Genomic DNA, 55,198 nt, shown 5'->3' on the forward strand with positions numbered 1-55,198 from the left:
CACCCGGAGGTGAGCGTGCGCTGCGCGGCCGCGCCCCGGCCGTCGGAGCCGGTCGACGGGCCCGATCTGCGGCATCACGGGGACGCCGAAGTCAGGGACGACGGCGAGAAGTTGACGGATCTCGCGGTGAACGTGCGGACGGGCACGCCGCCGGCCTGGCTGCGGGAGCACATCGCCGGGTCGCTGGAGGGTCTGGCCGCGTATCCGGACGGGCGGGCGGCGCGGGCCGCGGTGGCGGCACACCACGGGGTGCCGGTGGAGCGGGTGCTGCTGACGTCCGGGGCTGCCGAGGCCTTCGTGCTGCTCGCGCGGGCGCTGCGGGTGCGCAGACCGGTCGTCGTGCATCCGCAGTTCACGGAGCCGGAGGCCGCGCTCGAGGACGCGGGGCACGCGGTGGGGCGGGTGCTGCTGCGCGAGTCGGACGGTTTCCGGCTCGATCCCGCGCTCGTGCCGGGCGACGCGGACCTGGTCGTCGTCGGCAATCCCACCAACCCGACCTCGGTGCTGCATCCGGCGCAGGCGCTGGCCGGGCTCGCGCGGCCCGGCCGGTTCCTGGTCGTCGACGAGGCGTTCATGGACGCCGTGCCGGGCGAGCGGGAGTCCCTTGCCGGGCGGACGGACGTGCCGGGGCTCGTGGTGCTGCGGAGTTTGACGAAGACGTGGGGCCTCGCCGGGCTGCGTATCGGATATGTGGTGGCGGAACCCGAGGTGGTGGCGGAGCTCGAGCGGGCGCAGCCGCTGTGGCCGGTGTCGTCGCCCGCGCTCGTCGCCGCGCAGGCGTGTGTGTCGGCGCGTGGGGTCGCGGAGGCGGGCGCCGCGGCGGAGGCGGTCGCGGCGGACCGGGCTCATCTGGTGGGCCTGCTCAGGGAGTTGGCCCCGTACGGGGTGTCGGTGGCCGGTCCCGCGGAGGGGCCGTTCGTCCTCGTGCGCATCCCCGGTGCGCATGCCGTGCGGGAGCGGTTGCGGGGTGTCGGGTTCGCGGTGCGGCGCGGCGACACCTTCCCCGGGCTCGGCCCGGACTGGGTCAGGCTCGCGGTCCGGGACCCCCGCACCAGCGACGGCTTCGTCGCCGCGCTGGCCGGGGTCCTCGAACCGGGCCCCGACGGGGCCTGACGTCCCTACGCCCGGTTGCGGCCCCTGCGGGCCATGGCCACCGCGCCGCCGCCCGCCACGAGCAGCACGATGGCGCCGCCCGCGATGTACGGCGTCATCGCGTTGCCGCCCGTCTCCGCGAGGTCCTGCGTGTCCGGCTTGTTCGGCTTGTCGGCGACGGGCTCCTGGTGCGGCTTCTCGACCGGGGTCTCCGCCTGGCCGCCCTGCGGCTTCGGCGCCGGTGCCGCCTTCGGGGACGCGCAGGTGGCCTCGGCGAGCGTGACCTCGCCGTCGACCTCGGCGACGTTGAGGTTCAGCGGGTTGACGGAGACCTTGAGCTGGAGCGCGGACGCGGCCGCCGTGGTGGACGTCGTGGACCGGTTGGAGAGGCCGAGGGTGACCTCGCCGACGCCGGGGACCTTGACGGCCGTCGTGCCGCCGGAGGACAGCGTGATCTTCTTGCCGAGGACGGTGACGCCGCCCAGCAGGTTCGACTCCGCGACCGGCTTCTCGCCCGCGACGCACAGCGCCTTGGACGTGACCTGGTCGACCTCGATCAGGGAGAGCAGCGGAAGTCCGGGGACATGGACCTTCGCGTGGGCGAGCTGCGTGAAGCCCTCGGCCTTCGCGCCCTCGACGGTGGCCTTGGAGCGCGCGACGTCGGCGCGCAGCACGCTGAACGGCTTTCCGCCGTCGACGCCGTCGAGCCGGGCGGTGAGCGCGGTCTCGTCGGCGCTCTTGGGCGCGTGCACCTCGTTCAGGGAGACCTTGAGCGGGACGTTCACGGTCTTGTTGAGGAGCGACACGTCGAGTCCGGTGCGGAGCACGGTGGCGCTCGCCTTGCCCCCGGTGTGCTCGGTGGCGGCGGCCGGGCCGGCGGTCGCGAGGAGCGTGGGGCCGAGGGCGAGCGCGGTGACGGCGGCGGTCGCGGCGACGCGGCGGGCGGGCGTGCGCAGGGCGCCGGGCAGGGTGGAGCTGGGCATGCTGGTGGGACCCCCAAGTAGAGAGAGAAAGACCGGGACATGCGCCGGGACGGGACGGCCCCGACTGGTCATCGATGAGGGAATCTTTACGCACTGAGAGTGAACGGTCAGCAACCAGGCGTGAGTTCACCCCAACGGGGCGTTTCCGCGCACGTCTTCGAATCTTCGGGCTCGCGCGTTCCCCCACGCCCCAGTGATGCCGCCCCGGGGTCGCCCGTCCTGTCGATGCGCCCCGTGTACGCGGGTTGACTGCGCGGGCGGCTTCAAGTGGTGTGCAACGAACGCCGGGGCGCGGGGGTCACGCTGCGTCAACCCACGATGTTGCCGCGCAGCACGATCCTGCGCGGCGCCGCCAGCACCCTGACGTCGGCCCGTGGGTCCGCCTCGTAGACGACGAGGTCGGCGGAGGCGCCCTCGGCGAGCCCCGGTCGGCCGAGCCAGTCGCGCGCGCCCCACGTCGTCGCCGACAACGCCTCGACGGGCGGGATCCCGGCCCGCACCAGCTCCTCGACCTCGCCCGCGACGAGCCCGTGCGCGAGGGCGCCGCCCGCGTCCGTGCCGACGTAGACCGGGATCCCGGCGTCGTAGGCGTTGCGGACGGTGTCGTAGCGGCGGTCGTAGAGGCGGCGCATGTGCGCGGACCAGTCGGGGAACTTGCTCTCGCCGCCGGCCGCGAGGTCGGGGAAGGTCGCGATGTTCACGAGCGTCGGGACGATCGCGACGCCGCGCTCGGCGAACAGCGGGATCGTGTCGTCGGTGAGGCCCGTGGCGTGCTCGATGCAGTCGATGCCCGCCTCGACCAGGTCCCGCAGGGAGTCCTCGGCGAAGCAGTGGGCGGTGACGCGGGCGCCGAGCCGGTGCGCCTCCGCGATCGCCGCCTCGACGGCGTCGCGCGGCCAGCAGGCGCTCAGGTCGCCGGTGCCGCGGTCGATCCAGTCGCCGACGAGCTTGACCCAGCCGTCGCCGCGCCACGCCTCCTGGGCGACGTACGCGACGAGGTCCTCGGGCTCGATCTCGTGCGCGTAGTTGCGGATGTAGCGGCGGGTGCGGGCGATGTGGCGGCCCGCGCGGATGATGCGGGGCAGGTCCTCGCGGTCGTCGATCCAGCGGGTGTCGGAAGGGGAGCCCGCGTCGCGCAGCAGCAGCGTGCCGTGGTCGCGGTCGGTGAGGGCCTGCTTCTCCGCGGTCTCGGCGGGGACCGGGCCGTGCGCGTCGAGGCCCACGTGGCAGTGCGCGTCGACGAGTCCGGGCAGCGTCCAGCCCTCGACCGTGGTGACGTCGAGGCCCGCGGTCGCCGGGCGTCGGTAGGTGATCCGGCCGTCCACCACCCACAGTTCGTCGCGTACGTCGTCGGGCCCGACCAGGACCCGGCCCTTCACGTGCAGTACCCCGCCAAGACTCATGACGGCAGCCTATGAGGCGGTGGGTACGCTCGACAGCGGCACCCGTACGAACCCGTGAGCGAAGAGAGCCGCACCGTGACGCACCCGTTTCTCGACCTGGCCCCGTTGAGCGCCGAGCATTTCGCCTCCATCGAGGACCGTGTGGCCCGGCTGATGGACACCTCCCAGGACGTCGTGATCATGCAGGGTGAGGCGCTGCTTCCGCTGGAGGGCGCGATCCGCGCCGCCGCGGGGCCCGGCACCGTCGCGCTGAACGTGATCACCGGCCCGTACGGGCAGACCTTCGGCGACTGGCTGCGGGACTGCGGCGCCACCGTGCACGATCTGGCGGTGCCCTTCCACACGGCCGTCACCGCCGAGCAGATCGGGCAGGCACTCGCCGAGCACCCGGAGATCGACTTCGTCTCGCTCGTGCACGCGGAGGCCGCCACCGGCAACACCAACCCGGTCGCGGAGATCGGTGAGGTGGTGCGGGCGCACGGCGCGCTGTTCTACCTGGACGCGGTGGCCTCGATCGCCGCGGAGCCGGTGCTGCCGGACGCGTGGGGCGTGGACCTGTGCGTGATCGGCGCGCAGAAGGCGATGGGCGGCCCGGCCGGCGTCTCCGCCGTGTCGGTGAGCGCGCGGGCCTGGGAGCGGATGGCGGCGAACCCGAACGCGCCGCGCCACTCGTACCTCTCGCTGCTCGACTGGAAGCAGCGGTGGGTGGACGGCGGCCGCAAGGCGCTGCTGCACGCGCCCGCGCAGCTGGAGATGCTCGCCCTGGAGGCGTGCGTGGAGCGCATCGAGAGCGAGGGCCTCGACGCCCTGATGGCGCGGCACGCCTCGGCCGCGGCCGCGACGCGCGCGGGCACGCTCGCGCTCGGCGGCGGGCTCGCTCCGTACGTGCACGAGGCGCGGGACGCGGCTCCCGTCGCCACGACGCTGCGGGCCCCGGCCGGCACGGACGCCCGTGAGCTGGTCGCGAAGGCGCTGGCGGTGGACCCGGTGCTGCCGCTGGTCGCGGGCGGCGGCGCGCTCGCGCAGGAGATGATCCGCGTGAACCACTACGGGCCGCAGGCGACCCGCGGCGTCGTGCAGTCCTCGCTCGCCGCGCTCGGCGGGGCGCTCGCGGAGGCCGGCTTCGAGGTCGACCTCGAAGGGGCGCGAAAGGCGGTCGCGGCGGCCTGGTAAAAGCCGCCCGGCGCAGACAAGGGCGCACTCGGCTCTGGCGCCGTCCCTTTTCGGGGCGGCGCCTTTGTCTTTATCCAGAAATTATTCAGGCAGAATTATCCCGCACTTTATCGAGGCCACCAGGGTGGCTTCCCGTTCTGCTTCTGCCCGCTTTCTGGCAGCGTAAACACTGAGATTTCATCAACGGGAACCGCCGTAATTCGGACGTGTCACTGGCCGGTTTCGGGTCTGTGACGTACTCCACACGAGATTCGTTATGCCCGACTTGTCACGCGCAAAACGGGGCATACCGCCGAGATTTCGTGCGCGCGCCCACCTGCGCGCGATAACACAGAAGGCCGCTCCATGTAACCCCTGCCGCGGGTGCAATCCCAAGAATTGCTCGGTAAATTCAATTTGCATGACCGCCGCACAAGCGCAATTCCTGGAAGTCGCCGAAGTGGCCCCGGTACCCGACGGACTGAAGATCGACCACCCCGAGGTGGCCGACGGTGCCGCGATCTGGCGTATCGCCCGCGACTCGAAGGTGCTCGACCTCAACTCCTCCTACAGCTACCTGCTGTGGTGTCGCGACTTCGCCGCCACGTCGGTGATCGCACGCGACGAGAAGGGCGAGGTGGCCGGCTTCATCACCGGTTACGTCCGTCCCGAGCGACCCGACATCCTCGTGGTGTGGCAGGTCGCGGTGGACGAAGCGCACCGCGGGCGCGGCCTCGCCGCCGCGCTGCTCGACGGCCTGGCCGCGCGCGTCGCGGCGGCCCGTCCGGTCACGACGCTGGAGACGACGATCACGCCCGACAACACCGCGTCGCAGGCACTGTTCACCGCGTTCGCCCGCCGCCACCGCGTCGGCGTGGCCCGCACGGTGCTGTTCGACGCGGGCCTGTTCCCCGACGACGGACACCTGCCCGAGGAGCTGTACCGCATCGGCCCGCTGGCCTGAGCGCACCCTCGATCCACCCACCCCCGAACCCCCCTCAACTTCCCTCCCTAGAGGAGTTTTCGCTGTGACCATCACCCAGCCGGACCTGAGCGTCTTCGAGACCCTTGAGTCGGAGGTGCGCAGCTACTGCCGCGGCTGGCCCACCGTCTTCGACCGGGCGCAGGGCAGCCGTATGTACGACGAGGACGGCCACGAGTACCTGGACTTCTTCGCCGGCGCCGGATCGCTCAACTACGGGCACAACAACCCGGTGCTGAAACGCGCACTGATCGACTACCTGGAGCGCGACGGCGTCGTGCACGGGCTCGACATGTCGACCTCGGCCAAGCGCAACTTCCTGGAGTCCTTCCAGAACATCATCCTGCGCCCGCGCGACCTGCCCTACAAGGTCATGTTCCCGGGCCCGACGGGCACCAACGCCGTCGAGTCGGCGCTGAAGCTGGCCCGCAAGGTCAAGGGCCGCGAGTCGATCGTGTCCTTCACCAACGCGTTCCACGGCATGTCGCTCGGCTCGCTCGCCGTGACCGGCAACGCCTTCAAGCGGGCCGGCGCCGGCATCCCGCTGGTGCACGGCACCCCGATGCCGTTCGACAACTACCTCGACGGCCGCACCCCGGACTTCATCTGGTTCGAGCGGCTCCTCGAGGACTCCGGCTCGGGCCTGAACACCCCGGCGGCCGTGATCGTCGAGACGGTGCAGGGCGAGGGCGGCATCAACGTGGCCCGCGCCGAGTGGCTGCGCAAGCTCGCCGACGTCTGCGAGCGCTGGGACATGCTGCTCATCGTCGACGACATCCAGATGGGCTGCGGCCGCACCGGTGCCTTCTTCTCCTTCGAGGAGGCGGGCATCACGCCGGACATCGTGACCGTTTCGAAGTCCATCAGTGGGTATGGGCTCCCCATGTCCCTGTGCCTGTTCAAGCCGGAGCTCGACGTCTGGGAGCCGGGCGAGCACAACGGCACGTTCCGCGGCAACAACCCCGCGTTCGTGACCGCCGCCGCGGCCCTGGAGACGTACTGGACCGACGGCTCGGCCATGGAGAAGCAGACCATGGAGCGCGGCGAGCAGATCGACGAGGTGCTGAAGGCCCTGCGCCTCGAGTACCACGACGACATCGTCGAGTACCGCGGCCGCGGCCTCGTCTGGGGCATCGAGTTCCGTGACAAGGAACGGGCCAATCAGGTAGCACGGCGGGCCTTCGAGCTCGGCCTGCTCATCGAGACCTCCGGCCCCGAGAGCGAGGTCGTCAAGCTGCTTCCGGCACTGACGATCACGCCCGAGGAGCTGGACGAAGGGCTGCGCACGCTCACCCGGGCCGTGCGCGAAACAGCCTGACAAGCACCACCACGTTACGAGGAAAGGCAGCATCCCACCGTGATTGTCCGTTCGTTCAAGGAGATAGAGAACACCGACCGGCACGTGAAGTCGGCGTCCGGCACCTGGGAGAGCAAGCGCATCGTCCTGGCCAAGGAGAAGGTCGGCTTCTCCCTGCACGAGACGATCCTCTACGCGGGCACCGAGACCGACATGTGGTACGCGAACCACATCGAGGCCGTACTCTGCGTAGAGGGCGAGGCCGAACTGACCAACAGGGAGACCGGCGAGACCCACTGGATCGAGCCGGGCACGATGTACCTCCTGAACGGCCACGAGCGCCACACCCTGCGCCCGAAGACCGACTTCCGCTGCGTCTGCGTGTTCAACCCTCCGGTGACCGGACGGGAGGACCACGACGAGAACGGCGTCTACCCGCTGCTGACCGAGGACGAGGAGGCCTGATCCCGATGACCGCCATCTCGACGAATCCCGACATCACGGACCTGTACCCGACGCGAGGCACCTCCGAGGTCGCCACGCCACGTGTCGACCCGGTCGTCTGGTCGGCGGAGGGCACGCGCGGCCCGATTCGTCAGTCGGATCTCGCCTCGTTCGAGCGGGACGGCTTCCTCGCCATCGACGAGCTCATCGGCCCCGACGAGATCGGCACGTACCAGGAAGAGCTTCGCCGCCTGGTCACCGATCCCGCGATGCGGGCCGACGAGCGCTCCATCGTCGAGAAGCAGTCGCAGGAGATCCGCTCGGTCTTCGAGGTCCACAAGATCAGCGAGGTCTTCGCGAACCTGGTGCGCGACGAGCGCATCGTCGGCAGGGCCCGGCAGATCCTCGGCTCGGACGTCTACGTCCACCAGTCGCGGATCAACGTCAAGCCCGGTTTCGGGGCGCGAGGCTTCTACTGGCACTCGGACTTCGAGACCTGGCACGCCGAGGACGGCCTGCCGAACATGCGCACGGTGTCCGTCTCCATCGCGCTGACGGAGAACTACGACACCAACGGCGGTCTCATGATCATGCCGGGTTCGCACAAGACGTTCCTCGGCTGCGCCGGTGAGACGCCGAAGGACAACTACAAGAAGTCGCTGCAGATGCAGGACGCGGGCCTGCCCTCGGACGAGGCCCTGAGCAAGTTCGCCGATGCCCACGGCATCAAGCTGTTCACCGGCAAGCCCGGCTCGGCGACCTGGTTCGACTGCAACGCCATGCACGGCTCCGGCGACAACATCACCCCGTACCCGCGCTCGAACGTGTTCATCGTGTTCAACAGCGTGGAGAACGCGGCGGTGGAGCCGTTCGCGGCGCCGGTGCGGCGTCCCGAGTTCATCGGAGCGCGGGACTTCACGCCGGTGAAGTGACGCTCGTACGCGTGTGAGGTGGGGCGGAGCCGTTCGCGGCTCCGCCCCACCTTGCGTTTCGGCGTTCACAACCAGGCCAGGCTGCCCGCACGGTCGAGCAGTCCCCTGACCGCCGCCTCGTCGCCCGTCGCGACCCTCGGGACGGTGGCCGGCTCCGCGCGGCCGCCCAACAGCAGGCAGAAGTCGACCGCGTCGAGGGTGACCTCCGCGCGCACCGGCTCGTCCTCCGAGCCGACCACCCACTCCGTGGCCCGGCTCCCGTCGGCGACGGTCAGCGCGACGGGCGCGGCCCGGGTGCCGAGCGCCGCGCCGAGGATCCGCACGGCGAGCCGGACCAGGCGCCACAGGTGCTCCGCGGGCGGCGGGGGCACCGGCCTGCCGAGGGCGCGCCCGATGTCGTCGGTGTGGATCCACGTCTCGAAGGCGCGGACCAGGAAGTGGTCGGCGACGGGCAGCCGCGCGCCGAGCAGCGTCGCGGCCTGCGCCGCCGCCTCGGCGTCGCGGGCCGCCCGCGCGCCGAGCAGTTCCCCGGCCCGCGCCCGCCATGCGGCCACGGTGGCGGCCGGGGCGCGCCCGCGTTCGTGGGCGATGACCGCGCGGGTCCGCGCTTCCCAGGCGGTGCGCCAGTCGCCGCCCTCGGCGGTGCCGGACGGCGGTTCGTGGGCCGGCAGCCCGAGGTGCAGGGCGAGCGGCTCGTCGGCGGCGATGAGATGGGCGACCGTGTCGCGCACGGTCCAGTCGTGCACCACCGGGGTGTCCCAGGCGTCGTCCGCCTCGGCGAGCAGCGCCTGGAGCGCGGCGACGGTGGCGGCGTAGGGGCGGGCGTGCGGGGCGGCGGCGCGGGACGCCGGAGGGCGGGCGGCGAGGGCGGCGGCGAGCGGCCCCGATTCGGTGCGCAGGGACGGGAGCGCCGGGCCGTTGCCGTTGGCGTGGTTCCCGTTGCCGTTCGCCCCGTCGAGGGTGCGGACCGTCGACCGCAGGCGTTCGGCCTCCGTGGCGCACTCCTCGCAGTCGGCCAAGTGCGCGGGGACGGCGCGCTGTTCGTCGAGGGGCAGGGCGTTCAGGGCCCAGGCGCCGAGGAGTTCGCTCACCGTGGCGTGGTCGCGCGCGTCCGGGGCCATCAGGCACCCCTTTCGTGGGCCTCGAGGTCCGGCTCCGCCGGGTCCGCGAGGGTCTCGGCGAGCCGGTGCAGTGCGGTGCGCAGGCGGGTCTTGGCGGTCCCCTCCGGGATGCCGAGTTCCGCCGCCGCCTGACGGTACGTCCGCCCGGCGAAGTACGCCAGGTGCACCACTTCGCGCTGCGGCTGCGGGAGCCGGGCGAGCGCCGAGTGCAGCAGCAGCGCGCGCTCGCGGTCGACGACCCGCTCGTCGGGGCCCGGGTCCGCGGCGGGGATGGCGTGCAGCGCGGCGTCGTCCGCGGTGGCGGCCTTGCGATGCCTGGCCTCGCTGCGCACCCAGTCGACGGCGCGGCGGTGGGCCAGCATGGTGAGCCAGGTGCGGAGCGTGCCGCGCCGGGCGTCGTAGGCCCCCGGACGTGCCCACAGGTGGGCGAAGACCTCCTGCGCGACGTCGTCGGCCGCGCCCGTCGAGCGGGTGACGCGGACGGCGACGCCGCGGACGAGCCCGCCGTACGCGGCGTAGGCGTCGGCGAGCGCGGTCTCGTCGCCGTAGACGAGCCGTCGGTGCAGTTCGGCGTCGTCCTTGGGGTCGTACGTGTCCGTGCGGGCCACCGGCACCACCACCTCGTAGTGCCTTCCTAGCGGCACCGGGGCCGGGGCGCCAGGGGTCTTCCGGACCTCAGCCGGAGAGCGCGTCGAGGAGGCGGTCGACGTCGGCCGTGGTGTTGTAGAGGTGGAACGAGGCTCGCAGGTTGCCCGCCCTGTTGGAGAGTTCGAGCCCGGCGCGCTGCAACGTGGGCTGCCGCACGCCCAGTTCGGGGACGGAGACGATCGGGGAGCCCGGGGCGTGCACCGGCTCGTGGCCGAGGCGGGCGAGGCCGGCGCGGAAGCGGTCGGCGAGGGCGAGGTCGTGGGCACGGATCGCCTCGGGGCCCAACTCCTCGATCACGGCGAGGGACTGGCGTGCCCCGGTGTACGCGATGAGGCTCTGCGACTCGTCGAAGCGGCGGGCCGAGCGGGCGGGTTCGGTGACCGGCCCGTAGCAGCTGTCCCAGGGGTTCTCGCCCGAGACCCAGCCGCCGAAGACGGGCGCGAGCGCCTCGAAGCCCTCGGGGTCGGCGGGGCCGACGAAGAAGACGGCGCCGCGCGGGCAGGTCAGCCATTTGAAGGCGACGGAGGCCAGGTAGTCGGCGTCGGCGGCGAGCGTGGCGACCGGGTACCAGCCGGCGGCCTGCGACACGTCGACGTAGAGCCGGGCGCCGTGCGCGCGGGTGGCGGCGCGCAGGGCGGGCACGTCGGCCACCCTGCCGTCGGCGGACTGGGCGGCGCTGACCGCGACGAGCGCGGTGCCGGGGCGCACAGCGTCGGGCAGCGCGTCGAGCGGTACGGCGCGGACCTTGAGGTCGCCGCGGACGTGGAAGGGGTTCACGGTGGAGCTGAAGTCGCCCTCGGCCGTGAGGACTTCGGCGCCCGCGGGCAGCGAGGCCGCGATCAGGCCGGTGTAGACGGCGACGGAGCCGCCGGTCGCGACGCGCTCCACGGGGACGCCCGCGATCCGGGCGAACGCGGCGCGGGCCTCCTCGACGTCGGCGAAGAGCGAGTCGGGCGATCGGCCCTGGCTCATGTCGGCGATCGCGGTCCGCATCGCGGCGCCCGCCCGCGCCGGGAGCAGCCCGGAGCTGGCGGTGTTCAGGTAGGTGGTGGCGGGGCTGTACTGGGCGCGGACGAGTTCCGCGTCGAGGACCTGGTGCTCACCGGAAGTCTGCATGGCACCACTGTGCCGCGCCGCCAACTACCCGTCCATTGCGAATATTTGCGGGGTATGCCTAAGCGATGCTTATGTTCCCAGGTGGGGCGGGGTCAGGCCTGCGGGACCGCGCAGCCGTCGGGGCCGCAGGCGTCGCCGCCGTCGGCGCTGTCGATGACGGTGAGCGGGGAGCGGGCGTCCCAGGCCTGGGTCAGGGCCTGCGTGAAGACCTCGGCGGGCTGGGCGCCGGAGACGCCGAACTTGCGGTCGAGGACGAAGAACGGCACGCCGTTCGCGCCCAGCTCCGCGGCCTCCCGCTCGTCGGAGCGCACCGCGTCCGCGTACGCGTCGGGGTCGGCGAGCACGGCGCGGACCTCGGCCTCGTCGAGCCCGGCGTCGACGGCGAGCCGCACGACGGTCTCCTGGTCGCCGAAGACGGAGGACTCCTCGGCGAAGTTCCCCCGGTACAGCGCGTCGATCATCTCGTCCTGGACGCCCCTGTCGAGGGCGAGGTGGAGGAGGCGGTGCAGGTCGAAGCTGTTGCCGAAGTCGCGGCCCTCGGTGAGGTACGGGAGGCCGAGGGCGGCGGCCTGCTGCCCGAGGCCCTGCTCGTTGGCGGCGGCCTGGGCCTCGCTGATGCCGTACTTCTTGGCGATGTAGGGCACGACGAGCCCGGTCTCCCCCGGCTTCGCGTTCGGGTCGAGCTCGAAGGACCGGTGCACGACCTCGACCTCGTCCTTGTGCGCGAAGCCGTCGAGGGCCTGCTCGAAGCGGGCCTTGCCGATGTAGCAGAACGGGCAGTTGATGTCGGTCCAGATCTCGACGCGCATGAGGTCTCTAGCTCCAGCTGGGGGTGTGACGAACGGGGATGCCCGCTCTCCACCGCTACAACCGGACACGGCCTCCGGTCATTCCCGACTGCTCACGGCGGCCCACGGCGTCACGAGCCGTTCTTCAGGTTCTGGGGCCAGGAGGGGCGGTACTCGATGTGGTCGTAGGTGACGACGCAGCCCTCGCCCACCGGGGACTGGGTGAGGAAGCCGACCAGGGCCGCGGAGGCGGACTTCTCGTCGCCGAGGGAGAAGATGCGCACGAAGGTCCACGTCTCGCCGTCGGTCGAGGCGTGGAACGCGAAGGCCGAGCCGGTGCGGCTGACGCGCAGCCACACCGACGATCCGGGCACCACGAACGCGTTCGCGTCGTCCGAGTGGCCGCGGGTCACGACGGTGCAGATGGTGGGCTCGTCCGGGGACCGCTCGAAGCAGAGCTTCGCCCACTCCCGGTCACCCACGTGAACGTAGAGCACGCCCGCGTCGAAGGCAGCGGCGAAGCCGACGGTGACGCGGGCGATCAGCTGGAAGTCGCCGTCCGGCTCCCCGAGCAGCCGCGGCGCGTCCGACGCCGGTTCGAGCGAGGTGCCGGTCGGCGGCACGAAGCGGTCCTGCCGGGGCCCCGCCCACCCGGTGAGCACCCCGTCCTCGTACGACCAGTGGCCGTCGGGTCCGTAGCTGCGCAGCGGGAAGGGCAGGGGCGGTATGACGAGATCCATGCCGCCAGTCTGGCAGGGCCCGCGGGCCCGTACGGTCAGTTCTCCAGGCGGCCGTTGAAGCGGCGCGGCAGCCCCAGCGGGTTGTCGTCGCGCAGCTCGGGCGGCAGCAGCGCCTCGGGCGTCGTCTGGTACGTGACCGGGCGCAGCCAGCGCTCGATGGCGGTGCCGCCGACGGACGTGGACGTCGACGTCGTCGCCGGGTACGGGCCGCCGTGGTGCTGGGCGGGGGCGACGGCGACGCCGGTCGGCCAGCCGTTGACGAGGACGCGGCCCGCGAGGGGCGTCAGCTCGGCGAGGATCTCGGCGCCGCGGCCCTCGCCCGCCGCCTCGCCGGACGACAGCTGGACCGTCGCCGTGAGGTTGCCGGGCAGCCGGTTCAGGACGGCCGTGATCTCGTCGGCCGTCTCGTAGCGGGCGACCACGGTCACCGGGCCGAAGCACTCCTCCAGGAGCAGGTCGTGGGCGCCGCCCTCGGTGGCGAGGCGGGTGGCCGGGACCGTGAGGAAGCCGGGCGCCACGGTGTGCTCGCCGCCCGCGCCGGGCGTGACGGGGGCCTCGACGTCGGGCAGCTCGGCCCGCTCGGCGACACCGGCGACGAAGTTGTCGCGCATCCGGTGGTCGAGCAGGACGCCGGCGTCGGTGTTGCTGACGGCGGCCGTGAGGGACTTGAGGAGCGTGTCGCCCGCCTCGCCCTTGGGCGCGAAGACGAGGCCCGGCTTCACGCAGAACTGGCCGACGCCCAGCGTCATGGATCCGGCGAGCCCCGTGCCGATCTGGTCGGCGCGCTCGGCGGCCGCCGCCTCGGTGATCACGACCGGGTTCAGGGAGCCCAGCTCGCCGTGGAACGGGATCGGGTTCGGGCGGGCCGCGGCGGCGTCGAAGAGCGCGCGTCCGCCGCGTACGGAACCGGTGAAGCCGGCCGCGGACACCAGCGGATGCTTGACCAGTTCGACGCCCGCCTCGAAGCCGTGCACGAGCCCGAGGACGCCCTCCGGGATGCCGTGCTCGGCGGCGGCGCGGCGGATGGTCGCGGCGACCAGCTCGGAGGTGGCCGGGTGGTCGGGGTGCGCCTTGACGACGACGGGGCAGCCGGCCGCGAGGGCGCTGGCCGTGTCGCCGCCGGGCACGGAGAAGGCGAACGGGAAGTTCGACGCCGCGTAGACGGCGACGACGCCGAGCGGGATCTTGTAGCGGCGCAGGTCGGGGATGGGCGGCGTCGCGGTGTCGTCGGGGTGGTCGATGACGACACCGAGGAAGGCGCCCTCGTCGACGATGTCGGCGAACGCGCGCAGCTGGAAACAGCTGCGGGCGAGCTCGCCCGTGAGCCGGACGGGGCCGAGCGCGGTCTCGGCGTCCGCGGCCTCCACGAGGTGGTCCCTGGCCTCTTCGAGGCGGTCGGCCGCGGTGCGCAGGAACGCGGCGCGGACGGTGCGGTCGGCGAGCGCGCCACGGGCGTCCTCCGCGGCGCGGACCGCCTGGTCCACCTCCTGGGCCGTGGCCTCGACCGCGACCTGTTCCCGCTGCTTCCCGGTTCGGGGGTCGACACTCCAGACTGGTGTTGCTGCCACGGCGAATTCCTCCAGCTTTTCTCGCTGCTCACGGGGTGAGGCCACGAGGTGCGTTCGATATACTGAACGCTGTCTCTGATGGTGAACTGTTCACCGAGACTATTTCTCGTCGAACGAAGGGGTCAAGGGCGATGTCGGCAGGCGAGACGGGGGCCGCGGCGGGCGGCGCGCAGGTCAAGTCGGCGGTGCGGACCGTGGAGCTGCTCGAGTACTTCGCGGGCCGTCCCGGCATGCACTCCCTGGCGGCGGTCCAGGAGGCCGTCGGGTACCCGAAGTCCAGCCTCTACATGCTGCTGCGCACCCTCGTGGACCTCGGCTGGGTCGAGACGGACGCGACCGGCACCCGGTACGGCATCGGGGTCCGCGCCCTCCTCGTCGGCACCTCGTACATCGACGGCGACGAGGTCGTGGCGGCGGCCCGCCCCACCCTCGACCGGCTCTCCGACGACACGACGGAGACCATCCACCTCGCCCGCCTCGACGGCACGAACGTCGTCTACCTGGCCACCCGCCAGTCGCAGCACTACCTGCGCCCCTTCACCCGGGTCGGCCGCCGGCTGCCCGCGCACTCCACGTCGCTGGGCAAGGCACTGCTCGCCACCCACACCGACGAGCAGGTCCGCAAGCTGCTCCCGGAGACGCTGCCGTCGCTGACCGAGCACACGACGACCGACCGCGAGAAGCTGATCGAGGAGCTGCACCAGATCCGGGAGCAGGGCTTCGCGGTGGACCGCGAGGAGAACACGCTGGGCCTGCGCTGCTTCGGCGTGGCGATCCCGTACCGCACGCCGGCCCGCGACGCGATCTCCTGCTCCGTCCCCGTGGCCCGCCTCACCCCGGCCCACGAGCAGATGGTCAAGGACGCGCTCTTCGACGCCCGCGACCGCCTGACCCTGGCAACGCGCAGGCTCTGAGCCCGGCCCGGCACATGAACGTACGGTGAGAAATCGCACGGGCAGGAACGAATCGCTCCGGCCCGCTCGTCTCTCCGTACGCGATGAACAAGACGATCAGGCGCGCCTCCGTCTTCACGCTGCTGCTCGTGTTCGCCCTGCTTGTCCGGGCGACCTGGGTGCAGTTCTACGACGGCCAGGCCCTCGCCAACAGCGACGACAACCGGCGGACGAAGATCTCGCAGTACGCGAACCCGCTCGGCGACATCATCGTGGGCGGAAAGGCGGTGACCGGCTCGACGAAGACCGGCGGTTCCAGCGACCTGAAGTACAAGCGGACGTACACGGACGGCTCGCTGTACTCGGCGGTGACCGGGTTCACCTCGCAGGTGTACGGCGCCACCCAGCTGGAGTCGATCTATCAGGGCGTGCTCGACGGCACCGACAACGAGCTGAAGAACCCGCTGGACACGCTCACCGGCAAGAGCACGAGCCCCGGCGACGTGATCACGACGATCGATCCGGGGGTGCAGAAGGCGGCGTACAGCGCGCTCGGCGACAAGAAGGGCGCCGCCGTCGCGATCGACCCGGACAGCGGGAAGATCCTCGGCATGGTGTCGACGCCGTCCTTCGACCCGTCGAAGATCAGCGGCTCGGGCTCCTCGGACGCGGCGGAGTGGAAGAAGCTCTCCAAGGACAAGGAGACCCCGACCGTGAACCGGGCGCTCAAGCAGGCGCTGCCGCCCGGCTCGACGTTCAAGCTGGTGGTCGCGGCGGCCGCGCTCGAGGACGGTCTGGTCTCGTCGATCGACGAGAAGACGGACACCCCGAACCCGTACCGTCTGCCGGGCACGAGCACGTACCTGAAGAACGAGACCACCTCGATGCCCTGCGAGGACGCCTCGGTCCGCACGGCGCTGCAGTACTCCTGCAACACCGTCTTCGGAAAGCTCGCCGCCGAACTGGGCCAGGGCAAGGTCCGGGCGATGGCCGAGAAGTTCGGCTTCAACGACGAGAAGACCGACGTTCCGGTACGGGCCGCCAAGAGCACCTATCCGTCGAAGATGGACGACGCGCAGACGGCGCTGTCCGGCATCGGCCAGTTCGACGTGACGGCCACGCCGCTGCAGATCGCGATGGTCTCCGCGACCATCGCCAACGGCGGCGAGCAGGCGTCCCCGCACATGGTGTCGCAGGTGACGGACGCCGACGGCGACGCGGTCAAGTCCTTCGAGGACGGCGACAGCACCCGCGTGATCAGCGAGAAGACGGCCTCGCAGCTGCAGTCCGCGATGCAGACGGTGGTGTCCAAGGGCACCGGTACCGTCGCGCAGATGGACGGCGCGACGGTCGGCGGCAAGACCGGTACGGCGCAGCACGGCGAGAACAACAGCGAGACCCCGTACGCCTGGTTCACCTCGTACGCCAAGGACGACTCGACCGGCAAGCAGGTCGCCGTGGCGGTGCTCGTCGAGCAGTCGGACGCGGCCCGCTCCGAGGTCAGCGGCAGCGGCCTCGCGGGCCCCGTCGCCAAGGCGATGATGGAGGCGGCGCTGAAGAACTGACGCCTCCTCAATCCCCGTCCCACCGAAGGGTGTCCGAAATCACGGACACCCTTCGGTGCTTCGTACGCACCGCTGGTACGCTCACGCCTCCCCCATCGGGTCGCCACTGTGAGGGAGGGGTCGCGTGAGCACGGTCGTGGACACCGAGGACGGTTCCGCCGCAGCCGAGTTCCATGCCTTCTTCGAACGGCACCACTGTGAACTCGCCCGCCTCGCCCATCTGTTGACGGGCGAGCCGGACGCCGCGGACGATCTCGCGGCGGACGCCCTGCTCGCGCTCTGGCACCGCTGGGACCGGGTGCGGGCCGCCGAGCACCCGGTCGCGTACGCCCGCGGCGTCGTCGCCAATCTCGCCCGCACCCGGATCCGCAGCGCCGTGCGCGAGCGGCGGCGCGTGGCGCTCTTCTGGTCGGGCCGCCAGGACCGCACCGAGGGGCCCGACGTGTCGGCGGTCGTCGACGTGCAGGGCGCGCTGCGCGCGCTCCCGTTCCGCAAGCGGGCCTGCGTGGTGCTCCGGCACGCCTTCGATCTGTCCGAGAAGGACACCGCGCTCACCCTGGGCATCTCGGTCGGTACGGTGAAGAGCCAGACGTCGAAGGGCATGGCCGAGCTGGAACGACGGCTCGGCAGCGGCGGGTCGGGCGAGCCGGCGTCGGGGCGCGTACGGTCGGTCGGCGCGCCGCTCGACGCCACGGAAGGAGGCCGTCGATGAGCGAGGAGGACGTGCGGCAGCGGTTGCGCGCGGCCGCCGATGCCCACCGGCCCGACCGTGCGCGGATGCTCGCCCGCGTCGAGCGCGGGATGCGCGAGCCCGAGCGGCGGCCGGCGGTGGGCTGGCTGCGGATCGCCGCGCTCACGGCGGGCGCCGCGGGGGCGCTCGCCGTCGGGGGCTTCGCGGTCGGCTCGGCGCTGCGCCCGGACCCTGGGCCGCAGCAGCGGCAGGTCGCGGTGGAGCCGGCGGCGGACCCGCTGTGGGCGGACGGCTCGGTGGACCCGGGGTCCAACGCGTACTGGGCGCAGTCGAACGTCACGTTCAAGACGAAGCGCGAACTGACCGCGCTGACGGTCGAGTTGCGGGTGGCACAGACCGGCGGGGTCAACAGCACGGGGCACTGGCGCTCGCTGCCCGCCGACGACTTCAAGGAGACGGTCGCCGAGCGGGACGGGTTCCTGGTGTACCGGTGGGTGCTGCGGCCGGGGCGGACGGTCCCGGTGGGACAGCACGTGTTCGCCGGTCAGTACAACCACGCCGAGGGCGGCCGGGACGCGGGCGCGGACCGGTACGTCGTCAGCGGGCGGGTGCACGGCGGGCAACAGGTCTCCGTGGGCGGGGACTTCGCCTGACGAAGGCGGCAACCCTTTCCCCGCCCGTGACCACTGAAGGGCATGACCAACACCACACGACACTCGCACCGCCGCCGCACCACCCGCCGCAGAGCCCTGCTCGGGGGACTCGGGGCCCTCACGCTGACCGGGGGCGCGCTGCTCGTCAGCGGCATGCTCGGCACGGCGGGCGCCGCGTCCGCCTGGCCGTCACCCACCGGCACCAAGGCCGTCAGCAGCACGATCTCCGTATCGGGCACGTACGACGGCGGGCTCAAGCGGTTCTACGGCTCGGGGGACCTCGGCGGCGACGGCCAGGACGAGGGCCAGGACCCGATCTTCAACCTGCAGGACGGCGCCACCCTCAAGAACGTCGTCATCGGCTCCCCCGCGGCCGACGGCGTGCACTGCGCGGGCAGCTGCACGCTCCAGAACGTGTGGTGGGAGGACGTCGGCGAGGACGCCGCCACCTTCAAGGGCAAGTCGACGTCGTCCGTCTACACGGTGACCGGTGGCGGTGCGAAGAAGGCCGACGACAAGGTCTTCCAGTTCAACGGCGCGGGCAAGCTCACCGTCACGAAGTTCCAGGTCTCCGACTTCGGCAAGCTGGTCCGCTCCTGCGGCAACTGCTCGACGCAGTACAAGAACCGCAACGTCACCATCAGCGACGTCGACGTGACGGCGCCCGGCAAGTCGATCGTCGGCATCAACTCGAACTACGGCGACACGGCGACGCTGCGCAGCGTCCGCATCCACGGCGACAGCAGCAAGAAGATCAAGCCCTGCGTCCGCTACCAGGGCAACGACACCGGGGCCGAGCCCAAGGAGCTGGGCAGTGGCCCCGACGGCACGTACTGCAAGTACTCGGCGTCGGACCTGACGTACGACTGACCTGAAGCACCTGACAGGACCGGGGAGCGCGGCCGCCGGCGTGGCCGCGCTCCCCCGACCCCTGCCGTCACTCCACGAAGTACGTCGGGTTCGGGAGCTTGTACGTGCGGTCGGCGTAGCCGCCCTGGAGGTCCGACTCCTGGTCGCCGAAGTTGCCGACGATCTCGTAGCCGAGGGACTCGATGTGCTTCCGCGTGCCCGACTTGTACTGCACGGTGGTGCAGTTCCAGGCGGCGGCCGTGGCGCAGTCGGCCAGGTAGGCGGGCGGGTTCGCCTTGTCCTTGAGGAAGACGTGGCCCTTGTCGAGGTTGACGTCGATGCCGACCTTCTTCAGGTTCTCCACGGCGGCCGCGCGCTGCGTCTCACCGAGGCCCGAGTTGTAGAAGACCTCGACGCCCTTGGACTCGGCGTAGCGGATCAGCTCGGGCGTGCCGAAGACGGCGGGCCGGTCGGCCTTGCCGACGTACTCCTTCCAACTGGCGTCGTTGTAGACGTAGTTGGTCTTCTTCTCGTAGTCGAGGCTGAGCAGCAGCGTGTCGTCGATGTCGAAGACGATCGCGGGCCTGTCGCCCTTGCCGTGGTGCTGCCGGGCCGCCGCGGCGATCTGCCGCTTCGCGCCCTTCTCGATCCGGGCGAGGTCGTCGGCGTACGGGCTGTCGGGCGAGGCCTGCCACACGCCGTCGGCGTCCTGCTTCGCGCCGTAGTAGGAGTCGATCTCCTTGGTGAGGAGGCCGATGTTGTGCGGCTCCGCGGTGGTCTTCGCGTTCGTGGAACCCGCGCCGGCGGAGCCCGCGGTGACGACGCCGGCGAGTACGAGGGAAGCGACCGTCGCTGTGGCGGCGGCGAGGTGGCGCTTGCGCATCGGTGATCCATTTCTGGAGCGACGGCCGTGCGGCCGTCGTGGACGGGGGACTTCGTGCAGGTGGATGCATGTCTACGCGCATCACACGGAGTCCCGCGACCCCCTTTGCCAGATCGATACCGACGCCGATATGGAAGCTCCATTGCACCGGCATGGCGCCCTGTTGACCGTGCCTTGAATTCGCCCATCTAGGGTCAAAGGAAGCGCACGACCCACAGAATGCAGGCCCCATCGTGACCGTGACCCCGACGAGTCTTCTGCCGCTCGCCTCCGGCGATCGCGCCACTTCCCCCGTGCTCCTCGGCTTCTTCGCCATGGGCGGCCTCGTCGCCATCTGGGCGGGCCTGAGCTGGGCGTTCGACATCCGGGGCATGGCCCCGGTGGGCTATCTGCGGGTGCTCGGCGCGGCGCTCACCCTCGCGGGCCTGGTGCTCCTCTTCGTCACCTACGCCCTGTGGCACCTCGGCTGACGCGCCGCGCCGTACCCATCAGGCCCAGGGCCGCCAGTCCCCCAGGTACGACTCCCGGGTGTGCGAGGCCGCCTGGTCCTCGGTGAGTTGCGGGCGGTTCTCCGGGACCGGGCGGGCCGCGCCGGGCCCGGTGTTCCGGTACTCGGCGAACCGCTGCTCCTGCCACGGGAAGTTCGCCGACATGTCGGCGTAGGGCGCGCTCGCGTCGATGCCGCGGCCGAGCCGTGACTCGCGGACCACGAGCGCGGGCCGCGCCGTCGTGTCCGAGCTGGGCACCCAGGGGCGGGCCAGCTTGTAGTACGCGTCCGGGGCGGTGGAGGCGATCCTCGCCCGGCTCACCAGGAAGCCGCGCGGGTTGGCGACCGCCGTGGACGGCGCGAACACGAAGCCGTACGGCGCCGATGCCAGGTCGGTGCGGTCGAGCGTGCGGAAGTCGCAGCGCTCGAACACGGCGGTGCCGCGCCCGAAGACGAAGTCCACGTCGCCCTCGACGTAACAGTCGTGGAAGTACTGGCGGGCGAAGGCGGTGAGCGCGGCGGAGTCGGCGTAGAGCGTGTCCTGGTGGCCGAGGAAGCGGCACTGGTGGAACGCCGAGCGGTCCCCCGTCACCTTGACGGCGACGGCCTGCGTGCCGGTGGTCCCCGGGTGGTCGGCGCGCAGCCAGTCGTTGGCGAACGTGACGTGCCGCGCGGTGAATCCGTCGGGGCGCAGGGTGACGGTGGCGCTGCCGCTGGTGCCGTACATGCCGCTGCCGTCGGGCTTCGGGGTGCCGGCGGCGTTGTCGTACACGACGACCGTGTCGCGGGGGTCGCCCGTCGCGCCGATCCACGTCGTGCCGGTGGCCGTCGCGGGGACGCTCACCGTCTCCCGGTAGGTGCCGGGGGCGATGACGAGGGTGTGGCCGGGGGCGGCGGCCGCGGTGACGGCCTCCTGGACGGTGCGGTGGTCGCCGGCGCCGCCGGGGTGGACGTACAGGGTGGTCGGGGTGAGGCGGTCCTTCGGCGAGCCGTAGCGGCCGAACGGGCGGGAGGAGGCGGCGTACGACGGGGGCGCGGCGGCGGTCGCGGCGAGCGCCGCGGCGGCGCCCGTGAGGAAGCGTCTTCTCGTGGGGCGGGTGGACATGAAGCGGCTCCTGGGAAGGTGGAGGGGCTGATTCACTGCGACGTCATCCGAGCCGCTCGGGGCCCGCGCCCCGCGCCACCACCTTCGGCACCGACTTCGCCGGGTCGACGCGGGTGCGCAGCGTCGGCTTCCAGCCCGCGTCCGCGCGCAGCGGGGCGTCCGCGTGGTCCGCGTTGTACGCCGCCACGAGGTCGACCGTCCTGCCGTCGACCTGGTTGCCGACGGCTGTCACGGGATAGTCGTCCCAGCGGTGCAGGACGGCGCCCGCCCCGATGTCCTTGGGGAGCGTGAAGGCGTTCTTCTCGGCGTAGAGCTGCGACTCGAAGCCGATGCCGAACGAGTAGGAGTAGTCAGCGGTGCCGACATATGAGTTGTTGTAGACGTCGACCTGGCCGAAGCGGACGCGCGGGGCGCGCTCGACGAGGTTCTTGAAGAGGTTGTGGTGCAGGGTGACGCGCAGCTTTCCGCGGTCGGTGGCTCCCGCGCCGTTGCTGTTGCCGATCATCAGGGTCTTGTCGTGGTCGGCGAAGACGTTCCAGGAGGCGGTCACGTAGTCGGCGCCCTTGACGATGTCGAGCTCGCCGTCGTGCTGCTGGTAGACGCGGCCGAAGTAGCTGGGCAGCGTGGAGTCCGGGTGGTCGCCGTCGGTGAACTCGTTGTGGTCGAGCCACACATGGGTGGAGTTGTACACGACGGCGGAGTCGTACTCGGAGTTCCAGTTGCCGGTGTCGCCGTCGGTCGGATCCCACTGCGGGAAGCAGTCGAGCGGGGACTCGAGGGTGAGGCCGCGCACGATGACGTTGTCGACGCCGTTGATCTGGAGGCTGCCGCCGACGATGCCGGGGTTCTTCCCCACGCCGATGATGGTGGTGTTGGCGGGGACGTTCGCCTTGATGGCCTTGGCCTGGGCGGCGGCGGACGCGGCCCGCAGGTCCTCCTGGGCGCCGCTGACCTCCTTGTCGTAGCCCCAGACCGCCGGGTCGTAGTCGGCGAGGTACTGGTCGAGGTCGTAGCCGTCGGCGGCGAAGTCCGCGCAGGTCGCGCCGTCCGCGTCGAGCGTGCCCTTGATCCTGACGATCTTCGGGGCGGTGCCGCCGTCCGCGAAGGCGGCCTTCAGCCCGGCCCAGGTGGTGACGGTGTAGACGTGGTCGGCGTCGGCCGCGGCGCCGCCCGTGGTGCCGGTGGTGGCGGAGGCCCAGCCGTCGTGCTCGGCGAGGGTCTGGCGGGCGAGGTCGCGGGCGCGGGGCTCGGCGGCGCCCGCGGTGCCGACGGCGCCGGTGACCGCGAGGACGACGGCGGTGCAGCCCGCGGCGCCGGCCAGCGCGGCGGCGTAGGTCTTCTTGCTCTTCCCGTGTGCTCTCACTGTGCGGCTCCTGGGGAACGAGGGTCGGGTCAGGCGGGGGTGGTGCCGGTGAGCCAGGTCAGGCGGGACTGCCACGCCGGGTCGAGCTCGTCGACGGCGTCGCCGAGGCGGCGCACGTCGCGGGCGGGCAGCACGCTCCGGCCGCGCAGCTCCTCGGCGACGAGGCGGGCCACGGCGATCGCGCCGGGCGGATTGACGTGCGTGTTGTCCTGCTCGGTGGCGGTCCAGTTGAAGTACGTCTTGGTCTCCTCGACGCCGAGCTTGCGCCACAGCGCGAGGGACAGGGCCTGGATGTCGAGGAGCGCGACGCCCTCCTCATCGGCGAGGGCGCGCATCGCCGCCGGGTAGTCGCCGTGGGTCGGCAGGGAGTTGCCGTCCCCGTCGAACCTTCTGCGCTCGACGGGGGTGGCGAGCACCGGCCGGGCGCCCTTGGCCCGCGCCCCGTCGACGTACAGCTTCAGGTGGTCCTGGTACGTCGACCAGGGCTCGGTGTAGCGCGCGGGGTCGGCGCTCTTCTCGTCGTTGTGCGCGAACTGGATCAGGAGGAGGTCGCCGGGGCGGATCGCGGCGAGGATCGTGTCGAGGCGGCCCTCGTCGACGAAGCTCTTCGAACTGCAGCCGTTGACCGCGTGGTTGGCGACGCGGACGCGGTCGGAGAGGAAGAGCGGGAGGGCCATGCCCCAGCCGGTCTCGGGCTTGGCGTCGAGGTACTTCTGGGCGGCGGTGGAGTCGCCCGCGACGAAGAGGGTGCGCCGGTCGTGGCGGGCGGTGGCGGCGGTGGCCGGGGCGGCGAGGGCCGTCGCGAGCGGCACGGCGGCGAGGGCGGCCAGGGCGGTTCTTCGGGTGGTCGACACGTCGAGGTGCCGTCCTTTCGGTGACCGGGGTGTGGTGGGGCCGGCGGCGGGAGCAGCGGGGCACGAGGCGTCCCGCCACCGGCCCGGTCTAGAGTGAACGGCCTTACGGAACGTGCTAGTTGGCCTGCTGCTTCCACTCGGCCTGCGCCTTGTTCAGCTGGTCGGCGAGCTGGTCGAGGAAGGTCTTGGCGGTCGTCTTGCCGAGCAGCACCTTCTGGAAGTCGTCCTCGTTGTCGGCCTTGGAGATGGTGTTCCAGTCGGGCAGGTAGTACGGCAGCTGCACGATCTTGGTGGAGCCGGACTGGAGGGCCTCGGCGGCCAGCTTGGTCGGCTCGGACTTCTGCACCCAGTCGTCCTTGGCTGCCTCGGTGTTGGCCGGGATCTGCTTGGCCGACTCGTTCCACTTGCTGTTCTCGGCGTGCGAGGCGGCGAACTCCATGAACTTCCAGGCGGCCTTCTTGTTCTTGCTCGCCTTGAACAGGCCGAGACCGTCGACCGGGTTGGAGACCTGGACGCGGGTGCCGTTCGGGCCCGTCGGGTTGGGGATGCCGCGGAACTTGTCGCCGAAGGCCTTCACGTGGTCGCCGTACGAGCCGAGGTTGTGGCTCAGCATGCCGATCTTGCCGCTGTCGTACTGGGCGACCATCTTCGTGAAGTCGTTGTTGACGTCGGCGGACGGCGTCGCCTTCTTGTAGAGGTCGGCGTACTTCTGGAGCGCGGCCACGTTCTTCGGGTCGTTGACCGTGGTCTTCTCGTTGTTCTCGTCCCAGAACGAGGTGATGCCGCTCTGCCCGTACGTGGCGTCGAGGGCCTGCGCGATGGAGCCCTCGCCGCCGCGGATGGTGTAACCGAACTCGTTCTTGCCGGTGTCGGTGAGCTTGGACGCGGCCTGGAAGAACTTGTCCCAGGTCGTCGGCGCGTCGAGGCCCGCCTTGTCGAACAGGTCGGTGCGGTAGTAGAGGACACCGTTGTTGGCGGAGGTCGGCAGCTCGTAGACCTTGTCCCCTGCGCCGCCCGCCGCCTTCACCGACTCCATGAACGCGTCGTTGAGCTTGCCGTTCAGAGAGCTCGTGGCGATGCGCTCGTCGAGCGGCTCCAGGGCGTCCTGCGCGGCGACGCCCGCCAGCATCGCGGTGCCGACGCCGCCGACGTCGGGCAGCCCGCCGCCCTGGATGGCGGTGTCGTACTTGGACTGCACGTTCTCGGCGGGGATGCCGACGTACTTGACCTTGATGTTCGGGTTCTTCTTCTCGAAGTCCTTGATGATCTCCATCCAGACGTCGCGGCGCACGGCCGTGTTGTTGTCCCAGAAGGTGATCTCGCCCTTGCCTGAGCCCTCGTCACCCTTGTCGCCGCCCGCGCCGCTGCCGTCGTCGCCGCAGGCGGTGGCGGTGAGCGCGAGGACGGTGCTGATCGCGACGGCGGTGCCGGTGCGCAGTGCGGATCTGCGGATGCCGCTGCGGGTTCCTCTGCGTGCACTGATGGTCATGGTCGGCTCTCTTCTTCTGGATCCAACGGGAGGGTGATGCTGCGGAGGTGCGTGAACCGTGCGGCGCCGGGTGCGGCGTCCGTCGCCGTGCCGGTCGTGGCCGGAGCGCGCGTCATGCCGACACCGCCTTCCTGACCAGTGCCGACGCCCGCGCGCGGTCGAGTGCGCCGTCGGCGACGACCGTGACTACGCGGCGTACGGCGGTGCCGCCCGCCGCGACGGCGAGGCGGGACGTCGAGGCCAGCGAGGAGCCGACGCCGGGGTACTCGTCGGTGCGGACGAACCACGGGTCGCGGCGGGTCTCGGCGGTGGCGCCCGCGAACACGAGAGTCCAGCCGCCGCCCGCCATCGCCAGCCAGTCGGCCGTGCGGCCGTGGACCGCGGCCTCGCCCTCGTCCGTGGCGGTGAACACGGCCGGGGCCGCCGCCCCCTTCGGCGCCCGCCAGAAGAAGCCCCCGTACGCGGCGCCGGGGCGGCCGTTCGTGGCGGGGCTGCCGATGGACAGTTCGGCGTCCGACGGGTTGGTGAGCGAGAAGGTCAGGTCGAGGGCCCAGGCGTCGTCCGCGAGCGGGGTGACGGCGACCGTGCGGCGCTCGCGCAGCAGCGGCTCGGAGCCGTCCGCGATCCAGTCCAGGTCCTCCACGAACCCGTCCGGGTCGCACAGCTTGAACTCGCGGTGCCGCTGCTCGCCGTGGTTGTCGAGCTCGGTCGGCCCCCGGTCGCGGACGTAGGTGCGACCGCCCCAGAAGTTCCGCCCGGCGACATCCGGCACCGCGACGCCCACGCCGAGGTGGTGCGCGTGGTCGGCGGGCGCGAACTCCGTGACGGGCGTGCCCGCGAGGGTCGTGACCGGGTGCAGACAGGGGCGCGGCGACAGGCGGCGCTCGACGTCGGGGCGCAGCTCGTACCGGGCGACGGGGCGGCCGGCGCAGGTCAGCGTCAGGGGCACGGTGACGAGGCCGCTCAGGGTGCGGGTCACGACGTGGCCTCCGCCGCGGGGTCGGCCCAGGGGGCGCCGAGCCCCGCGAATCCGGTGAGTCGCTCGGCGCTCGCGGCGACGAGCCCGTCCGCGCCGGGCACCACGCGGCGCACGGTGCCCGGCCCGTCGGCCCGCACCTCGGTCCACGCCTCGCGCGGCAGCGCCACCGGGTCGGGCGCCCGCCGGATCGCCTCGACGACGCGCATGAACGCGCCGGTCGCGGCGGGCGGCACGAGCAGCGGCGTCGCGCCGTCGGTGGCGAGGTGGTCGATCAGGTTCGCGAGGAGGTCGGTGCGGCCGTGCACGGTCTCCTCGGGGCCGCGTCCCGCGCGCTGCACGAGGACGCGGTCCTGCTTGTACCAGAAGGTGATGCGGCCCCGGCTGCCGTGCACGACGACGTACGGCTCGTCGGGCCGCTCGGCGCAGAGCGTCGCGGCGACGGTGACGCGCGATCCTGTGCGGGTGGTCAGCTCGACGTACGAGGTGTCGTCGGCCTCGATGGCGTTGGCGCGGTACAGCTCGGTGTGCACGGAGGTGAGGTCGTCGCCGCCGGTCGCGCCGTCGAGGGCGAGGGACGTGGCGACGGCGTGGGCGAGCGGGTTGGTGAGCACGCCGTCGACGACGTCGACGGTCCTGCCGCCGTCGCCGGGCAGGCGGCGGCGCCCGGCCCAGGGGGCGCGCCGGTAGTACGCCTCGTCGCGGGCCCAGGCACCGGCGGCGCCGATGCCGAGGGGCTCGCCGATGAAACCGTCCCGTACGAGATCTCGTACATGGGACACCGCGTGCGAGCCGAGCGACTGGAAGCCGATCTGGCAGGCGATCCCCGCCTCGGCCACCCCGGCCGCCATCCGCTCGTACTCCGTGTACGACGGCGCGGGCGGCTTCTCCAGGAGCAGGTGCACGCCGCGCGAGGCCGCCACCAGGGCCAGGTCGGTGTGGGTCGGGATCGGCGTGCAGATGATCGCGACGCGGGCGCCCGTGCGGTCGAGCAGCTCCCCGAAGTCGGCGGACTGCGCGATCCCTGCGGCGTCGAACCCGTCGAGCTCCGCCGCCTCCAGGGGCCGCAGTTCGCACACCCCGACGAGCCTGACCCGGCCCGCCGCCGCGAGCCCGCGCAGATTGTCCAGGTGCCAGCGTCCGTGTCCGCGGGCGCCCGCGAGGACGACGGGGACGGGTTCGGTGACCGGTTCGCCGGTGTGGGTCCGCGTGATCGACTTGATCTCCATGGTGCTTGTCATCCCTTCACCGCTCCCGCGCTGAACCCTGTGACGAGCCATTTCTGGATGAACGCGAAGACGATCACGACGGGCAGCGCGGCCACGACGCCGCCTGCGGCGAGCGCGCCGAGGTCGACGGAGTCGGCGCCCATGAGGGTGGCGAGGCCGACCGGGATCGTCTGCTTGTCCTGGTTGGAGAGGAACATCAGGGCGAACAGGAAGTGGTTCCAGCTGTGCACGAAGGCGAAGGAGCCCACCGCGATGAGGCCGGGCCGCAGCAGCGGCAGGACGACGGCGCAGAAGGCGCGGAAGCGTCCGCAGCCGTCGACCCACGCGGCCTCTTCGAGGGAGTACGGCACGTTCTTGATGAAGCCGCTGATGAGGATCATCGTGAGCGGCAGCTGGAAGACGGTCTCGGCGATGATGACGCTGCCGAGCGAGTTGATCATCCGCAGGTTGGCAAAGATCTGGAAGAGCGGGACCAGCATCAGGGCGCCCGGGATGAACTGCGAGCAGAGCAGGGCGAGCATGAAGCCCCGCTTGATCCGGAAGTTGAAGCGGGCGAGCGCGTAGCCGCCGGCGAGCGCCACGACCGTCGTCATCAGCATCGAGGCGAGGCCGACCAGCAGGCTGTTCTGGAAGAAGATCCCGAAGGACCGCTCGTTCCACACCTTGTCGAAGTGCTCGAAGGTGAGCGGCCAGGGCACGAGCGAGGTGGAGCCGGTGGGCCGGAAGGCGAAGAGCAGCATCCAGTAGAACGGGACGAGCGTGAACAGCAGGTACACGCCGAGCGGCACATAGATCTGCCAGCGCGGCACGTCGTCCCAGGAGCGGCCCTTCCCGGCGGGGGTGAGGTCGGCGCGGTGCCGGCCGCCGCCGGACGACGCGGCGACGGGCGCGGGCGTGGTGGCGGTCGACTGGGCTTCCTTGACGGTCACTTGTCCTCGCCCCCGAACTTGCTCAGGCGGAGATAGAGCATCGAGCAGAACAGGAGGATCACGAAGGCGATGGACGTCAGCGCGGACGCGTAGCCGAAGTCGTGGCTGTCGACGGCGATGGACGCGATGCGCAGCGGCAGGGTGGTCGTCTCACCCGCGGGCCCGCCGCCGGTGAGGGTGTAGAGCAGGTCGACGTTGTTGAACTCCCACACCGCGCGCAGCAGCGTGGACAGGATGATGGCGTCCTTGAGGTGCGGCAGCGTGATGTGGAAGAACTGCCGGACACGGCTCGCCCCGTCGACCTCCGCGGCCTCGTACAGGTCCTTCGAGACGGATTGCAGGTCCGCGAGGATGAGGATCGCGAAGAAGGGGACCCCGCGCCAGAGTTCGGCGGTGACGACGGCCGGGAAGACCGTCGCGGTGTCGGACAGCCAGGACGTCCCGTACGCGCCGATGCCGGCGTCGGCGAGGTAGCGCGTGATGCCGGTCTGCGAGTTGTAGAGCAGCATCCAGACCGCCGAGGTGAGCACGCCGGAGACGGCCCAGGGCGAGAAGACGAGGGCGCGGGCGAGGCCGCGGCCGACGAACGTCTGGTTGACGACGAGCGCGAGCCCGAGGCCGAGCAGCAGTTGCAGCACCACCTGGACGACGACCCATTGGAGGCTGAAGCCCAGCGTGCGCCAGAAGTCCGGGTCGTTGGTGAACGCGGTGACGAAGTTCTCGAGACCGGCGAACCCGTTCCGCCAGGGCTTGGTCGGGTTGTAGTGCTGGAGGCTGTAGTAGAAGACGCTGATGACGGGATACGCGATGAAGCCCAGCATCAGCAGCCCGGCGGGCGCGATCAGCAGATACGGGAGCCTGCGCGGGGTCGCGGACTTGCGGCTCCGGGGCGGCGACGCGCCCTGCGGGGCTTTGGCCACGGCTGCGGCTTGGGCCATGACGGGAACTCCGTTCTCGGTGGCTCAGGTCGGTGCGGTTCTGCGGTCGTAGAAAGCGCTTGCACGTGACACGTATCGAAGCGCTTCCCGGACGATGTTCGGGGTGTCGGCCGATGCGGGCGACGGCGGTACGGGTGCGGGGTTCAGCTCGCGTACGGATCCGGGACGGTGCCCGGCCTGGCCAGGAAGGCGAAGTCGCAGCCGGTGTCGGCCTGCGTGATCTGCTCGTTGTAGAGGACGCCGTAGCCGCGCTCGTGGCGCTCGGCGGGCGGTGTCCACGCGGCCCTGCGGCGCTCCAACTCCTCGTCGTCCACGTCGAGTCGGAGGCTGCGGGCCGCGACGTCGAGGGTGATGGTGTCGCCGCTGCGGACCAGCGCGAGCGGGCCGCCGACGTGCGACTCGGGGGCGATGTGCAGCACGCACGCCCCGTAGCTCGTGCCGCTCATCCGGGCGTCGGAGAGCCTGACCATGTCGCGCACGCCCTGCTTGAGCAGGTGGTCGGGGATGGGCAGCATCCCGTACTCGGGCATGCCCGGCCCGCCCTTGGGGCCCGAGCCGCGCAGCACCAGGACGCTGTCGGCGGTGATGCCGAGCCCCGGGTCGTCGATGGTGCGCTGCATGGTCTTGTAGTCGTCGAAGACGACGGCGGTGCCGGTGTGCTTGAGCAGGTGCGGTTCGGCGGCGATGTGCTTGATGACGGCGCCGTCGGGGCAGAGGTTGCCGCGCAGGACCGCGACGCCGCCCTCGGCTGCGACCGGGTTCGTACGGGGGCGGATCACGTCGTCGTCGTGGACCTCCGCGCGCTCGATCCGGTCGCCGAACCGCCCGTCGACCGTGGGCCGTTCGAGGTGCAGCAGGTCGGCGATCCGGGAGTGGAACGCGGGAAGGCCGCCGGCGAAGTGGAAGTCCTCCATGAGGTACGTCCGCCCGCCCGGCCGCACGTTCGCGAGCACGGGCACGGTGCGCGCGATCCGGTCGAAGTCGTCGAGCGTGAGCGGCACCCCGGCCCGCCCCGCCATGGCGATCAGGTGGATGACGGCGTTGGTGGAGCCGCCGAGTCCGAGCACGGTGGTGACGGCGTCCTCGAAGGCCTCGGGGGTGAGGATCCCGGACGGCTTCAGCGCGGTCCACGCGAGCTCGACGGCGCGGCGCCCGGAGGCGGCGGCCATCCGCTCGTGACCGGAGTCGACGGCCGGGATCGAGGAGGCGCCGGGCAGCGTCATGCCGAGGGCCTCGGCCGCCGCGGTCATGGTGGACGCGGTCCCCATGGTCATGCAGTGCCCCGGCGAGCGCGCCAAGCCGCCCTGGAGTTCACGGAGTTCGCAGTCGGTGAGGTTGCCCGCGCGGTGCTCGTCCCAGTACTTCCACATGTCGGTGCCCGAGCCGAGCGTCTCGCCGCGCCAGTGTCCCGGCAGCATCGGACCGGCCGGCACGAAGATCGCCGGCACGTCGGCGGACGCCGCGCCCATGAGCAGCGCCGGGGTCGACTTGTCGCAGCCGCCGAGCAGCACCGCCGCGTCGACCGGGTACGAGCGCAGCAGCTCTTCGGTCTCCATGGCGAGCAGGTTCCGGTAGAGCATCGGCGTCGGCTTCTGGTACGTCTCCGAGAGCGTGGCCACGGGGAACTCGAGCGGGAAGCCGCCCGCCTGCCACACGCCCCGCTTGACCGCCTCCGCACGCTCGCGCAGATGGACGTGGCAGGGGTTGATGTCGGACCACGTGTTGAGGACGGCGACGACCGGGCGGCCCCGGTACTCCTCGGCCTCGTAGCCGAGTTGGCGCATCCGGGCGTTGTGGGACCAGGTGCGCAGCTGCCCCTCGGTGCCGTACCACTGGTGGGAGCGGAGCTGTTCGGGAGCGAGCCGGGCTCTGGGCACGTCGGTCACAGGGACCACCTCGTCGCGATCTCGGCGACCTCGGCCCGCTCCGGCTCGGGCAGTTCCTTGCTCGGCGGGCGGACGTCGCGGCGGCACAGGCCGAGCGAGGCCAGGGCCTCCTTGACGACGGTGACGTTGTTGGCGGAGGCGTCGGCGCCGCGCAGTTCCTCGAAGCGGCGGATCTGCTCCCAGACCTTCATGGCGGCGACGTAGTCCCCGGTTCGAAGCGCTTCGATCATGGACAGGGAGACGCGCGGCGCGACGTTCACGAGCCCGGAGGTGAAGCCGGTGGCGCCCGCGGAGAAGTAGGAGGGCGCGTACGGCTCGGCGAGCCCGGCGACCCAGACGAAGCGGTCGAGGCCCGCGTCCCGGGCGAAGCCCGCGAACCGCGCGGCGTCCGGCACCGCGTACTTCACGCCGATCACGTTCGGGCAGTCCTCGCCGAGTTCGGCGAGCCGGGCGCCGGGGAGCGCCGGGTTCCTCAGGTACGGGACGACGCCGAGCTCGGGGACGGCCCGCGCGATGGCCCGGTGGTAGTCGACCCAGCCCACCTCGGAGACGTACGGGTGGACGGGCTGGTGGACCATCACCATGTGGGCGCCGTGCTCGCGGGCGTGCCGGGCGGCCTCGACGGCGGTCGGCACGTCGTGGCCGACGCCGACGAGCACGATGCCGCGCTCCCCCACCTCGTCGAGGGTCACCTCGGTGACGAGGCGGCGCTCCTCGGGGGTGAGGGCGTAGAACTCGCCGGTGTTTCCGTTCGGGGTGAGGGTGCGCACCCCGTTGTCGAGCAGCCGTCGCAGCAGGGCCCGGTACCGGCCCTCGTCGACGGACCCGTCCTCGGTGAACGGGGTCACCGGGATCGCGACCACGTCGGCGAGCGCGGCCCGCTGGGTCTCGAACGTCGCCGGTGTGGCTGATGTCGCCGTCATGAGTCGCGCTCACCCTTTTCTTCCCGGTCCTCCCGCACTTCAGGGAAGGCCCGCTCGACGAACGACGCGATGTGGTCCCGCAGGGCACGCGAGGCCCCCTGGGCGTCGCCGGCGAGGGCGAGCTCCAGGATCTCCTGGTGCTCGGCGGCCTCCCGCTCCCACGAGGGGTCGGCGGCCCAGGCCACGGCGGACACCAGGGCGGCCTGGTCGCGGACCTCGTCGAGCATCCGGCCGAGCAGGGGGTTGCCGCAGGGGAGGTAGAGGGCGCGGTGGAACTCCCGGTTGGCGAGGGAGCGCTGGGCCGTGTCGTCCGCGGTGGCGGCGCTGTGCAGGGCGGCGCGGGCGGCGTCGAGGGAGGCGCGGCGGCGCACGGTGCGGCGCAGCGCCTCCGGTTCGAGCAGCAGCCGCACGTCGTAGACCTCGCGGGCCATGTCGGCGTCCACCATGCGCACCGTGACGCCCTTGTACTGGCTCATCACGACGAGCCCGGTCCCCGCGAGGGTCTTCAGCGCCTCGCGCACGGGGGTCTTGGAGACCCCGAACTGCGCGGCGACGTCGGTCTCCACCAGGGCCTGCCCGGGGCGCAGCTGCCCCGTCAGGATGCGGCGCTTGATCTCCTCCAGGACGTACTGGGTGCGGGAAGGGATCGGCGTGGGCACAGAGGTCATGCGGGCCTCTCGTATGGCGTATCGCGTCTCATATATGACGTACGAAGTACGACGCGTTGAAGCTAGAAGCGCCGCCATGTTTCGTCAACGCTTCCGGCAGAGGAATTCCGCCGAACTTCTTTTGATCTTGGGCCAGTTGCCGCCACCGTGGTCGGCCCGAGGCGGGCTCAGAGCGCCGCGAGGGCCCGCCGCACCGCTTCCAAGTCGCCGTCCGACGCCAACCCGGCGTGATACAGGCGCAGTTCGTTCGCGCCCAGGTCACGTGCGGTCCGGGCGTCGGACTCCAGGGTGCCGGGGCTTCCGCCCATGCCGCGGACGACGGTGAGGTTGGCGGCGACCACGCCCCGGCCCTGGTCGGCGAACGGCCGGACGAGGCCCGCGCCGCCTGTGCAGGGGACGACGACGCCGTCGGCGACGGAGAGGATGTGCGCCGGGTCGACGCCCGCGTTGGCGCCGCAGTGGTACGACACCGGGTCGGCGTGCAACAGCACCTGGAAGCCGTCGGGGGCCGCGGACCGCACCGCCGCGACCGCCGCCTCCTGCAGGCCCCGGGCCACGGTGTCGCGGTGGGCGCGGGTGGCCCGCGCGGTGTCGGCACCGAGCAGCTTCTCGACCGTGGGCCAGCCGTCGTCCGCCGCCTCGCCCCGCCACACGGGCTCCAGCGCGGACCGCACCGCCACGGCGAGCGCGACGTGGTCGAGGCCCTGCGCGGCGTATCCCTCGCGGCACGCCGGGCAGAAGCACAGCGACATGAGGTACTGGCCCGCCTCGCCGAATCCGACCCCGGCGGTCTTGTCGTGGGCGTGCAGGTGGGCGAGGCCGTACCAGCCGAGGGATTCGAGTTCGGTGCCGCGGGCGCCGGGGCGGGTGGCCGCCTCCGCCGCGAGGTCGACGAGGTAGGCGCGGGTGGGGGGCTGTGCGATGCACGGCGCCCAGGGGTAGCGGTCGCCGTAGGCGTTGACGACGGAGGTGTCGGGGTGTTCGGCGCCCAGGCGGGAGTTGTGGGCGAGCACGACCCAGGTGTGGACGTCGAGCCCGGCGCCCGCGAGGGCCTCGGCGGCCTCGGCGTAGGCGTCGCCAGGGGCCCAGTCCCCGGACTCGTACGGTCGCAACTCCCGCCCCTGCCAACGCTGTTGGTCGGGCGGGTAGAGGACGGCCGCGTGCTCGGCGGTCACGATGCGGTGGCGTGGGTGGCGTGGTGTCAGGGCACGCGTGGAGTGGTACGCGGCGGCGAGGGTGACCTGCTGGACGCCGAGGTCGGCGATGCGGCGGGCGGCGTCCGGGTCGCCGTTGACGTCCCAGGGGTAGACGAAGGCCGAAGTCCTCACGCGTCCGCTCCTTCCAGCAGCCGGCGTCCGTGCTCGACGAGTTCGGCGAGCCGCTTGACGTGCTCCTCGCCCGGATCGTGCAGGGGCGACCGTACGCCGCCGACGTCGAGCCCGCCGAGCCGCACCCCCGCCTTCACGAGGGACACCGCGTACCCCTTCCCCTGGTTGCGCAGTTCGACGAGCGGCCGGTAGAAGCCGTCGATGAGCCGGTTGGCCGTGGTGTCGTCGCCGCTGTTCAGCGCCCCGTGGAAGGCCTGCGCGATGTCGGGGGCGAAGGCGAAGACGGCGGAGGAGTAGAGGGTGACGCCGATGCCGCGGTAGGCGAGCCCGGTGAGTTCGGCGGTGGGGAGCCCGTTGAAGTGGAGGAAGTCCTCCGACACCTCGGTGCGGACGGCGCTGACGATGCGCTGCATGAGGTCGAGGTCGCCGAGGCCGTCCTTGAGGCCGATGATCCTGGGGTGGCGGGCGAGCGCGACGACGGTCTCCGGGGTGAAGACCGCGTTGTCGCGCTGGTAGACGACGACGTCGAGGGAGGTGGCGTCGGCCAGCTCCGTGTAGTGCCGAAGCAGTCCCTCCTGCCCGGCGACGACGAGGTAGGGCGGCATCGCCAACAGGCCTTCGGCGCCCGCCCGTTCGGCCGCGCGCGCGTAGCGGACGGCGAGCGCGGTGCCGTAGCCGGCGCCCGCGACGACGGGCACCCGGCCCGCCGTCGCCTCGACGGCGGCCGCCACGCACTCCTCGAACTCCTCCGGCGTGAGCGCGTGGAACTCGCCGGTGCCGCAGCAGGCGAACACGGCGGCGGCGCCCGCCTCGACGCCGCGGTCGACGTGGGTGCGGTAGGTGTCGAGGTCCACGGCCCCGTCGGGTCCGTAGGCGGTGACGGGGAAGAAGAGCGGCCCGCTGGGAATACTGAGGCGAGCGGCGAGAGGAGCTGACGTCACGATCTCTCCCTGGTCACATTCATGACTGTTATTTACATTTCTGAACGCCCACCGTAAGACCCCCTTCGAGCACGGTCAAGCGTCCGAACTCACGCCCGATGCAGCTCCCTTGACGGCCGTGACGGCACTCCATAGCGTTTCCTTCCATCCACGAATGTGAACGGCTCACAGACACGGAGATCACGCGCATGCCCCGCACCCTCCTGCTCACCGGCGCGGCCGGCGGACTCGGCACCCTGATGCGGGAGCTGCTCCCCCAGTACGGCTACGAACTCCGCCTGCTCGACGTCCGCCCGATCGACGACGCGCCCGACGCGATCGTCGCCGACCTCAACGACACGGACGCCCTGCGCGAGGCGGTGCGCGGCGTCGACGGTGTGCTGCACCTCGCCGGGATCTCCGTCGAGTCGACCTTCGAGAAGATCCTCGACTCCAACATCAGGGGCACGTACCACCTGTACGAGGCCGTGCGCGCGGAGGCCGCGTCCCGCGCCGACGGCACCGCGCCCCGCGTCGTCTTCGCCTCCTCCAACCACGCCATCGGCTTCGCGCCGCGCCCGCGCGTCGAGGACGGCGAGCCGCTGGTCCCGGTGGAGACCCCGCGCCGCCCCGACACCCACTACGGCCTGTCGAAGTCGTTCGGCGAGGACCTCGCCCAGTTCGCCTGGGACAAGCACGGCATCGAGACGGTCTCCGTCCGCATCGGCTCCTGCTTCAGGGAGCCCACGGACGTCCGCATGATGTCGGTGTGGATGAGCCCCGCCGACGGCGCCCGCCTCTTCCACGCGGCGCTGTCCGCCGAGAAGGTCGGCCACACCGTCGTCTACGGCTCCTCCGCCAACACCCGTCTGTGGTGGGACCTCTCCAGCGCCCGCGCCCTCGGCTACGAGCCGCAGGACGACTCCGAGGTGTACGCGGAGAAGCTGCTGGCCGAGCACGGGCCGCTCAGCGACGACGTCCCCGCGCACCGCTACATGGGCGGCCGCTTCGTCGACGACCCGCCGATCTGGCCGTACTGAGCACGGCACTGCGCGGCGGGCGGGCACCGAACGGGCCCGCCCGCCGCCTTGTTCGGGCATCCGTGCCGCCCGAACCCACACGCTCCCCCGCTCCCCCGCAGGTCCACGCCCGATCCCGCATCCCGTGAAGCGGGCCCGAACGGGCACCATCGGGCCCGCTGCGGGCCTGTTCACCTCGGCGAACCGCCGGTACAACTTCCGGTGCGGGTCCTTCCGGGCCCGAACGGGCAGTGACGGTTGCGAACGGGCAGGGCCGGTACGGAGGTCGGTGGGGATGAGCGCGGAGGAACGACAGCGGGAGATCGTGCGGGTCGCACGGCACTCCGGCTCCGTCGACGTCACCGAACTCGCGGCGGCGCTCGGCGTCGCCAAGGAGACCGTGCGTCGCGATCTGCGGGCGCTCGAGGACCACGGCCTGGTGCGGCGCACGCACGGCGGCGCGTACCCCGTGGAGAGCGCCGGATTCGAGACGACGCTCGCGTTCCGCACCACGATGCACGTGCCGGAGAAGCGGCGGATCGCCGCGGCCGCCGCCGATCTGCTCGGCGACGCGGAGACCGTCTTCGTCGACGAGGGCTTCACCCCCCAGCTCATCGCCGAGGCGCTGCCGCGCGAGCGCCCGCTCACCGTCGTGACCGCCTCCCTCGCCACCGCGGGCGCGCTCGCGGAGAACGACAACACGACCGTGCTGCTGCTCGGCGGCCGGGTCCGTTCGGGCACGCTCGCGACGGTCGACCACTGGACGACGAAGATGCTCGCCGGATTCGTCGTCGACCTCGCCTACATCGGCGCCAACGGCATCTCCCGCGACCACGGCCTGACCACCCCCGATCCGGCCGTCAGCGAGGTCAAGGCGCAGGCCATCAGGGCCGCGCGCCGCACCGTCTTCGCGGGCGTGCACACCAAGTTCGGGGCGGTCAGCTTCTGCCGCTTCGCCCCGGTGGGCGCCCTCGAGGCGATCGTCACCAGCACCCAGCTGCCCGCGCCGGAGGCCCACCGCTACTCGCTGATGGGGCCCCAGGTCATCCGCGTCTGAACACCCACAACTCCAGGAGCATCGATGCGAACCCAGAGCCGCCGCAGGCCACCGGGCAACCTGCTCGTGATGGCCGCCGCGGGGACGCTGCTCACCCCCTTCCTGTCCGGCTGCTGGGTCGGTGCCGGCGGACTCGGCAGTGGCGGTGACTCCCTCAACGTCCTCATGGTCAACAACCCGCAGATGGTCGAGCTCCAGAAGCTCACGGCCAAGCACTTCACCCGCGAGACCGGCATCAAGGTGAACTTCACGGTGCTGCCGGAGAACGACGTACGCGACAAGATCAGCCAGGACTTCGCCAACCAGGCGGGCCAGTACGACGTCGCGACGCTCTCCAACTACGAGATCCCGATCTATGCCCGCAACGGCTGGCTGCGCTCGCTCGGCCCGTACGTCGCCAAGGACAAGGCCTTCGACCAGAAGGACATCCTCGCCCCGATGCGCGAGTCGCTGACCGGCGACGACGGCAAGCTGTACGGCCAGCCCTTCTACGGCGAGTCGTCGTTCCTCATGTACCGCAAGGACGTCTTCGCCAAGAAGGGCCTGAAGATGCCCGAGCACCCGACCTGGCAGCAGGTCGCGGACCTGTCGGCGAAGGTCGACGGCGCCGAGAAGGGCATGAAGGGCATCTGCCTGCGCGGACTGCCCGGCTGGGGCGAGTCGATGGCGCCACTGACGACGGTCGTGAACACCTTCGGCGGCACCTGGTTCGACAAGGACTGGAAGGCCCGCCTCGACGACAAGGGCTTCAAGGACGCCACCAGGTTCTACGTCGACCTGGTGCGCAAGCACGGCGAGTCCGGCGCCGCCCAGTCCGGCTTCGCCGAGTGCCTCAACAACCTCACCCAGGGCAAGACCGCCATGTGGTACGACGCCACCTCGGCCGCGGGCTCCCTCGAAGCGGCCAAGTCCCCGGTCAAGGGCAAGATCGGCTATGTCTCCGCACCCGTCGAGAAGACGAAGTCGAGCGGCTGGCTCTACACCTGGGCGTGGGGCCTGCAGAAGGCGTCGCCCAACCCGGACAAGGCCTGGAAGTTCATCTCCTGGGCGTCCGGCAAGGAGTACGAGAAGCTCGTCGGCGAGAAGTTCGGCTGGGCCAATGTGCCGGCAGGCAAGCGCGCCTCCACGTACGACATCCCGCAGTACCGCGAGGAGGCCGCGCCGTTCCAGGCGCAGACGCGGGCCGCCATCGAGAGCGCGCGGCCCGGCGATCCGGGCGTGCAGCCGCGGCCGGCGCCCGGCATCCAGTTCGTCGGCATCCCCGAGTTCACCGACCTCGGCACCAAGGTCTCGCAGGAGATCAGCGCGGCCGTCGCCGGGCGCCAGTCGGTCGACACGGCCCTGGCCAAGTCCCAGAAGCTCGCGGCCGAGATCGCGAAGGAGTACGAGGGCCGATGACCACGACGACCGCTCCCGCGCCCCCTGTCACCCGCGCGCCCGCGACCCCGAACGCGCCGAGCAGGCTGCGCGCCTGGGCGACCCGCGCGCCGCTGCTCCCCGCCCTGGTCTTCATGATCGTGGTCACCCAACTCCCGTTCGTGGCCACGCTCGTGATCTCGTTCTTCGACTGGAACGCGCTGTACCCGGACGCCCGGCACTTCACCGGGTTCGGCAACTACTCCGAGGTCCTCACCGACCCGGATCTGCGCAAGTCCGTCCTCACCACGATCGTCCTGACGGTGTCGGTGGTGGTGGCGAGCCTGGTCATCGGCCTGGCGCTCGCGCTGCTGCTCGACCGGCGCTTCAAGGGCCGCGGGCTGGTCCGCACGCTGCTGATCGCGCCGTTCCTGGTCGTCCCCGTGGCCGCCGCGCTGCTGTGGAAGCACGTCCTCTACAACCCCGAATACGGCCTGCTCAACGGCCTGTTGCACTACGTCGGCGGTCCGCAGCCCGACTGGATCTCCAACACGCCGCTGCTCGCGGTGGAGATCTCGCTGATCTGGCAGTGGACCCCGTTCATGATGCTGATCCTGCTCGCGGGCCTGCAGTCCCGCTCCCCCGAGCACCTGGAGGCCGCCCGCGTGGACGGCGCCGGTCCGTGGCAGATCTTCCGCCATCTGACGCTGCCGCACCTGCGCAGGTATCTGGAGCTCGGCGCGCTGCTCGGCTCGATCTACATCGTGCAGAACTTCGACGCCGTCTTCACCATCACCTCCGGCGGCCTCGGCACCGCGAACCTGCCGTACACCGTCTACCAGTCCTTCTACCAGGCCCACGAGAACGGTCTCGCCTCGGCGGCCGGCGTCCTGGTCGTCATCGGTTCGATCATCATCGCGACGTTCGCGCTGCGCGTCGTGTCGTCGCTGTTCCGCGAGGAGGTGTCACGCTGATGACGTTCTCGACCTTCCTGCGGAGCAAGGGGCTCGGGCTGCTCGCGTGGCTGGCCGGCATCGTCTTCTTCCTGCCGATCGCCTGGATGGCGCTGACGTCCTTCCACTCGGAGTCGGACGCCGCCACCAACCCGCCGTCGTTCGCCGCCGCGCTCACCCTCGACGGCTACCGCGACTTCTTCGGCGCGGACGGCGGCGCAAGCCCCTGGCCCGCGCTGATCAACTCGACGGTGGCCTCGGTCGTCGCGACGCTGTTCGTGCTCGTGCTGGCGCTCCCCGCGGCGTACGCGCTGTCGATCCGGCGGGTCCGCAAGTGGACGGACGTGCTGTTCTTCTTCCTGTCCACGAAGATGCTGCCGGTGGTGGCCGGGCTGCTGCCGATCTATCTCTTCGCGAAGAACACCGGGTTCCTCGACAACATCTGGCTGCTCGTCATCCTCTACACGTCGATGAACCTGCCGATCGCCGTGTGGATGATGCAGTCGTTCCTCGCCGAGGTGCCGGTGGCGGTCATCGAGGCCGCGCAGATCGACGGGGCGAAGCTGCCGACCGTACTGACCCGGGTGGTGGCGCCGATCGCCCTGCCGGGCATCGCGGCGACGGCCCTGATCTGCTTCATCTTCTCCTGGAACGAGCTGCTCTTCGCGCGGGTGCTGACCGGCGTCGTCGCGCAGACCGCTCCCGTCTTCCTGACCGGCTTCATCACGAGCCAGGGCCTGTTCCTGGCGAAGGTGTGCGCCGCGTCCCTCGTGATCTCCCTGCCGGTGCTCGCGGCAGGGTTCGCCGCCCAGGACAAGCTCGTTCAGGGCCTGTCCCTCGGCGCGGTGAAGTGAACGACTCCCGTACGTGCTTTGGAGGTTGCACATGAAGGCCGCGATCGTGGAATCGGTGGGCAAGGTCGTCGTCGGCGAGGTGCCCGACCCGACACCCGGCCCCCGCGACGTGATCGTCGAGGTCGCGGCCTGCGGGCTCTGCGGCACCGATCTCCACATCCTGCAGGGCGAGTTCGCCCCCACGCTGCCGGTGGTTCCCGGCCACGAGTTCGCCGGCACGATCGCCGAAGTGGGGCGTGACGTCACGGAGCTGCGGGTCGGCGACCGGGTGGCGGTCGACCCGTCCCTGCACTGCCACGAGTGCCGCTACTGTCGCGCCGGGCGCGGCAACCTGTGCGAGCGGTGGGCGGCCATCGGGGTGTCGACGGCGGGCGGCGCCGCGCAGTACGCCGTCGCGCCCGTCGCCAACTGCGTGCCGCTCCCCGACCACGTGAAGACGCAGGACGCCGCGCTCATCGAGCCGCTCTCGTGCGCGGTGCGCGGGTACGACGTGCTCCAGTCGCGGCTCGGCGCGCACGTGCTCATCTACGGTTCCGGGACCATGGGCCTGATGATGCTGGAGCTGGCCAAGCGGACCGGCGCGGCGAGCGTCGACGTCGTGGACCTCAACCCGGACCGGCTCGCGACGGCCAAGCAGCTCGGCGTCTCGGCGTCGGCGGCGAACCCGGACGAGCTCGACCGCCCGACCGGCTGGGACGTCGTCATCGACGCGACCGGCAACGCGGCGGCGATCCAGGACGGACTCGGCCGGGTCGCGAAGGCGGGCACGTTCCTCCAGTTCGGCGTGGCCGACTACGCGACCCGCGTGGAGATCGACCCGTACCGCATCTACAACCAGGAGATCACCATCACCGGCTCGATGGCGGTCCTGCACAGCTACGAGCGGGCGGCCGAGCTGTTCGCGGGCGGCGTCCTCGACCCGGCCGTCTTCATCAGCGACCAACTCCCGCTCGACAACTACCCGCAAGCTCTCGACCAGTTCGCGTCCGGCGTGGGCCGCAAGATCGTGGTGGTGCCCTGACATGACGACGGTGCGGGCCCGTGCCTCCCGGCCGGGCCCGCACCGCTGTCCGCCATGGTGGGGTCCGCGTCAGTGTCGCGGCCCGCGGCGGCCCCGTTCCTCGCCGGGCATGCCGTCGCCCTTCGGATTGTCGAACTCGATCTTCTCCTTGCGGACGGTGTCGGAGACCTCCTTCGTCTCCGTGACCCGCTCGGTCTCCAGGCGGACCCGCTCCACCGGAACGGTCTCCTTGCGGACGACCGGGCGCTCCGCGTGCAGCGTCACCTCGGTCTCGGCCTCGCTGATCTTGCCCTTGTGGCCGTCGCCCTCACGGATCGGCTCGCGCACGACGCGGACCTCCTCGTGGGAGACGGGCACCGACGTGGTGACGTTCTCGGTCTCGACCGTCTTGCGCAGGTGGGCGTGGCCGACCTCCTGCTCCTCGACGCCGACGCGCAGGCGTTCCTCGTAGCGGATCATCTCGTCGGCCTTGCCGTCGCCGCCCGCACCGGCCCGCATGGCGGGCTCGCGCTCGGCGGCGCCCGCGTGCCGGCCGCCGCTCTCGGATCCGGCCCCGGAGCGCGTGCCCATGGCACCCGCGCCGGCACCGGCGCCCGCTCCCGCGAGACCGGCGGTACCGGCCGCGCCCGCGGTTCCCGCCGTGCCGCCGGACATGCCGCCCGATGCACCGCCCGACGTGCCGGCCATGCCGGTGCGCCCGGTGCCGGAGTCGGCCGACGGGCGGGTCATCCCGTAGTGCCGGTACAGCTCGTTCTTCTCGGACTCGTCGAGATGCTGGTCGGCGTCGACCCGCGGGGCGTCCTTGACGGCTTCCCTCGTGTACCGCACGTTCAGCCGATCGCCGTCGTGCGTGGCACCACTCAGCGGCACGAAGGTCTCCTTCATGCCGAAGAGACCCGTCTTGACCGTCACCCAGTCGGCCTTGCCGGTCCTGTCATCGAGGTAGACCCGCTCGACGCTGCCGATCTTTTCCCCGGTGCGGTCGTAGGCGGTGAGCCCGACGAGGGCATTCGGGTCGTTGATCTCGCTCTGCGTCATGCGTGATCACTCCCTTCGGGACATGGAGGCGGCTGGTGGCCGCCGCGTGGACCATGTGCCTCTGTTCCATCCCGCGATGGACCCGGGGAGTTCGCAACAAGGAGCTTCACTCGGCGTAGCCGTCGTGCCTGGTCGCAGAAGCCGCGCGGCCCCGTGCGGGGCCGCGGTGCCGGGCATCGCCGAAAACGCCGAGTACCGCCATACGGGTGAACGGTTGGTGTTCACAACCTCCCAGTGGGCTCAGAGGGCCTGAGCGGCGGGCTTCACCATCCCCCGCACCGTCCGCGACTTCACGAAGTCGCCCATCGCCGTCATCTCCCACTCGCCGGAGAACTGGCGGATGAGCTTGGCCATCATCACGCCGGTCTGCGCCTCCGCGTTCGTGAGGTCGAAGCGGACCAGCTCCTCGCCCGTCGCCGCGTCGAGCAGGCGGCAGTACGCCTTGGCGACGTCGGTGAACTTCTGGCCCGAGAACGAGTTCACGGTGAAGACCAGGCCCGTGACCTCCTGCGGCAGCCGGCCGAGGTCCACGACGATCACCTCGTCGTCGCCCGCGCCCTCGCCCGTGAGGTTGTCGCCGGAGTGCTTGATCGCGCCGTTCACGATCGAGAGCTTGCCGAAGTAGCAGCTGTCGATGTGGTTGCGCTGCGGCCCGTACGCGATGACCGACGCGTCCAGGTCGATGTCCTTGCCGCGGAACGCCGGCTCCCAGCCGAGGCCCATCTTGACCTGGGAGAGCAGCGGCTTGCCGCCCTTGACCAGGGACACCGTCTGGTTCTTCTGGAGGGAGACCCGGCCCTTGTCGAGGTTGATCTTCCCGGAGCCCGGCGCCGGGGCGGGCGGCGCGGCGGGGGCGGGCGCGGCGGCCGGCGGGGGCGGCGCGAGCCGCGGGTCGACCGGCGGCGTCGTCGGCGCGGGCATCGAGGCGGCAGGCGGGGCGGCGGGCGGCGCCTGCGGGGCGGGAGCGGCGGCCGGGGCCGGGGCGGCGGGGGCCGCGGGCTCCTCGACCGAGACGCCGAAGTCGGTGGCGATGCCCGCAAGCCCGTTCGCATACCCCTGGCCCACCGCGCGCGCCTTCCACGCGCCGTTCCTCAGGTACACCTCCATGACCACGAGCGCCGTCTCCGCGCCGAGCTGCGGCGGCGTGAACGTCGCGATCACCGAGCCGTCGTCCGCACCGCGGATCGTGGCGGTCGGCTCGATGCCCTGGAACGTCTGGCCCTCGGCGTCCGGGCTCGCGGTGACGACGATCTTCTCGATGCCCGGCGGGATCGCGGCCGTGTCGACCGTGATCGAGTCGGGGGACGTGCCGCCGCCCGACGTATAGGTCACACCGGGGCCCGAGGGCTGGTTGTAGAAGATGAAGTCGTCGTCCGAGCGCACCTTGCCGTCGGCGGTGAGCAGCAGGCCCGATACGTCGAGCCGCACGGGGGCCGTGACGTCCACCGCCACGCGCTGCGCCGTGAGCGGGATGTTCGAGCCAGGGGTCATAGCTGTCATGCCAGAGGTAACGAGCGACTCCGCTTTACCGTTCCCTTACCGAGCACTTTTCTCGCCCGTCCGTGCGCGGCGCGTAGCTGCGACGCCGGGCATTTAATTTGCGAGAGTGCCCGTCGTGAACATGCACAAAGGGCACCGAACCGGACCGACAGGGGACGATCCCCACCTGGACGACCCGACCACCGCCGAGGGTGTCGCCGACGCGGGCGACCTCGGGTACGCGAAGAGCCTCAGGCCCCGCCACATCAGCATGATCGCGATCGGTGGGGCGATCGGCACGGGCCTCTTCCTCGGCGCCGGCGGCAACCTCGCGAAGGCGGGCCCCGCCCTCGCGTTCGCGTACGCGATCTGCGGCGTGTTCGCGTTCTTCGTGGTGCGGGCGCTCGGCGAACTCGTCGTGCACCGGCCCTCGTCGGGCTCCTTCGTCTCGTACGCGCGCGAGTTCCTCGGCGAGCGCGGCGCGTTCGTGGCCGGCTGGATGTACGTCCTGAACTGGTCGTCCGCCGGAATGGCCGACATCACGGCGGTCGCCCTCTACGTGCACTACTGGTCGATGTTCACGACGATCCCGCAGTGGGTGCTGGCCGCGATCGCCCTGGCGATCGTGCTCACCATCAACCTGATCTCCGTGAAGAGCTTCGGTGAGATGGAGTTCTGGTTCGCCATCGTGAAGGTGGCGGCGCTCGTACTCTTCCTGCTGATCGGGATCTTCTTCCTGGTGACGGGCAAGCCGGTCGACGGCACGTACGACCCGGGCATCTCGCTGATCAGCGACAACGGCGGCTTCTTCCCGCTGGGCGTGCTGCCCGTCGTTCTGATCACGCAGACGGTGGTCTTCGCGTACGCGGCGGTGGAGATGGTCGGCGTGACGGCGGGCGAGACCGCCGAGCCGGAGAAGGTCGTGCCGAAGGCCGTGAACTCGATCATGTGGCGTGTCGGCATCTTCTACGTCGGCTCGGTCGTGATGCTGACGCTGCTGCTGCCCTGGACCGCGTACTCGGCGGGCGAGAGCCCGTTCGTGACGGTGCTCTCGAAGATCGGGGTGCCCGCGGCCGGCGGCATCATGAACCTCGTCGTGCTGACGGCCGCCATGTCCTCGCTCAACTCCGGGCTCTACACCACGGGCCGCATCCTGCGCTCGATGTCGATGGCGGGCTCGGCCCCGTCCTTCACTGCCCGGATGAGCGGCAGCCACGTCCCGTACGGCGGGATCCTGCTGACGGCGACGGTGGCGCTGTTCGGCGTCGCGCTCAACGCGTGGCTGCCGGAGGACGCGTTCGCCATCGTCACGAACGTCTCCTCGCTCGGCGTCATCTCCACCTGGGTGATGATCATGCTCTGCCATCTGGTGTTCGTGCGCCGCGCCAGGGAGGGCGTCGTGCACCGGCCCGCGTTCCGGCTGTGGGCCTCGCCGTGGATCGAGCTGGCCACGATCGCGTTCCTGTTCGCCGTGATCGTGATGATGTGGTTCGACAAGGACGGCGCGGGCCGCGACACGGTCCTGATGCTCATTCCGATCGCGGCGTGCCTGACGATCGGCTGGTACGCGGTGCGGGGGCGGGTCCACCGGATCGCCGCCGAGCGCGAGGCGCCGCCGGTGGACCCGCTCCAGTGAGGCGTCGTCAGCCCTGGCGCCGCCAGGGGCCCTTGATCGCCACCATGATGCCCGGCGTCTGGATGTTCGCGTAGAGCGTCGATCCGTCCGGCGAGAAGGTCACACCCGTCATCTCGCTGTACTCCGGCTCCGCCTCGGTGCCGATGTTCAGGTCGTTGCGGGCGATCGGGTACGTGCGGCCCTTCTCGGTCGCGCCGAACAGGTGCTGCACGCCCTCCCCGTCCTCGGAGATGACGATCCCGCCGTACGGGGAGACGGTGATGTTGTCCGGGCCGTCGAAGGCACCGTCCTTCGACGGGTCCGGGTTGACGCCGAGCAGCACCTTCAGGGTGAGGGTGCGGCGCTTCGGGTCGTAGAACCAGACCTGGCCGTCGTGCGCGACGGGGCTCTCCTCACGGGCGTACGAGGAGACGACGTACGCGCCGCCGTCGCCCCACCACATGCCCTCGAGCTTGCGGGCGCGGGTGATCTCGCCGTCCTTGAACTGCTTGCGCGTGGAGACCGACTTGGCGTCACGGTCCGGGACGTCGACCCAGTCGACGCCGTACGTCGTGCCGATCTTCGTGGCGCGCGAGAGGTCGTCGACGAAGCGGCCGCCGGAGTCGAAGCACTTGAACGCCTGGAGCACGCCCGCGTCGTCGGCGAGGGTGCGCAGCTTGCCGCGGCCGTGCTTGAAGCCGTGCGGCGGGACCCAGCGGTAGAGCAGCCCGTTGGGGCCCGAGGCGTCCTCGGTGAGGTAGGCGTGCCCCTGCTTGGGGTCGATGACGACGGCCTCGTGGGCGTACCGGCCGAAGGCCTTGATCGGCTTCGGCGAGCGGTTGGCGCGGCGGTCGGCCGGGTCGACCTCGAAGACGTAGCCGTGGTCCTTGGTGAAGCCGTTCTTGCCGGCCTTGTCCTCGGTCTCCTCGCAGGTCAGCCAGGTGTTCCACGGGGTGTGGCCGCCCGCGCAGTTGGTGGCGGTGCCGGCGATGCCGACCCACTCGGCGACCTCGCCGCCCTTGCGGACCTCGACGACGGTGCAGCCGCCGGCCGCCATCGGGTCGTAGACGAGACCCTCGGTGAGCGGCACGGGGTGCGGCCAGTCGGCGCGGGCGCCGGCCAGCTCGTGGTTGTTGACGAGCAGCGTGGCGCCGCGCGGGCCCGCGAAGGCGGCGGTGCCGTCGTGGTTGGAGGGCGTGAACTCGCCGGACTCCAGCTTGGTCTTCCCGCAGTACGTGATGACCGTGTACGAGAAGCCCTCGGGGAGCGCGAGGATGCCGTCGGGGTCGTCGATCAGCGGTCCGTAGCCGATGCCCCGGTCCTTGCCCTTGAGGACGTCGACGGTGGTGTCGTCGGTGGCGGCGAGGGCGTTCGGCGCGGTGGCCAGCGAGCCGACGGAACCGGCGAGCGCGATGCCGGCCCCGGTGGCCGCGGATCGTCTGGTGAAGTCCCTGCGAGTGAGCGACATGCTGGGTGTCTCCCGTGAGGTTCGATGAGAGTGAACGGGCCCTGTTTTCGGCCATACGTTCTCGCTCGCGTATAAACGGCGGTTGAACACCGTCCGACGTCGAGGGGCCCGCTTACATGACTTCCGTGAACCTTGAACCGACCGGACGCCGCGTCCTCGTCTCCGGCGCGTCCCGCGGCCTCGGCCGCGCGCTCGCGCGGGCGTTCGCGGCGAACGGCGACCGGGTGGCCGTGCACTACGGCTCCCGGGAGGCCGAGGCACGGGCCACGCTCGACGCGCTGACCGGCGACGGGCACGTCCTCGTCGGCGGCGACACCGCCACGCCCGACGGCGCGGCGGACGTCGTCGAGCGCGCCGCGGACGGACTCGGCGGGCTCGACGTGCTGGTCAACAACGCGGCCGTGAACACCCCGCACCCGCCGGCCACCACCCCGTACGAGGAGTGGGTGCGGCAGTGGCAGAGCCATGTCTCCGTGAACCTGCTGGGCACCGCGCACCTCAGCCACCTCGCCGCGCACCGCATGATCGGGCAGGGCACGGCGGGCCGCATCGTGAACGTCGGCTCGCGCGGCGCGTTCAAGGGCGAGCCCGACCACCCGGCGTACGGGGCGACGAAGGCCGCCGTGCACGCGCTCGGCCAGTCCCTCGCCGTGGCGCTCGCCCCGCACGGCATCGGGGTGGCGTCGGTGGCGCCCGGATTCATCGAGACGGAGCGGGTGGCGCACCGGCTGACCGACGAGGTGCGCGCGCAGAGCCCGTTCGGCCGGGTGGCATCGGCGGACGAGGTCGCCGAGGCCGTGCTGTGGCTCGCCTCGCCCGCCGCGCAATGGGCCTCCGGCACGGTCCTCGACCTGAACGGGGCGTCGTACCTGCGGACGTGACCGGGGCGGCACCCCGCGCTCCCCCGCGCCGAAATCTTCGTAAAGAAGGTCAACAGGCGCATCACGCACCCAAACCCAAGATTTCACGCAGAACGCCTTGACCGGACCATCCCGCGGCAATAGACAGACGTCAGCAGACCGTTGCGGGGGGTGGCGAGCCGATGGACGTACGCCAGGCACGTGGCCTCCATGAGAGCCGGCTGATGAGGCTGGCCAATGTCACCGGGGTCGGTACCGGGAAGGACGAGCACACGGGCGAGGACGTCATCGTCGTCTTCGTGACCCGCAAAGTGCCCCGCGACCGGCTCCGCGCGGAGGACGTCGTACCCGAAGCGCTCGACGGGGTACCGGTGCGTGTGCTCGCCATCGGCGACGTGCACGCCCAGGACGACGGGCGCTGAGACTCCCCCGCACTCCGACGGCAAGTCAGGGGAATAGAGGTGGTCTGGCGTGCGCCAGCCCGAATTGATGCGCGGACCGGCCGGGGGACAGCTCAGCGACAGCTCCCGGCAGCAAGCGACCAGCGACTTCCTGCGGCGCGAGGCGCCCCTTGCCAACGTGGTCGGCTTCGGCCACGGCGTGAAGTGGTCGAACGGCGAGCCGACGGGCGAGGAGGCCGTCCTCGTCTTCGTGACCCAGAAGGTGCCCGAGTCCCTGCTTCCTGAACGGGACGTGATCCCGCGTCAGATGGACGACGGCACCCCGACCGACATCGTGGCCGTCGGCCACATCTCCGCCCAGCGCCGGCAGAGCCGCCCCTCCGGAGCCCGCTCCGAAGAGGTCTCGTACGGCCCCGACGGCGGCATCGCCCAGCAGCTCTCGGGCCTCGCCCAGCCGTCGCTCGAGGAACGGATCGGCGGGCTCGGCCAGTTCGAGCCGCAGCAGCTCGTCCGCCGGATGCGGCCCTGCCCCTCCGGGTTCTCCGTCGGCAACGTCGCCATCACCGCCGGCACCCTCGGCAGCGTCGTCTACGACTTCCTGCCGGGCGCCACGGTGGACCCGCCGGGACCCGGGCTCGGCGTGCCGTCCAAGTTCTACATCCTCTCCAACAACCACGTGCTCGCCGACTCCAACCGGGCCCAGCTGGGCAGCGCCATCGTGCAGCCGGGGCGGTTCGACGGCGGCACGGACCCGGCCGACCGGATCGCCACGCTGTCCCGCTTCATCACCATCCAGTTCGCGCCGCAGACGCCGCTGGAACGGCAGAACAACGTGGTCGACTGCGCGCTCGCCGAGGTCCAGTTCCAGGACGCCACGCGCGAGCAGTACTTCAGCGGCGCGCCGCGCGCCTGGCGCCGCAAGGCGAACGTCGCGGTCGGCGACCTCGTGAAGAAGACGGGCCGCACGACGAACGTGTCCTTCGGCCGGATCATCGCGGTCGACGCCACGATCGACGTCAACTACGGCACCGCGGGCACGGCCCGCTTCAAGGACCAGATCCTCACGACGAACATGTCGGCGGGCGGCGACTCCGGTTCCCTGGTCACATCCCTCGACAACGTCGCGGTGGGCCTGCTCTTCGCCGGCTCCTCCCAGGTCACGGTCGAGAACCACATCGAGAACGTCCGCGCGCTGCTGCGCGTGGAGATCTCCGAGCAACTGGCATAGGAGGTGACGGAGACGCCATGACCACACAGGCACGCAAGGGCAAGGGCCAGACCCGCTCCGAACACCGCTTCCACAACCCGCAGGGCGCGGAGGTCAAGACCCGCGACGAGGCGTTCGCCGCGCAGCGCGAGGTGTCCGCGGAGGCCCTCACGGTCGACTGCAAGCTGGAGCTCAACAACGGCTCGGTCACCTTCGCCATCACCGCGAAGATCAACCCCAACACCCACCCGTTCGTGGTGACCGGCGGCCAGATCACGTCGGGCATCTGCGGCGCGCCGTGGGACATCACGGGCGGCTTCATCGGCGACACCATCCGCCTGGACGCGAAGCGGGCGGGCCAGGGTTCGTGCGCCAACACCATCACGGTGGTCGGCGAGTACCAGAACCCGGCGTCCTACCGCGGCACGTACGGCTTCGACGGGGCGTCCTCGTCCTTCAAGCACACGACGCGCTATCTCTGCTAGCAGCACGGGCACGACGACGGCCCGGCCCCCGCTTCCACGCGGGCGCCGGGCCGTTCCGTGTCGAGCCCCTCAGCTACCGCCGGCCGAACGCGCCTTGAAGGCCGCCTTGCGGGCCTCCTTCGCCACCTTCTTGTCCGGGTGCAGGCGGCCCATCGCCTCCAGCACATCCGCCGTGGCGGGGTGCTCCACGCGCCACGCCGCCGCGAAGAAGCCGCTGTGCTGCGCCGCGAGCCCCTCGACCAGCGCCTGCAGCTCGTCCGAGTTGCCCTCGAGCGACAGCTGCGCGGCGATCGTGTCGACGGTCAGCCAGAACACCATGTCCTGCGACGGCGCGGGCACGTCCCCGAACCCGTGCTCGGCCAGCCACACCCGGGCGAGCCCGCCCAGCTCGGCGTCGTCGAGGACCTCCCGCAGCGCCGGCTCGGCCTCCGTGCCGACCAGCGACAGCGCCTGCTGGCACCGCAGCCGCCGCAGCGGTGCCCACTCGTCGGCCCCGCGCGCCGCGCCCAGCAACTCCCGTGCGGCGGCCAGCGGTTCACGCCGGGCCAGCCACCCCTCGATCTCGACCTGCGCCGCGGCCTGCGGGAACGCGGCCGTGCCGTCGAGCAGTACGTCGGCGCCCTTGTCGGCGAGATCGCCGACCGCCGGGGCCGCCACACCGGCGTCGAGCATCCGCGCCCTGACCCCGTACAGGCCGAGCGGGGTGAGCCTGACCAGGCCGTACCGGGAGACGTCGGACTCGTCGACGGGCTCGGCCGGCGGCTCGTCGGAGTCGATGTCCGCCATCAGCGCCTCGTCGACCGGCTGGAACTCCACGAGGCCGATCGGCTCGAGCACCCGGAACTGGTCGTCGAGCCGCATCATCGCGTCCGACACCTGCTCGAGCACGTCGTCCGTCGGCTCGCCCATGTCGTCGGGGACGATCATCGAGGCGGCGAGCGCGGGCAGCGGAACGGCCTCCTCGCCCGCCCCGCCGTCGCTGACGGTCAGCAGGTACAGATTGCCGAGCACGCCCTCCAGGAACTCGGACTCCGCCTCGGGGTCCCAGTCGAGCTGCGAGAAGTCGATCTCGCCGCCCTCCTCCATGGCGTCGACGATGTCGTCGAGGTCCGGGACGCTGGCGTCGGCGAGGACGGTGTCGAGCGCGCCCAGCCACACCGTGAGCACGTCGGCGGGGCCGCCCGACGTGAGCGTGCCGAGCTCCTCGCCGACCGTGACGGTGCCCTCCTCCTCGTCGACGATCTCGACGAGGCCCGTGTCGACGGCGACGCGCCAGGCCTCGCTCGCGTACGCGGCGCCGTCCTCCTCGTCGGCGAGCCCCAGCTCGGCCGCCGCGGCGGGCAGCTGCTCCTCGTCGAGTTCGCCGCCGGCGCCGACCCGCGTGTCGGGCCCGGCCCAGCGGGCGAGCCGCACCGCACGGGAGAGCAGGGGCGTGGCAAGGGCGTCCCGCGCCAGCTCCGCTTCGGCGGGCAGCCGCACCGGCGGCAGGGGGGAGCTGTCTGACATCGGCTGGTTCTCCTCGGGGACGTGCATGAGGCCTACTCCTACGTTGCGACCGCCCAGCCTAGAGCCTGCCCGGCGGATCCTGCTGGAGTCGCGTGCCCTGGCACGCGCACCTGCGGCGTTGTCGTCAATCACCATCGCTCCGCGATGCCTCAATCCTCCGCCTTGCAGGTGCACGCACCAGACCCCGCTCGCCTGCACCGCCTGGGCACGGCCATCCGCGTCCAGCCTGATCCGCCGGGCAGGCTCTAACGGATTTACACCGATGCTGTCCGGTTCACGCCCCGGTCGGCTCCTCCTCATGTGCCCGACATCCCCGGAACCTTGACAACTCGCCCGCGCTGGACGGAAATTGACGCGCGTAGAAGTCCCGCTCCGCCACCACGTCCCGGCGCCCGCCGGCCGCACGTCCCCGGAGGATCCGTTGTCCCGATCGACGTCCCATCCCTTCTCGCGGTCGCGCCTCGCCGCGCTCGCCGTCGCCTGCGCCGCGGTGTCCGGCACCCTGGCCACCGTCCCCGCCCACCCGGCGGCCGCCGCCGACGTCGCCATCCACGACATCCAGGGCGCCACCCGAATATCCCCGCTCACCGGACAGCAGGTCACCGGCGTGACGGGGGTGGTGACGGGCGTCAGAACCTACGGCTCGTCCCGCGGCTTCTGGTTCCAGGACACCAGGCCCGACAACGACCCCGCCACCAGCGAGGGCGTCTTCGTCTTCACGAGTTCCACGCCCACCGTGCGGGCCGGCGACGCGGTCACCGTCTCCGGCACGGTCACCGAGTACGTGCCCGGCGGCGCCTCGTCCGGCAACCAGTCGCTCACCGAGCTGACGAAGCCGACCGTCACCGTGAACTCCTCCGGCAACCCCGTCCCGGTCACCACCATCAGCGACAAGTCCGTCCCCGCCGCGTACACCCCGCAGGGCGACCCCGCGGCGAACGGCTCGATCAACAAGCTGCCGCTGCGCCCCAAGGCGTACGCCCTCGACTACTACGAGTCCCTGGAGGGCCAGAACGTCCGGATCGGCTCCTCCCGCGTCGTCACCGCATCCGACGCCTACGCCGAGCTGTGGGTCACGGTGAAGCCGCACGAGAACCGCACCAGGCGCGGCGGCACCCGCTACGCCTCGTACGACGACCAGAATGCCGGACGCCTCCAGATCCAGTCGCTCGGGGCGGTCGCCGACTTCCCCGCGGCCGACGTCGGCGACGTCATCGGCGGCACCACCGAGGGCCCGCTCGACTTCAACCAGTACGGCGGATACACGCTGGTGGCCCGGGAGTTGGGGACGCTGCGCGCGTCCGGCGTCGAGCGCGAGACGACCCGCGCGCAGAAGTCGGGCGAGCTGGCCGTGGCGACGTACAACGTCGAGAACCTCGACCCGACCGACGCCACCTTCGACGCGCACGCCGCCGCGATCGTCGGCAATCTGCGCTCCCCCGACATCGTGTCCCTGGAGGAGATCCAGGACAACAACGGCGCGAAGAACGACGGCACGGTGGCCGCCGACGCCACGATGGGCAAGCTGATCGACGCGATCGTGGCCGCGGGCGGACCGCGCTACGACTGGCGTTCGATCGACCCGGAGAACAACAAGGACGGCGGCGAGCCCGGCGGCAACATCCGCCAGGTGTTCCTGTTCAACCCGGACCGCGTGTCATTCACCGACCGGCCCGGCGGCGACGCCACGACGGCCGTGGGCGTCACGACCGAGAAGGGCGGGGCGGCGCTCACCGCGTCACCGGGCCGCGTGGCGCCCGCGGACGCCGCATGGTCGAACAGCCGCAAGCCGCTGGCCGGCGAGTTCACGTTCCGCGGCAAGCGGGTCTTCGTGATCGCCAACCACTTCGCGTCGAAGGGCGGCGACCAGGCCCTGACCTCGCAGTACCAGCCGCCGACCCGCTCGTCGGAGACGCAGCGGCACGCCCAGGCGACCGTCGTGAACGACTTCGTGAAGGACATCCTCAAGGCCCAGTCCGACGCGGACGTGATCACGCTCGGCGACATCAACGACTTCGAGTTCTCCGGGACGGCGCAGCGCCTGGAGGCGGGCGGCGCGCTCTGGTCGGCGATCAAGTCGCTGCCCAAGCAGGAGCGTTACACCTACGACTACCAGGGCAACAGCCAGGTCCTCGACCAGATTCTGATCAGCCCGTCGATCCGGGCGAAGGACGCGTTCGCGTACGACAGCGTGCACATCAACAGCGAGTTCCACGACCAGATCAGCGACCACGACCCGCAGGTGCTGCGCTTCCGCCCCTGACGGGCCGCGCCGACCAGTCGTTCGGCCGCTCAGTCGAAGATGCGGAGCAGCCAGTCGCCCCACTGGATCTCGTTGCGCCGGGCGTCGGCGTCCGCCGCGAAGTCGTGGACGCCGATGCCGACGGGCGCGCCCCAGCGGCCGCGCCCGAAGAAGCGGTAGAGGGCGTCCTCGGTGCGCAGCCCCAGGAACGCGGCGTCGCGGTAGTCGAGGACGGCGTCCAGGGCCTGCCCTTCCGGGCCCCGGACGCGGACCCGCGCCCCCTCGGCGGCGTCCACGGGCAGGTCGAGGGCGCGGCCGACGGCGGTGAGCGCCTCGGGGTTGGCGGAGGCGGCGGGCCCTTCGACCCCGGCGAAGGCGACCGCCCGGCCCGCGAAGTACGTCAGGTACTGGCGCAGGGTGTGCAGGTGGAAGTCGGTGTGCCGCTCGGTGGCGTCGTGCCGCTCGGCCCAGTCCTCGGTGAAGACGCCGCTGTGCACGTAGGTCACGCGGGACCGGCCGCCGCCGTCGCGCGGTTCGACGGTCCAGTCGAGCTGGTTCAGCGGCTGGCCGGGCGGCAGGGCGGCCGGGTCGTCGGAGCGGGCGGTGAGGCGGCGCGGCGGGTCCCAGACGGTGAGCACGGAGTGGAAGGGGCCGGTGCCGCCCTCCTTCGGCTCGTACTCCATGGGCCGCAGCCAGCCGCCGGACTCCTTGGTGACGGCGTCCCACACCCGCCGCGGCGGGGCGTCGACCTCGAACTCCCGCACGACCTCGAACGGCTTCCCGCCTCCGCGGTCCCCGCTCACACCCGCCGCCTACGTCGCATACCCCCACGTTCCCCCGAATCCCACCCTCCGTCCAGGCGAGGGGGCCCGTCACGGTGACGCGTCGTCCGCCGGACCGCCCTTCGCCCGTCCCAGCCGCGCCAACTGGGCTTGGAACCAGTCGAGTCGGGCCTGGAGGAGGGCCGCCTCCGCGGCCAGTTCCGGCATTCCGGGGGCCGCTTCCGGGAGCTCCGCGCCCGGCGCCGCGCGCACCCGCAGGCCGTCCCCCGCGAGCCGGGCGAACGCGGCGAGGGTCCAGCGGGGGCGCCCGCCGACGCAGCCCGGGCAGGCCGCCTCCAGGACCCGCCACCCCGCGCGCCCCCATCCGGCGTCGGCGAGCACGACGGCCTCGGCCCCGCACCGGCAGGGGCCGACGGTGGCGGCGCGCACGCGCTGACGTGCGGAGCGGAATCCGCGCTCGAAGCGGATGTACGGCCCGAGGACGGTGACGTCGAGGAGGACCGCGGCGCGGTGCTCGGCGTGCGTCAACATGCCTTGCGCGTCCCGGAGTTCGGTGACGCAGTGGAAGCCGCAGTCGCAGCGCCGGTGCGGGGCGCGGTGGCGGCGCCCGTACACGCAGCGCGCGTCGTCGAGCACCCGGTACGGTGCGGCGGCGCCGAGCGAGACGCCCAGGAAACCGGCGCGCCCACCGTCCGCGTCGACGGCAGGGTGGGCGATCTTGTATCCGGTGGGCGGCTCCGCGGGGCGCTCCTGCGGGAGCCGCACCCTCATCGCGCGGCCGGCACCTCGACGGGCTCGGGCGCGACGTCGTCGGCCGTCAACTCCGCGGCCCGCTCGTCGACTTCGACGGCCTCGGCCGGCGTCTCCTCTTCGGCGATTCCGGTGGCGAGTGCTTTGCCGAGCCTCATGGTGCCTCCCCTGAACGGCCTTCGGTGACCCGGTCGCCGGCCACCGGCCTCT

54 protein-coding genes (1 of these 54 running past the window's edge) are annotated in these 55,198 nt (G+C 71.6%); 24 read left to right on the plus strand and 30 right to left on the minus strand.

All coding sequences use genetic code 11. The annotated features are described in order from the left end of the window. Nucleotides 1–9 precede the first annotated feature (9 nt). Nucleotides 10–1,113, plus strand: coding sequence for an Rv2231c family pyridoxal phosphate-dependent protein CobC (gene cobC, locus ACTWJ8_RS11255; RefSeq protein ID WP_356388601.1), 1,104 nt, complete (start codon nt 10–12; stop codon nt 1,111–1,113). 5 nt (nt 1,114–1,118) lie between these two features. Here cobC and ACTWJ8_RS11260 read toward each other — a convergent pair whose 3' ends face one another. Next, nucleotides 1,119–2,075: an SCO1860 family LAETG-anchored protein gene (locus ACTWJ8_RS11260; protein ID WP_443263723.1), complete on the minus strand. Its 957-nt coding sequence runs from the start codon at nt 2,073–2,075 to the stop codon at nt 1,119–1,121. A 308-nt stretch (nt 2,076–2,383) separates the two neighbouring features. Next, entirely contained in the window at nt 2,384–3,478 is a 1,095-nt protein-coding gene (locus tag ACTWJ8_RS11265; protein WP_356388449.1) for an amidohydrolase family protein, read from the minus strand. A gap of 75 nt (nt 3,479–3,553) precedes the next feature. Here ACTWJ8_RS11265 and ACTWJ8_RS11270 point away from each other — a divergent pair, with 75 nt between their 5' ends. The 5 genes from ACTWJ8_RS11270 to thpD all read left to right on the plus strand — a co-directional run bounded on the left by ACTWJ8_RS11270 (nt 3,554) and on the right by thpD (nt 8,285). Next, complete coding sequence (locus ACTWJ8_RS11270; RefSeq protein ID WP_356388447.1) at nt 3,554–4,651, plus strand: pyridoxal-phosphate-dependent aminotransferase family protein; 1,098 nt, start codon at nt 3,554–3,556, stop codon at nt 4,649–4,651. Nucleotides 4,652–5,051: 400 nt separating this feature from the next. Continuing rightward, a complete protein-coding gene (ectA, locus tag ACTWJ8_RS11275; RefSeq protein WP_356388445.1) occupies nt 5,052–5,594 on the plus strand; it encodes a diaminobutyrate acetyltransferase in 543 nt (180 codons plus the stop codon). Nucleotides 5,595–5,658: 64 nt separating this feature from the next. Next, nucleotides 5,659–6,930, plus strand: coding sequence for a diaminobutyrate--2-oxoglutarate transaminase (gene ectB, locus ACTWJ8_RS11280; RefSeq protein ID WP_356388443.1), 1,272 nt, complete (start codon nt 5,659–5,661; stop codon nt 6,928–6,930). A gap of 39 nt (nt 6,931–6,969) precedes the next feature. Beyond that, the gene (locus ACTWJ8_RS11285; protein WP_356388441.1) at nt 6,970–7,374 is read left to right on the plus strand and encodes an ectoine synthase; all 405 of its coding nucleotides are present in this window, start codon (nt 6,970–6,972) and stop codon (nt 7,372–7,374) included. A 5-nt stretch (nt 7,375–7,379) separates the two neighbouring features. Beyond that, the gene (gene thpD / locus ACTWJ8_RS11290; RefSeq protein WP_356388439.1) at nt 7,380–8,285 is read left to right on the plus strand and encodes an ectoine hydroxylase; all 906 of its coding nucleotides are present in this window, start codon (nt 7,380–7,382) and stop codon (nt 8,283–8,285) included. Between the two features lie 65 nt (nt 8,286–8,350). On the opposite strand, the gene ACTWJ8_RS11295 is transcribed toward thpD, so the two are convergent. From ACTWJ8_RS11295 to ACTWJ8_RS11320, 6 genes are all read right to left on the minus strand, one after another. Then, entirely contained in the window at nt 8,351–9,406 is a 1,056-nt protein-coding gene (locus ACTWJ8_RS11295) for a maleylpyruvate isomerase family mycothiol-dependent enzyme (protein ID WP_356388437.1), read from the minus strand. Then, complete coding sequence (locus ACTWJ8_RS11300) at nt 9,406–10,026, minus strand: sigma-70 family RNA polymerase sigma factor (protein ID WP_443264865.1); 621 nt, start codon at nt 10,024–10,026, stop codon at nt 9,406–9,408. The genes ACTWJ8_RS11295 and ACTWJ8_RS11300 overlap by 1 nt, the downstream gene beginning before the upstream one ends. 55 nt (nt 10,027–10,081) lie before the next feature. Next, nucleotides 10,082–11,170, minus strand: a complete 1,089-nt coding sequence (locus ACTWJ8_RS11305; protein WP_443263725.1) for an aminotransferase class V-fold PLP-dependent enzyme — start codon at nt 11,168–11,170, stop codon at nt 10,082–10,084. A gap of 92 nt (nt 11,171–11,262) precedes the next feature. After that, nucleotides 11,263–11,979, minus strand: coding sequence for a DsbA family oxidoreductase (locus tag ACTWJ8_RS11310; RefSeq protein WP_356388432.1), 717 nt, complete (start codon nt 11,977–11,979; stop codon nt 11,263–11,265). Between the two features lie 110 nt (nt 11,980–12,089). Further along, the gene (locus ACTWJ8_RS11315) at nt 12,090–12,698 is read right to left on the minus strand and encodes a DUF1349 domain-containing protein (protein ID WP_443263726.1); all 609 of its coding nucleotides are present in this window, start codon (nt 12,696–12,698) and stop codon (nt 12,090–12,092) included. Between the two features lie 35 nt (nt 12,699–12,733). Beyond that, nucleotides 12,734–14,266, minus strand: a complete 1,533-nt coding sequence (locus ACTWJ8_RS11320; protein ID WP_443263727.1) for an aldehyde dehydrogenase (NADP(+)) — start codon at nt 14,264–14,266, stop codon at nt 12,734–12,736. Nucleotides 14,267–14,397: 131 nt separating this feature from the next. Between ACTWJ8_RS11320 and ACTWJ8_RS11325 the strand changes: the two genes are divergently transcribed. From ACTWJ8_RS11325 to ACTWJ8_RS11345, 5 genes are all read left to right on the plus strand, one after another. Next, nucleotides 14,398–15,180: an IclR family transcriptional regulator gene (locus ACTWJ8_RS11325; RefSeq protein WP_356388426.1), complete on the plus strand. Its 783-nt coding sequence runs from the start codon at nt 14,398–14,400 to the stop codon at nt 15,178–15,180. 83 nt (nt 15,181–15,263) lie between these two features. Then, nucleotides 15,264–16,724, plus strand: coding sequence for a peptidoglycan D,D-transpeptidase FtsI family protein (locus ACTWJ8_RS11330; RefSeq protein ID WP_443263728.1), 1,461 nt, complete (start codon nt 15,264–15,266; stop codon nt 16,722–16,724). 124 nt (nt 16,725–16,848) lie between these two features. After that, complete coding sequence (locus ACTWJ8_RS11335) at nt 16,849–17,436, plus strand: SigE family RNA polymerase sigma factor (RefSeq protein ID WP_443263729.1); 588 nt, start codon at nt 16,849–16,851, stop codon at nt 17,434–17,436. Next, complete coding sequence (locus ACTWJ8_RS11340; RefSeq protein WP_356388420.1) at nt 17,433–18,068, plus strand: hypothetical protein; 636 nt, start codon at nt 17,433–17,435, stop codon at nt 18,066–18,068. The genes ACTWJ8_RS11335 and ACTWJ8_RS11340 overlap by 4 nt, the downstream gene beginning before the upstream one ends. A 42-nt stretch (nt 18,069–18,110) precedes the next feature. Continuing rightward, the gene (locus tag ACTWJ8_RS11345) at nt 18,111–18,938 is read left to right on the plus strand and encodes a pectate lyase (RefSeq protein ID WP_356388418.1); all 828 of its coding nucleotides are present in this window, start codon (nt 18,111–18,113) and stop codon (nt 18,936–18,938) included. Between the two features lie 67 nt (nt 18,939–19,005). On the opposite strand, the gene ACTWJ8_RS11350 is transcribed toward ACTWJ8_RS11345, so the two are convergent. After that, a complete protein-coding gene (locus ACTWJ8_RS11350) occupies nt 19,006–19,800 on the minus strand; it encodes an HAD family acid phosphatase (protein ID WP_356388416.1) in 795 nt (264 codons plus the stop codon). A 233-nt stretch (nt 19,801–20,033) separates the two neighbouring features. Between ACTWJ8_RS11350 and ACTWJ8_RS11355 the strand changes: the two genes are divergently transcribed. Then, the gene (locus ACTWJ8_RS11355) at nt 20,034–20,270 is read left to right on the plus strand and encodes a hypothetical protein (RefSeq protein ID WP_356388414.1); all 237 of its coding nucleotides are present in this window, start codon (nt 20,034–20,036) and stop codon (nt 20,268–20,270) included. 18 nt (nt 20,271–20,288) lie between these two features. Here the strand turns inward: ACTWJ8_RS11355 and ACTWJ8_RS11360 are convergent, their stop codons facing one another. The 13 genes from ACTWJ8_RS11360 to ACTWJ8_RS11420 form a co-directional block, all read right to left on the minus strand. Next, on the minus strand, nt 20,289–21,392 hold the full coding sequence (locus tag ACTWJ8_RS11360) for a pectinesterase family protein (RefSeq protein WP_356388412.1): 1,104 nt from the start codon (nt 21,390–21,392) through the stop codon (nt 20,289–20,291). A gap of 43 nt (nt 21,393–21,435) precedes the next feature. Next, entirely contained in the window at nt 21,436–22,755 is a 1,320-nt protein-coding gene (locus tag ACTWJ8_RS11365; protein ID WP_443263730.1) for a pectate lyase family protein, read from the minus strand. Between the two features lie 29 nt (nt 22,756–22,784). Continuing rightward, complete coding sequence (locus tag ACTWJ8_RS11370; protein WP_443263731.1) at nt 22,785–23,609, minus strand: rhamnogalacturonan acetylesterase; 825 nt, start codon at nt 23,607–23,609, stop codon at nt 22,785–22,787. Between the two features lie 115 nt (nt 23,610–23,724). Further along, nucleotides 23,725–25,098, minus strand: coding sequence for an ABC transporter substrate-binding protein (locus tag ACTWJ8_RS11375; RefSeq protein ID WP_356388406.1), 1,374 nt, complete (start codon nt 25,096–25,098; stop codon nt 23,725–23,727). 112 nt (nt 25,099–25,210) lie between these two features. Further along, complete coding sequence (locus ACTWJ8_RS11380; RefSeq protein WP_443263732.1) at nt 25,211–26,077, minus strand: PmoA family protein; 867 nt, start codon at nt 26,075–26,077, stop codon at nt 25,211–25,213. Continuing rightward, on the minus strand, nt 26,074–27,303 hold the full coding sequence (locus ACTWJ8_RS11385) for a Gfo/Idh/MocA family protein (RefSeq protein WP_443264867.1): 1,230 nt from the start codon (nt 27,301–27,303) through the stop codon (nt 26,074–26,076). Before ACTWJ8_RS11385 ends, ACTWJ8_RS11380 begins: the two co-directional genes overlap by 4 nt. 8 nt (nt 27,304–27,311) lie before the next feature. Next, nucleotides 27,312–28,232, minus strand: coding sequence for a carbohydrate ABC transporter permease (locus tag ACTWJ8_RS11390; RefSeq protein WP_443263733.1), 921 nt, complete (start codon nt 28,230–28,232; stop codon nt 27,312–27,314). After that, nucleotides 28,229–29,170, minus strand: coding sequence for a carbohydrate ABC transporter permease (locus ACTWJ8_RS11395; protein WP_443263734.1), 942 nt, complete (start codon nt 29,168–29,170; stop codon nt 28,229–28,231). The genes ACTWJ8_RS11390 and ACTWJ8_RS11395 overlap by 4 nt, the downstream gene beginning before the upstream one ends. Nucleotides 29,171–29,313: 143 nt before the next feature. Beyond that, nucleotides 29,314–31,056, minus strand: coding sequence for an L-arabinonate dehydratase (gene araD, locus ACTWJ8_RS11400; RefSeq protein WP_443263735.1), 1,743 nt, complete (start codon nt 31,054–31,056; stop codon nt 29,314–29,316). Beyond that, nucleotides 31,053–31,979 (minus strand): dihydrodipicolinate synthase family protein, encoded by a 927-nt coding sequence (locus ACTWJ8_RS11405; protein WP_443263736.1) that lies wholly within the window; start codon nt 31,977–31,979, stop codon nt 31,053–31,055. Before ACTWJ8_RS11405 ends, araD begins: the two co-directional genes overlap by 4 nt. Continuing rightward, nucleotides 31,976–32,647, minus strand: a complete 672-nt coding sequence (locus ACTWJ8_RS11410) for a GntR family transcriptional regulator (protein ID WP_443263737.1) — start codon at nt 32,645–32,647, stop codon at nt 31,976–31,978. Before ACTWJ8_RS11410 ends, ACTWJ8_RS11405 begins: the two co-directional genes overlap by 4 nt. A 167-nt stretch (nt 32,648–32,814) precedes the next feature. Beyond that, nucleotides 32,815–33,975 carry a hypothetical protein gene (locus tag ACTWJ8_RS11415; RefSeq protein ID WP_443263738.1) on the minus strand — a complete coding sequence of 387 codons (1,161 nt, stop codon included), beginning with the start codon at nt 33,973–33,975 and terminating at the stop codon, nt 32,815–32,817. Next, nucleotides 33,972–34,916 (minus strand): 5-dehydro-4-deoxyglucarate dehydratase, encoded by a 945-nt coding sequence (locus ACTWJ8_RS11420; RefSeq protein WP_443263739.1) that lies wholly within the window; start codon nt 34,914–34,916, stop codon nt 33,972–33,974. The genes ACTWJ8_RS11415 and ACTWJ8_RS11420 overlap by 4 nt, the downstream gene beginning before the upstream one ends. 188 nt (nt 34,917–35,104) lie before the next feature. Between ACTWJ8_RS11420 and ACTWJ8_RS11425 the strand changes: the two genes are divergently transcribed. From ACTWJ8_RS11425 to ACTWJ8_RS11450, 6 genes are all read left to right on the plus strand, one after another. Then, a complete protein-coding gene (locus ACTWJ8_RS11425; protein ID WP_443263740.1) occupies nt 35,105–35,935 on the plus strand; it encodes an NAD-dependent epimerase/dehydratase family protein in 831 nt (276 codons plus the stop codon). Between the two features lie 274 nt (nt 35,936–36,209). Then, the gene (locus tag ACTWJ8_RS11430) at nt 36,210–36,971 is read left to right on the plus strand and encodes a DeoR/GlpR family DNA-binding transcription regulator (protein ID WP_356388390.1); all 762 of its coding nucleotides are present in this window, start codon (nt 36,210–36,212) and stop codon (nt 36,969–36,971) included. Between the two features lie 24 nt (nt 36,972–36,995). After that, nucleotides 36,996–38,369 (plus strand): ABC transporter substrate-binding protein, encoded by a 1,374-nt coding sequence (locus ACTWJ8_RS11435; protein ID WP_356388388.1) that lies wholly within the window; start codon nt 36,996–36,998, stop codon nt 38,367–38,369. Continuing rightward, a complete protein-coding gene (locus ACTWJ8_RS11440; RefSeq protein WP_356388386.1) occupies nt 38,366–39,301 on the plus strand; it encodes a carbohydrate ABC transporter permease in 936 nt (311 codons plus the stop codon). The genes ACTWJ8_RS11435 and ACTWJ8_RS11440 overlap by 4 nt, the downstream gene beginning before the upstream one ends. Beyond that, complete coding sequence (locus ACTWJ8_RS11445; RefSeq protein ID WP_356388384.1) at nt 39,301–40,134, plus strand: carbohydrate ABC transporter permease; 834 nt, start codon at nt 39,301–39,303, stop codon at nt 40,132–40,134. The genes ACTWJ8_RS11440 and ACTWJ8_RS11445 overlap by 1 nt, the downstream gene beginning before the upstream one ends. A 31-nt stretch (nt 40,135–40,165) precedes the next feature. Then, entirely contained in the window at nt 40,166–41,155 is a 990-nt protein-coding gene (locus ACTWJ8_RS11450) for a zinc-dependent alcohol dehydrogenase family protein (RefSeq protein WP_443263741.1), read from the plus strand. Between the two features lie 69 nt (nt 41,156–41,224). On the opposite strand, the gene ACTWJ8_RS11455 is transcribed toward ACTWJ8_RS11450, so the two are convergent. Both ACTWJ8_RS11455 and ACTWJ8_RS11460 read right to left on the minus strand, forming a co-directional pair. Then, nucleotides 41,225–42,193, minus strand: a complete 969-nt coding sequence (locus ACTWJ8_RS11455) for a PRC and DUF2382 domain-containing protein (RefSeq protein ID WP_443263742.1) — start codon at nt 42,191–42,193, stop codon at nt 41,225–41,227. Between the two features lie 240 nt (nt 42,194–42,433). Beyond that, on the minus strand, nt 42,434–43,684 hold the full coding sequence (locus tag ACTWJ8_RS11460) for a TerD family protein (RefSeq protein ID WP_356388378.1): 1,251 nt from the start codon (nt 43,682–43,684) through the stop codon (nt 42,434–42,436). 130 nt (nt 43,685–43,814) lie between these two features. Between ACTWJ8_RS11460 and ACTWJ8_RS11465 the strand changes: the two genes are divergently transcribed. Next, the gene (locus ACTWJ8_RS11465) at nt 43,815–45,308 is read left to right on the plus strand and encodes an amino acid permease (RefSeq protein ID WP_443264869.1); all 1,494 of its coding nucleotides are present in this window, start codon (nt 43,815–43,817) and stop codon (nt 45,306–45,308) included. 7 nt (nt 45,309–45,315) lie between these two features. Here the strand turns inward: ACTWJ8_RS11465 and ACTWJ8_RS11470 are convergent, their stop codons facing one another. Next, the gene (locus ACTWJ8_RS11470) at nt 45,316–46,755 is read right to left on the minus strand and encodes an alkaline phosphatase PhoX (RefSeq protein WP_356388376.1); all 1,440 of its coding nucleotides are present in this window, start codon (nt 46,753–46,755) and stop codon (nt 45,316–45,318) included. Between the two features lie 116 nt (nt 46,756–46,871). On the opposite strand from ACTWJ8_RS11470, the gene ACTWJ8_RS11475 reads away from it, so the two are divergent. The 4 genes from ACTWJ8_RS11475 (at nt 46,872) to ACTWJ8_RS11490 (ending at nt 49,708) form a co-directional block, all read left to right on the plus strand. Further along, nucleotides 46,872–47,636 (plus strand): SDR family NAD(P)-dependent oxidoreductase, encoded by a 765-nt coding sequence (locus tag ACTWJ8_RS11475; RefSeq protein ID WP_443263743.1) that lies wholly within the window; start codon nt 46,872–46,874, stop codon nt 47,634–47,636. A gap of 203 nt (nt 47,637–47,839) precedes the next feature. Continuing rightward, the gene (locus ACTWJ8_RS11480) at nt 47,840–48,037 is read left to right on the plus strand and encodes a hypothetical protein (RefSeq protein WP_356388372.1); all 198 of its coding nucleotides are present in this window, start codon (nt 47,840–47,842) and stop codon (nt 48,035–48,037) included. 49 nt (nt 48,038–48,086) lie between these two features. Then, the gene (locus ACTWJ8_RS11485) at nt 48,087–49,244 is read left to right on the plus strand and encodes a hypothetical protein (protein ID WP_443263744.1); all 1,158 of its coding nucleotides are present in this window, start codon (nt 48,087–48,089) and stop codon (nt 49,242–49,244) included. Nucleotides 49,245–49,261: 17 nt separating this feature from the next. Continuing rightward, a complete protein-coding gene (locus ACTWJ8_RS11490) occupies nt 49,262–49,708 on the plus strand; it encodes a hypothetical protein (RefSeq protein ID WP_356388368.1) in 447 nt (148 codons plus the stop codon). Between the two features lie 69 nt (nt 49,709–49,777). Here ACTWJ8_RS11490 and ACTWJ8_RS11495 read toward each other — a convergent pair whose 3' ends face one another. Next, entirely contained in the window at nt 49,778–51,214 is a 1,437-nt protein-coding gene (locus tag ACTWJ8_RS11495) for a hypothetical protein (protein ID WP_356388367.1), read from the minus strand. Between the two features lie 421 nt (nt 51,215–51,635). On the opposite strand from ACTWJ8_RS11495, the gene ACTWJ8_RS11500 reads away from it, so the two are divergent. Next, on the plus strand, nt 51,636–53,477 hold the full coding sequence (locus ACTWJ8_RS11500) for an endonuclease/exonuclease/phosphatase family protein (RefSeq protein WP_443263745.1): 1,842 nt from the start codon (nt 51,636–51,638) through the stop codon (nt 53,475–53,477). Nucleotides 53,478–53,506: 29 nt separating this feature from the next. Here ACTWJ8_RS11500 and ACTWJ8_RS11505 read toward each other — a convergent pair whose 3' ends face one another. From ACTWJ8_RS11505 to ACTWJ8_RS11520, 4 genes are all read right to left on the minus strand, one after another. Continuing rightward, the gene (locus ACTWJ8_RS11505) at nt 53,507–54,259 is read right to left on the minus strand and encodes an SRPBCC family protein (protein WP_443263746.1); all 753 of its coding nucleotides are present in this window, start codon (nt 54,257–54,259) and stop codon (nt 53,507–53,509) included. 69 nt (nt 54,260–54,328) lie between these two features. Beyond that, nucleotides 54,329–55,009 (minus strand): hypothetical protein, encoded by a 681-nt coding sequence (locus ACTWJ8_RS11510; RefSeq protein WP_443263747.1) that lies wholly within the window; start codon nt 55,007–55,009, stop codon nt 54,329–54,331. Beyond that, the gene (locus ACTWJ8_RS11515) at nt 55,006–55,146 is read right to left on the minus strand and encodes a hypothetical protein (RefSeq protein WP_443263748.1); all 141 of its coding nucleotides are present in this window, start codon (nt 55,144–55,146) and stop codon (nt 55,006–55,008) included. Before ACTWJ8_RS11515 ends, ACTWJ8_RS11510 begins: the two co-directional genes overlap by 4 nt. Beyond that, on the minus strand, nt 55,143–55,198 hold the final stretch of the coding sequence (locus tag ACTWJ8_RS11520; RefSeq protein ID WP_443263749.1) for a hypothetical protein. The gene runs 244 nt beyond the window's last position; 56 of the gene's 300 nt are visible here — the last part of the coding sequence; its start codon lies beyond the right edge, outside the window; its stop codon occupies nt 55,143–55,145. The genes ACTWJ8_RS11515 and ACTWJ8_RS11520 overlap by 4 nt, the downstream gene beginning before the upstream one ends.

Source organism: Streptomyces sp. SDT5-1, from assembly GCF_052245995.1.
GTDB lineage: Bacteria > Actinomycetota > Actinomycetes > Streptomycetales > Streptomycetaceae > Streptomyces.

Excerpts from the sequence above, each read along its gene's own strand:
- ACTWJ8_RS11325 (WP_356388426.1), top strand. The coding sequence starts at position 14,398 with ATGTCGGCAGGCGAGACGGGGGCCGCGGCGGGCGGCGCGCAGGTCAAG.
- ACTWJ8_RS11465 (WP_443264869.1), top strand. The coding sequence starts at position 43,815 with ATGCACAAAGGGCACCGAACCGGACCGACAGGGGACGATCCCCACCTG.
- ACTWJ8_RS11385 (WP_443264867.1), bottom strand. The coding sequence starts at position 27,303 with ATGGAGATCAAGTCGATCACGCGGACCCACACCGGCGAACCGGTCACC.
- ACTWJ8_RS11310 (WP_356388432.1), bottom strand. The coding sequence starts at position 11,979 with ATGCGCGTCGAGATCTGGACCGACATCAACTGCCCGTTCTGCTACATC.
- ACTWJ8_RS11450 (WP_443263741.1), top strand. The coding sequence starts at position 40,166 with ATGAAGGCCGCGATCGTGGAATCGGTGGGCAAGGTCGTCGTCGGCGAG.
- ACTWJ8_RS11345 (WP_356388418.1), top strand. The coding sequence starts at position 18,111 with ATGACCAACACCACACGACACTCGCACCGCCGCCGCACCACCCGCCGC.
- ACTWJ8_RS11410 (WP_443263737.1), bottom strand. The coding sequence starts at position 32,647 with ATGACCTCTGTGCCCACGCCGATCCCTTCCCGCACCCAGTACGTCCTG.
- ACTWJ8_RS11440 (WP_356388386.1), top strand. The coding sequence starts at position 38,366 with ATGACCACGACGACCGCTCCCGCGCCCCCTGTCACCCGCGCGCCCGCG.
- ACTWJ8_RS11460 (WP_356388378.1), bottom strand. The coding sequence starts at position 43,684 with ATGACCCCTGGCTCGAACATCCCGCTCACGGCGCAGCGCGTGGCGGTG.
- ACTWJ8_RS11480 (WP_356388372.1), top strand. The coding sequence starts at position 47,840 with ATGAGGCTGGCCAATGTCACCGGGGTCGGTACCGGGAAGGACGAGCAC.
- ACTWJ8_RS11360 (WP_356388412.1), bottom strand. The coding sequence starts at position 21,392 with ATGTCCACCCGCCCCACGAGAAGACGCTTCCTCACGGGCGCCGCCGCG.
- ACTWJ8_RS11395 (WP_443263734.1), bottom strand. The coding sequence starts at position 29,170 with ATGGCCCAAGCCGCAGCCGTGGCCAAAGCCCCGCAGGGCGCGTCGCCG.
- ACTWJ8_RS11455 (WP_443263742.1), bottom strand. The coding sequence starts at position 42,193 with ATGACGCAGAGCGAGATCAACGACCCGAATGCCCTCGTCGGGCTCACC.
- ACTWJ8_RS11330 (WP_443263728.1), top strand. The coding sequence starts at position 15,264 with ATGAACAAGACGATCAGGCGCGCCTCCGTCTTCACGCTGCTGCTCGTG.
- ACTWJ8_RS11315 (WP_443263726.1), bottom strand. The coding sequence starts at position 12,698 with ATGGATCTCGTCATACCGCCCCTGCCCTTCCCGCTGCGCAGCTACGGA.
- ACTWJ8_RS11490 (WP_356388368.1), top strand. The coding sequence starts at position 49,262 with ATGACCACACAGGCACGCAAGGGCAAGGGCCAGACCCGCTCCGAACAC.
- ACTWJ8_RS11510 (WP_443263747.1), bottom strand. The coding sequence starts at position 55,009 with ATGAGGGTGCGGCTCCCGCAGGAGCGCCCCGCGGAGCCGCCCACCGGA.
- ACTWJ8_RS11260 (WP_443263723.1), bottom strand. The coding sequence starts at position 2,075 with ATGCCCAGCTCCACCCTGCCCGGCGCCCTGCGCACGCCCGCCCGCCGC.
- ACTWJ8_RS11495 (WP_356388367.1), bottom strand. The coding sequence starts at position 51,214 with ATGTCAGACAGCTCCCCCCTGCCGCCGGTGCGGCTGCCCGCCGAAGCG.
- ACTWJ8_RS11515 (WP_443263748.1), bottom strand. The coding sequence starts at position 55,146 with ATGAGGCTCGGCAAAGCACTCGCCACCGGAATCGCCGAAGAGGAGACG.
- ACTWJ8_RS11350 (WP_356388416.1), bottom strand. The coding sequence starts at position 19,800 with ATGCGCAAGCGCCACCTCGCCGCCGCCACAGCGACGGTCGCTTCCCTC.
- ACTWJ8_RS11475 (WP_443263743.1), top strand. The coding sequence starts at position 46,872 with ATGACTTCCGTGAACCTTGAACCGACCGGACGCCGCGTCCTCGTCTCC.
- ACTWJ8_RS11375 (WP_356388406.1), bottom strand. The coding sequence starts at position 25,098 with ATGACCATCAGTGCACGCAGAGGAACCCGCAGCGGCATCCGCAGATCC.
- ACTWJ8_RS11470 (WP_356388376.1), bottom strand. The coding sequence starts at position 46,755 with ATGTCGCTCACTCGCAGGGACTTCACCAGACGATCCGCGGCCACCGGG.
- ACTWJ8_RS11435 (WP_356388388.1), top strand. The coding sequence starts at position 36,996 with ATGCGAACCCAGAGCCGCCGCAGGCCACCGGGCAACCTGCTCGTGATG.
- ectA (WP_356388445.1), top strand. The coding sequence starts at position 5,052 with ATGACCGCCGCACAAGCGCAATTCCTGGAAGTCGCCGAAGTGGCCCCG.
- ACTWJ8_RS11265 (WP_356388449.1), bottom strand. The coding sequence starts at position 3,478 with ATGAGTCTTGGCGGGGTACTGCACGTGAAGGGCCGGGTCCTGGTCGGG.
- ACTWJ8_RS11445 (WP_356388384.1), top strand. The coding sequence starts at position 39,301 with ATGACGTTCTCGACCTTCCTGCGGAGCAAGGGGCTCGGGCTGCTCGCG.
- ACTWJ8_RS11430 (WP_356388390.1), top strand. The coding sequence starts at position 36,210 with ATGAGCGCGGAGGAACGACAGCGGGAGATCGTGCGGGTCGCACGGCAC.
- ACTWJ8_RS11425 (WP_443263740.1), top strand. The coding sequence starts at position 35,105 with ATGCCCCGCACCCTCCTGCTCACCGGCGCGGCCGGCGGACTCGGCACC.
- ACTWJ8_RS11405 (WP_443263736.1), bottom strand. The coding sequence starts at position 31,979 with ATGACGGCGACATCAGCCACACCGGCGACGTTCGAGACCCAGCGGGCC.
- ACTWJ8_RS11305 (WP_443263725.1), bottom strand. The coding sequence starts at position 11,170 with ATGCAGACTTCCGGTGAGCACCAGGTCCTCGACGCGGAACTCGTCCGC.
- ACTWJ8_RS11295 (WP_356388437.1), bottom strand. The coding sequence starts at position 9,406 with ATGGCCCCGGACGCGCGCGACCACGCCACGGTGAGCGAACTCCTCGGC.
- thpD (WP_356388439.1), top strand. The coding sequence starts at position 7,380 with ATGACCGCCATCTCGACGAATCCCGACATCACGGACCTGTACCCGACG.
- ACTWJ8_RS11340 (WP_356388420.1), top strand. The coding sequence starts at position 17,433 with ATGAGCGAGGAGGACGTGCGGCAGCGGTTGCGCGCGGCCGCCGATGCC.